The sequence below is a fragment of the Microcoleus sp. bin38.metabat.b11b12b14.051 genome, assembly GCF_013299165.1.
Classification (GTDB): Bacteria; Cyanobacteriota; Cyanobacteriia; order Cyanobacteriales; family Microcoleaceae; genus Microcoleus.
On sequence record NZ_JAAFKD010000026.1, the window covers coordinates 1 to 57,671 of the forward strand.

Here is a 57,671-nt window from a genome sequence, read left to right on the forward strand (position 1 = left end):
ACCATTGAAACAAGTAAATATGTTAAGAATATAATTCGTTTTAACGAATATTGAAGGCGGTTGAAACCGCCGCCGACTTGGACCCGTGTCTGAAGCCAGGGGCCCGGCGGGCTCGTTTTTTGGTCAATTACCAAAAAAAAGGTTCGTAGTGCGGACTTTAGTCCGCTCAATATTGCGGACTTTAGTCCGCACTACGAACGAATCTTATGGTTTTAAATCGAACGGACACGATATGAGAAGAAGCAAGCAGAAATAAGATGAAATTGGTTCGGTGTCTTTCTGGATTGTTTTTAATATCTTTGAGAACTGGTTTCGATGTCTTTCGGTACACGGCGCTGCGGTGTCCAGAAAGAGATGAAAAACACGTATATTTTCGAGCCATTGATAATTAGTCATTAGTTATCGTTTAAATGACCAATGACTAATGACAACTGTTAACTGTTAACTGTTAACTGTCAACTGACAACTGTCAACTGTTAACTGTTAACTGTTAACTGTTAACTGTCAACTGTTAACTGACAACTGTCAACTGTCAACTGTTAACTGTTAACTGTCAACTGTCAACTGTTAACTGTTAACTGTCAACTGTCAACTGTCAACTGTCAACTGTTAACTGACTATTCGTCATCATCAAAAGCTTGGCTACCGCCGCCAACAGCAACTAAATCTATTTGCTGGCGGTAGTAGTCAACGCTTTTAACTTGAACTTCCACCCGATCGCCCAAACGATACTGATTGCGGTTTTTGCGGCCTACTAGAGTTTGCTGGCGCGATCGATATTCATACCAATCATCCTTCAGCGAAGAAACGTGCACTAATCCTTCAACTCGCAGGATATCGCTCTCGGGCGGCCGCACCTCAATTTCCACAAAGAAACCGTAAGACTGCACCCCTGTAATCAAACCCTGGAAAGTTTGACCGGTGCGCTCTTTCATCAATCCGGTTTTTTTCAATCCCTGCAAATCGCTTTCGGCATCTTCAGCAACCCTTTCGCGTTCCGTCAGGTGCACCACCGCCGCTGCAAACTCTGTCTCGTATTCGTGGTGCAAGTCTGGGGGGAGGACGTTCCAAGTAATTTGACCGTGACAGGAGGAATGGTGCAGGTTGACTTTTTCCTTAGCGCGAGTTGTGCGGCTGCTGCGGCCTTGCTCGAACACGGCTTGCAATACCCGCAGCACTAGCAAATCGGCGTAGCGGGAAAGCGGGGAAGTGCAGCGCGTGTAACCGTCTGAGAGCCCCAAACCGAAATGCGGTTTGGGAGTTGTGCTGTACACAGCGGGTTTCATGGTGTCTTCCAGCAGGTAGGTGAGAACTCTTTCCGACTTCAGGCCCGCAAACTGCTGGGTAAAGCGCTGAAAGTCAAAGGGCAGAACTTCTTCTTCGTTTTCGAGATACAGTTCGCCTCCGAGGTTGTTGGAGAGTTTGATGAACTCTTGAATGTCTGCCGGATCTGGCATCGGCTGGACGCGGTAGATGGCTGGGACTCCCAAGGCTTGCAGGTGAGTGGCGACAGCTTGGTTGGCGAGTACGACCAACTCGGAGACCGCCGACTGGGCGGGGGGAGCCGTTGCAAAAGCTCCTAATTCGCCTTCATCGTCGAAGTGAGAGTTAGCGTCGGGCAAATTTAGTTCAAAAGCTCCTCGCTTGATCCTCGCCTGTCTGGCAGCCTTTGAGGCATCGTTGATGCGATCGAGGAAAGGACGCAGGGCGCTGGACAGAGGATGAACTTCGGCATCGGGGTCTGCTTGTAGGATTGCTTCGGCTTCTGGGTAGCTGAGTTGGTAGTCAACTTGAATGACGCTGGTTTGAATTTCGTATTCTAGGAGTTCTCCTGATTCGTCTAAGGTGAGCAATATGCTGAAGGTCAGGCGTTCGCTGTCTGGTTGCAGCGAGCAGCGCTCGTTGAGGATTTCTGGCAGTACGGCGATGATTTTTTCTCCCAGATGGGCGGCGGTGCCTCGCTTGCGGGCTTCGCGGTCTAGTGGGGTTTCTGGCTGTACGTACTCGGCTGCGTCGGTGATGTGGATTCCTACTTGCCAGCCGCCGGACTTGAGGATCTCGATCGACAAGGCGCGTTCTATTGGCGGATCGGAGAGGAATGAGGTCGGGTCGAACTCTTTTTCAGTCTCGTTTTCGCCTGTTCCCGATAAGAAGTTTTCCTCCTGAGTTGGGGCGGGCTGGTTTTCGGTGCTGGCGAATTGCAGTTCGTGTTTGCTAAAAGTAACTGTCAGGATGTTTCGCAAATCTAACCGTTTTTTGATGTCGGTTTTTTTAACTTTGCTGGGCAAATTTTCGGCTGCTTTGATGACGGCGGCCCCGAAGGAGCGCGGCAAGTCGTGCTTGCAGCATACAATGTCGAGGTCGTCAGCAGCTTCGGCGTCAGAACCGAGTACCTGTACTACTTTGCCGACTGGGCGGTGGGTGCCGAGGGGGTAGCGTTTGACTTCGACGTGTACTAAATGGTCGATCGCCTCTTGCAGATTTGTACCGTTGGCGAGCAAGTCTAGTTCAAACAACAGGCGATCGTCCAGGGGAATTGCTCTGTAGCTGACGCGGCCGGTGGGGGTGGCGGTTTGCTTGACTCGCGCCAGTACCGAGGGGTTGGCGCGTTCGAGGATCAGCATGACTTCGCCTTCGGGCGATCGGCGGCGGCTACCTTCCTTGATAATTTTGACTAAAACTCGATCGCCATTCCAAGCAGTCGAGAGGTGACTTTCCCGCACATAAACGTCTTCTGAACCTTCAGCATCTTGAATTGCAAAGCAAAATCCTTTGCTCGAACAGCGCAGTTTTGCTTCTACTACGTCATCTTCAGCTACTCGACGATAGCGGCCTTTGTCTTTGACTAATATACCAATTTTCTCTAGAGCTTCTAATGCAATTTGAAGTTTGAGTTGACTGGTTTCATCATTGCAGTCGAGTTTTTTTTCTAGTGCTTTGGGAGCCACTAATTTGTCTTCTGTAAAATTTGCCAGCAGTGCAGCGATAGAAAATTCCATGTAGCGATCGATCCTCTTGTTTCCAGCAATTAGTCTAATTTTGGCGAAATCAGCCGCACCCTTTCTTGCCCTCGCTGTGCCTGCTTCCCAACAAATGCGCGGGTTAGTCGGTGGAGATACCAGCACAGTCGGTGCTACCCGTGCGCGGGGATTTTTTCAGATTATTTCCCCACACCAGCAGTCGCTAATTGTCTGCTGTCTGTCTGCAAATGACAGATGATGGTGCAGACAAATACCCCATACCCTATTCCCCAATACAATTTTTTAGCGTTGGTTCCTTTGCTTTTGGCTTGCAGCGCCGAGCTCTTCGCGAAGTAGAAAGCCCCTGTCGGTTCTTAAAAGATGACTCGATGCTGAAAGCGACGGGTTGAGTCCTGGATCGGGAGATGGAGAGATGCAGAGGGAGAAAATTTGCATTTGGGCCTCCTGCCTTTTTCCTTCTGCCTTTTTCCTGCTTTCTTCTGCTTTTTGAAGTGCCTCTTGCCTTGTGCTAAAGCCAAAGATTTTACCGGCGATCGGGCAAAATTGCTAGTAGCTCATCGCTGCGATGCCCCTGTTTTTTCCACGCGATCTGTCCTTGGGGACAGAGGAGGAACGAGCGGGTCGGGAGCAATCTGTGCTGTAGAAGGTGCTTGGTACACAAAACCGGAGACTTTTACTACTTTTGCCTAGTTGCTGTGTCATAAAAGCACTCGGTAAGTGGGAAACGAGCGAGACTTCAGTCCTGAGAGGGAAACTCCAAGAGCGGTTTCAACCGCCTTGAATCCCCTTGCGGGGTAGAGGGGTATGGTTGCCCCTCTGGCGAGGATGGTTGTCCTCAATCTCCCTTTCGGGTAAAGTTAGCTTCGCCAATGTTATAAAGGCTTGTCAGGCTAGCAGCACTGCCTCAGTGACTTTAAGGCTGTTTAACTACTAGCGACAGAGCAAGGGACTAGCTTCGCATCCCAGGGTGTCGTGACCTAAATAACGTAGCCAGTTAAGGCTTAGGCTGGTCAATACAGCTTGCTCGATTTCTCTTACAAGCTCAGTGGCTTTAGCACTGAGTTACTGACCTCCTATAGGTAGAAATGACTGCCGGTGCTTGTTAGCTTAAACCGCCGGATGTGGGATAGGGTTTAATGGCGTGAAAGGTTGCGTGCATGATTCACCTTTCATTTATTGTATGTTGAATATGTGCTTTCAGAAAATTGTTTTCTCTGTCGTTGTACTAAACTCAACTCATCAGCCCCTTTTGATTTCGGGGTAAAAAATTTATGTTTGCAGAATTTCGCGCCCTTTATCCCGCTGGACAGTTGATCTGTGAGTTGCTGACTATTCATCACGGTAAGTTTGTGGTTCGCTGTTTGGTTGAGGTTGACGGCAAAACTCTCGCTACTGGTATGTCCGCTGCTGAGTCTGTTGAGGATGCTGAAGACCGCGCCCGATCGCGAGCGATTGCTGTCCTCGCATTTGCTCCGGCTCCGGCTTCGGTTGCTGCTGTTCCCGTTCCCGTTCCGGCTCCGGCTTCGGTTGCTGCTGTTCCCGTTCCGGCTCCGGTTGCTGTTGTTCCCGTTCCGGCTCCGGCTCCGGTTGTTCCCGTTCCCGTTCCCGTTCCGCCAGCCCTTGCTCCGCTTCCGGTTTTAGAAATGCCTGTTCCAGACAAAGTTGACATACCGCATCAAAGCAATTTTGTCAATGCCGAACCCAAATTAAATGCAGAGTCGATCGCACCTGTAGCGGAACCTTTGCCGCCAACAGTTGATTTACCTCCGGCAGTGGGATTTGTACCAAAGCAGTTAGACTCGGACGCTTGGCTGTCTTCCAGCTACGGCGAACCGCTTCCCGAACTGGAAGTGCCAAATACTAGCCAAAGCGAACTGTCGCAGGGTGCGGCCGAAGTCCGGGAATTCCAACCGATCGCGGTAGGAATTCCCAGCGATGCGATCGAAGATGATTCTGATACGATCGCCCAAATAGACGCAATTCTCAAACGGCTGCGATGGACAAAAAAACAGGAAACCGACTGTCTCGAACAAAATTATGGCAAGTCATCGCAGAGAGAACTTGCTAGCGAACAGTTGGCAGATTTCCTAGAATATCTGGAAATCTACAGCAGAACCACCGAAGAAATCAAGAGGTTGGGATGGACAGCCAACCAAGGAAAAGATTATCTCAAACAAGGTTACGGCAAAGAAGCGCGACATTTCTTAAATAGAGAAGAATTGTTCGACTTCCTGCAATATCTCGAATCTTTACCCTAAAAATCAGGAAAATAGGTTTGATCGTGAGGACTTCAGTCCTTCTTTCTTGCGGACTTTAGTCCTTAAAATAGGTTCGTAGTGAGGACTTCAGTCCTTCTTAAGACTAAAGTCCGAACGATCAAAGAAGTTAGCATAAAAAAACCTAAAATAGGTTCGTAGTGAGGACTTAAGTCCTTCTTTCTTGCGGACTTTAGTCCTTAAAATAGGTTCGTAGTGAGGACTTCAGTCCTTCTTAAGACTAAAGTCCGAACGATCAAACAAGTTACCGTAAAAAAGCCTAAAAAATGTTCGTAGTGAGGACTTCAGTGCTGCTGTCTAAGGACTAAAGTCCCAACGATCGAACCTATTTGATGAAAAGGAATTAAGCGGACAGTAAAAATCAAAAATCAACAATGAAGAAAATTTCCCCATTGTTGATTTTTGATTTTTAATTTACGCCACAGCAGCGATCGGGCGGCTAGCAGAAGGACGGCGATCGATCACTTGATCGACTAAACCATAATCCTTTGCTTCTTCAGCCGACATAAAGAAATCGCGTTCAGTATCTTCTTCAATGCGAGAAAGCGGCTGACCGGTATGATCTGCCAAAAATTGATTCAGGCGCTGTTTGTGGTACAAAATCTCTTTCGCCTGAATTTCAATATCGGTAGCTTGTCCTTGAGCTCCGCCCAGAGGTTGGTGGATCATAATCCGGGAGTGAGGCAAACTCATCCGCTTGCCTTTAGCGCCCGCACTCAGCAGAAAAGCGCCCATGCTGGCGGCCAAACCAAGACAAATAGTGCAAATATCGGGACGGATGTGGTTCATCGTGTCAAAAATCCCCATACCTGCTGTTACCGATCCGCCGGGGGAGTTGATATAGAGGTAAATATCTTTCTCCGGGTCTTCGGCGTCTAAAAATAGCAATTGGGCTACGATCAGGTTGGCTAAGTCGGAGTCAACCTGTTGGCCCAAGAAGACGATGCGATCGCGCAGGAGTCGCGAGTAAATGTCAAAGGCGCGTTCGCCGCGACCGGATTGTTCTATAACTGTTGGGATCATTGACGCCAGCCTACCTATTACGTATCTTTTTTTTATTTTAGCGATTTGGGTTCATTTATAGTTAGGGTGCGGTGGCGGGCGATCGACAAATCGGCAAAATCCTTGAGTTTGGCTGGGTTGAGGCGTTAATTTGTGGAAGGTGTGGCGGGCGGGCGATCGGGAATCCGATCGTCTGGGCGATCGATCTTGAGGAACCGGACATTAATCAACGTTGTTATGTGGCGATCGTATCATTGCAAGAAGTGCGATCGCTTGTTCGCGACTGACACTAGGAAAATGGTCAAGAAACTCATTGAGCGAATCACCAGCTTCGAGATAATCCAGCAAAGTCTTCATCGGAACGCGAGTACCGATAAATACAGGAGTTCCCCCTAGAATGTCAGGGTCGCTATGAACGGTAGGTATAGGTATTATGGCGTTCATCATCGCTTGCGTATTTTGAATATATCGATTTTAGTCGATCGGCCCGCAGTCAAGCATTCGTAGGGTGTGTCGCGATCGAAAATCCCTAAGAAAAGATCGACAATCTCGATCGCGACGCACCTTACACAATCGTTGAACAAACTACCCTCCGTTTCACCCCGAAAAAAAAATGTGTAACAATAGTTGAGACGGTTTCCTGTGGGCATGATACTTTAAGAAAAGATCCCAAATGGATGGCATCACAGAAAATAATCACAGTTCGATAGTTTCATGAGCGCTCAATTTAAACTACTGACAGATCGATTAATTTTGCGTCCGCTCACTAGGACAGATGTCTCCTCAATCCAGGCTGCTGCTAGTGTTCGTCAGATTGCTGACACCATGATTTCGATTCCTCATCCCTATCCTGATGGCGAATCAGAGCGATACATTGCTCGACAAACGGCTGATTTTGAAGCGGGACATTCTGTCACCTTTGTCATTGAGCAGAGATTTAAAAATACCTTTAACGGAATCATTGAAGTTCGAGACATTGAACGAGAGCATTCTCAGGCTGAATTGAGTTTTTGGTTAGCCGTTGAATCATGGGGACAGGGATATATGAGCGAAGCCTTAAAACCAGTGCTGCGATTTGGATTTGAACAATTAGAACTCAATCGACTCTACGCTTACCACATGGTAAGAAATCCAAGTTCCGGGCAAGTTTTGCGGAAAAATGGGCTGGTGTACGAAGGAATGCTGCGCCAACGAGTACGCAAATGGGAGATGTTTGAGGATGTAGCCTTGTGGGCAATTTTGCGGAATGATTGGTGTGTTGCAGTGGCACAAAAACCAGAGTTAGCGGTTGGTTGAGGGTTTTTTACTCTATCGTTTAAGCCCACTCACCACCGCTCATTTTGCTCGTTGGGCTGGTTCAAGCTATAGAACCTATGTGGGAGATTTTTTAATAAATATATTATAGCAAACAGCTTTTTGGTGTCAAGTTGTGTCCCTGATTGATCGCGAACCAACCTACTTATTAAAAAATCCAAAATTCAAATTTTAATCTGCCAACCTCGGCGGTAAATTCCATACAAAATTAACCACCAACACAACACCGCAGTCACCCCAAAAGCTAGAGAACCGTTGAGCTGCCCAGCCCAAGGCACAAACCAGTTTTCATAAATCCAAGTGTAGGTAGTTGGAGCAGTTTTATCACCACCGATATGAGTTTTCAACAAAATTCTGGCGACAATACCAGAGGCAACAAATAAGAAAATTGCATTCAATCCCATAATTTCAAACGGCCGCCCCCATTGCCACTTTCGTACTTCTATTGTTTCGTAGCAAGCCGCTAGCAAGAGCAACGCCCAACCAGCAGTAAACACTACATAAGAACTCGTCCACAGTTGTTTGTTAATCGGAAAGGAAAATCCCCACAAACGACCGATTACTAAGCAACATAGGCCGCCGATCGCTAAATTTAAACTCGTGCGGGTTTTGATTGGCTGTACGCGCAGCCACTCTCCTGTAAAGTAGCCGATCAGCACTGTCACGCTAGCTGGTAATGTGCTTAACAGTCCTTCTGGATCGAAGGGGCCGCCTTTGTACAGGTGTTGGCTGCCGAGAATTAGCCGATCGACAGCTCCCCCTACATATCCCTCCGGCGTCAGTGCGTATGCAGTGTACCCCCCTACAGCAAATACGAACAAAGCCCCCCAATAGCCTAAAAGCACCGCAACCGCGAGCAGTTTTTGATTGCGGGGGGAAAGGTTGAGAATCGCGATCGCACTGATGAAATATGCTAAACCGATGCGCTGCAATACTCCCATAATCCTGATTTTACCGAAATTTGCGATCGGGGCGCCGTTCAAAAGTACGTCTAGGGCGATCGACGATGTATTTAGCAGCAATCCTAATACAAATAAAATCGCCGCCCGCCGCGCAATTCGCCAGTAAATATTTGTAGAAGTCCGACGGAAGTCGGAAGAAGGAAGAGGATGTTTGTCTGATTGTGTTGGTTGCTGTGTTTCTGTAATTTCAGATTCTAGCGTTTCTAGTTTTTTAGTAGTTTGAGTGTATTTTGACAGCGAGAAGGACATCGCGCAGCCCACGATGAACAGGAAAAACGGAAACACTAAGTCTGTCGGCGTGCACCCGTGCCATTCTGCGTGATCTAGCGGCGGATACACCTGTTTCCAACTACCGGGGTTGTTGACTAGAATCATGGAGGCGATCGCAATTCCGCGAAAAACATCAAGGGATTTTAAGCGCATGGAGAGAAGGAAGAAGGAAGAAGGAAGTCGGAAGAAGGAAGAGGGAAGAGGGAAAAACGACTAATTACCATTACGCATTACCATTATATGATGTCACGTAAATTAATCCTAATTTCAGGAAACGGCATTGCCATGTCCGGCGGGCAGTTATCACTTCGGACAGATAATTTATCTAAAAAATAATCATAGCAAGATTTTTTGAAATGACAAATAACAAATGACAAATGACAAATGACCAATGACAAATGACCACCCTTCGACTTCGCTCTTCGGGCGAGATGACCAATGACCAATGACAAATGACCAATGACCAATGACCAATGACCAATGACCAATGACCACCCTTCGACTTCGCTCTTCGGGCGAGATGACCAATGACCAATGACCAATGACCAATTCTTTAAATTTCTATTCCTTCCAAATTCATAATCAGTGCATTCTTCATCAACATCTCGCAGCGATCGGCATAAAAAGATGCTGCCTTATCATACTTGTTGACTTGCAAGACGCGCAAAAACATTTGCCTTGCTTGCACGAATTGCTGCTGGTAGTGAAAAAAAATACCCTGTTCAAAATAAGTTTGCGTTTGTGCTTTTAGTTCAATCATCACATCCGAGTCGCCGTCGTAAATTTCAAATACAGCAACTGGTGTTTGTTTTCCTTTTACTTGAACGCGATCGAGAAACCGACACTTATAATTTTGGGGGTCATCAATCCGGCACAAAGTCTGAACGCTAGCTACAATACCAACTCCATAAAGCTTTGTCAATCCTTCCACCCGGGCCGCTAAATTCACAGCATCGGAAATTACCGTACTTTCCATCCGTTCCGCTTCCCCAATCGTACCCAACATTAAAGTTCCCGTGTGCAACCCAATCCCAATCGAAATAGGTTGATAGCCACTATTTTGCCTGTGTTTATTATAAATTTTAACTTGCTGCTGCATCTCGATTGCTGCTTGCACGGCATCTTCTGCACTGTTGGGAAACAAAGCCATAATCCCGTCACCAATGTATTTATCTATAAAACCGCTGTACTGGCGGATAACTGGGCCAACTCGGCTTAAGTAAGAGTTGAGAAATTCAAAGTTTTCTCGGGGAGACATACTTTCAGACAAACTTGTAAATGAGCGAATATCGGCAAACATTATCGTCATTTCTGCCTGTACAGAGTCTCCCAATCTCGCATCAACAATACTTTCTATTTTAAGAAATTTTAAAAATTCTCGGGGGACGAATCTAGCGGAAGCTATGGCAATTCTTTCCAGTTCGCTTTTGCTGGCTTCGATTTGAGTCAAGGCGCGAAATGCTCTCAATGCTGTTACAACCGTGGTAAATAACTTTTTGTTTGTCAGTTCTGTTTTAGTTTTGTAATCGTTAATATCGTAACTGACTATTACTACATCTTCTGGCACTTGTCCCGGCTGTCCCGTGCGTAAAATAATCCGCACTACTTTATTGTCTAAAATATCGCGAATGTATTTTACAACTTCCAAGCCTGCCTCTTCTGTTTCCATCACTACATCCAGTAAAATCAATGCTATGTCTGGATGGGCTTGGATCATTTCTTTAGCTTCTTTGCCAGAATAAGCACTTATAAATTCGATCGGTTTCTTTTCAAATGTAAATTCATTTAAAGCTAGTTTTGTAATATTGTGAATCTCTATTTCATCGTCTACAATTAAAATTTTCCAACTCGCTTCTATTACCAGTTCTTGGGGTTCCTCTTCTGCGGCAAATATTAATTCATCGTCTAACGCCGCGATTAATTCGCCATCGCCCGCAGCGAACACATTTTTAGTAGCTTCTGACATTTATCGCTCTCCTAAATATAATTATATTAAAGCTCGCAGTATAATAACTAATTCCTAATTTTAGCGGGAAATTCAATCAAAAATCTTGTCCCTTTTTCTACTTGACTTTCACAGCTAATTGTGCCTTTGAGTTTTTGCGTGACGAGGTTGTAAATAATGTGCAGTCCCAATCCTGTGCCCCCCTGACCTCTTTTGGTGGTAAAAAACGGTTCAAAGATTTTACTGAGATTTTGTGGGGTAATTCCTTTGCCATTATCTCCATATTCAAAGATTAGCCGATCGCCCTCTAGCATGATATCAAAGGTCAAAATTCCCTCGTCTTCGGCATCGTAACCATGAATTAGGGAGTTCAACACCAGATTTGTCACGATTTGACACAGCACGCCAGGGTAACTGTCCAGTACGATATTTTCATCGCACCTAATCTGTATTTTGTGTTTAGTTCTTCTGAGCTTGGCGGTTAAGGATGTCAAAATCTCCTCTAAATAGTGTTTCACATTAAACGTGCGTTTTAATTCGCTCGACTGATCTACAGCAACTTCTTTAAAGCTGTGAATCAATTCCGCCGCCCGCGTCAGGTTCGATAAGATCATACTACTGCTTTGCATGGCCGTATCCAGGAACTTTTCTAACTCGGAGCGTTTAATTTGGCCCTTGCTGTAGAGGTCAAAAAATTTGGTGACTTTCTCAGCCAGCAGCGAGGCGGCGGTGATTCCGATCCCGATGGGAGTATTGATTTCGTGAGCCACACCCGCCACCAACCCTCCAAGGGCAGCCATTTTTTCCGCTTCTACCAGTTTATTTTGAGCCGATTTTAAATCTTCTAAAGTTTGGGAGAGTTCGCAGGTACGCTGCTGTACTAAACTTTCGAGATTTTGATTGAACTGCTGTAAGTTGGTGTAAAGTTGAGCGTTTTCGATCGAGATAGAAATTTGAGAAGACAGCAGTTTTAATATTTCTAACCGCTCTGGTGTAAAAGCGCCGGCTGTGAGATTGTTTTCTAAATATAGAATGCCGCTGAGTTTGCCTTGATGAATTAAGGGAGTGCAAAGAATTGATTTAGGTTGAACGGCAATTATGTAAGGTGCGCGAGTAAATTGTCCTTGACGGGTGGCATCATTTAAAACTATGCTTTGTTGAGTGCGGGCGACGTAGTTAACTACTGCAACTGCTAGTAAAGTTACTTGTCGCTCCTCATCTATAAAATCTATAGGAATTGATTGCATTACATTAATGCGATCGTCATCTACAGAACCTGATGCTTCAATCACCCACTTTTCATCTTTTTCTAGGATGAAAAATCCTCTTTGCCCCCCAGCATTTTCAATCACAATCTTCATCATTTTTGCCAGCAGTTTGTCTAGAACTATTTCGCCGGCTAAGGTTTGCGATGCTTTGACTGCCGTTGTCAAGTCTAGCACGCCTCCACTGTCACTGGTAGTGCAAGCGCTGCTGGTCGATTTGTGAGTTTCTATATTAGTTGAAATCGAGGCAGAAGTTAGCAACTGCGAGTATGTTGATTCTAAATGCGCTACTTTGGCTTTGGCTCCCCAACACTGATAGCAATAACGCGCTTCAGTCAAGTAAGTTTTAGCAATTTTTTCTCGTCCTATGGATAGATAAAATGCTCCTGCCAATTCTGCCGCCAGTGCTTGTACCTGTATGTACCCGTTTTCTTGTGCGCCTAAAATTGCGCGATCGTAATATTCCATTGCGATCGCAATATCACCCAAAACTCTCGCTATTTCGGCAGCAACCAAGTCACACTTGTGCTGCAAATTCATAGGTGCAAACAAAGCTTTTTTCTGCAATCTCTTCAGGTTACTTCCTGCATAAAAAAGATGTTCTTGTTGTTCCTTAGTTGTGGAATATTGATATGCTGCCAGTCGGGTAAGAGCATCATAAAAATGGTATTCAGGAACATTAATAAATCCCGCTACTCCGTCTAAATAAACTTCAGCTTGTGCCGCGTTTTCTATGGCTTGCTCGATGTTTCCAAATAAATAAGCTAATATTAACTTTTGCAAATAAAAGTGCTGTAATCCCACGCGATCGTTAGCTTTTAATAGCAGCGGCAACAAAGTTTCTTCATTGTAAGCTTCACCTAATAAAAGGTCAGAATCAGGCAAATTTCCCATCAACTGTAAAACAGTTTGTCGATAAATTAGATTCCAAGTCAATACAGTTTCTTGCTTTAGTTGAAACAGCAAATGATTGTAATCTGCCATTTTTAGTTCTAGTTGTGACAATTCTTGACCGATAAAATATAAAGACTGACAAATATTTACAGCCGCATATCCTACGCTTTCTAAATCACCATTTTTTAGCGCGCTTTGATAGGCTTCTTCTAACAACGGCAAAGTGTCTTTAACGTGATGCTTACCGTGCATCAAAATGAATGCTACTAAATTAAGAGTTTTACTTTTAAATTCTAAAGCATTTAGGCGATTGCTCAAGTTTAAAGCTAATTGGCCGAAACGATCGCCTGATTCAATATCTCTGACTATTCCTTTTAAAATTGCTCCATAATTAGCATATCCGAATGCAGAAAATACTGAATTCCCGTAATTAATTGATAAATGAACTTGCTCGCACACAATCAAGGGTAATAGCATTGGTTCAACTATCAACGTAGCAGAAAACATACTGGATAAAACTCGCATAGTTGCTAACTTGTGCGGATTCGTCATCACCGGTAGGTTAATTAAATCTTCTATCTTTTTTCCGGTTAAATAAGCTGCTGTTTTAGTCAGTGCTTGCTGAATGTGGAGGGGAATCGGGGATTCTGGAAAGTTTATCCCTAACATTTTGAGTGCTGCCAAACCAATTTTTACTGCTTCTTGCAGTTTGGTTTGCATCGCACAAGCTGTAATTTGTATTTCAAATATTTTAATTTTATCGAGTTCATTTTTTGCGTGTTGTAGGACAATTTCTGCCCATATTTCCATTTGTTCAAACTCGGTATTGAGGTAAGCTGCTTCTGCTGCTGACTCGTAGAGTGCAAGAGTTAAATCGTAGTCAGTTTGCCAACTTTCCGGAGGAAGTAATTCAATACCTGCGGTTAAATATTTGACAGCGAGTTCGTAAGCAGCAGTGGCTTTTGCTTTGCAACCCGCCATTAAATTTAATTGGCATAATTTAAATTTTTCTAAATCGCTGCTGATAATTTGTCTGGCTGCATTTAATTGGTTTACTGTATCAAAAACATGGTTTTCTAATTGTTCTGGCGGCGCGTTTTCCAACAGGAATCGGCCGATATTTAGATGATTTTTTTGTTTGTCGTATGGCGATATTAAAGCATAAGCTGCTTGCTGTACTCGCTCGTGCAAAAATTGGTAATTTGCGCTGGCAACCTCAGCTACTGGCAGCGAAGATTCATTGCTAAAATCGCTTGATATGTTGTCTGTTAATTCTCTGCCTGCTGCTAGTGCTAGCGGAATTTTGTAAGCGTTATTCACGGGCAAAATCAGCCCAGACTGAAGTGCTTCCCAGAGGTCATTTGCTGCCGACGCCACAGATTTTTCGCCAACGACTGACAAAGTTTGCAAATCAAATTTGTTCCCTATACAAGCGGCAAATTTTAGCATTTGCTGCGTATTTTGTGACAGTTTCTGAATGTTGTTTATCATTAATTCTACAACATTCTCAGTAATTCGCATTTCTTGGATTTGCTCGATATTCCAGTGCCAATTGCCTGTAATTTGGCATTTATCCACAACTAGCTCGGCATTTATTTGGCTCAAGTCAGTAACGTTAGCTTCCGATCCAGCGAGAGGAAGTTCGCAAGGTTTAAATTTCAACTGTAGTAATTTTTCAGAGTAAAGAGATTTCAAAAGTTGAGTCAAGAAAAATGGATTTCCTGCGGTTTTTTGAAAAAGCAATTCTGCTAAAATTAACGATTTTTCTGGCTCGCAGTTGAGAGTATCAGCTACTAATTGATTGACGCTGTTGACATCTAAAGGCGAAAGGGCGATCGCACTTACATTCACCCCTGCTTTTCTAATTGCTTCGGCGGTTAGCATTAGGGGATGATTTACATCTACTTCTTGTTCTCGATAGGCTCCAATTATTAACAAACATTGAGTTTCGAGGTCAGTTGCTAGCAATTGGATTAACTTGAGCGAAGCGGAATCTACCCACTGCAAATCGTCGAGAAAAATTACTAGCGGGTGTGCTTTTTGAGCAAAGACGCGGATGAATTTTTGAAATACTAGATTAAAGCGATTTTGAGATTCAGTTCCTCCTAAATCAGGGACTGGGGGCTGCGGGCCGACAATCAGTTCTACTTCGGGAATAACTTCAATAATTATTTGGCAGTTACCCCCTGTGGCATTTAAAATTTTTTGTTTCCAAGCTAGGAGTTTTGTGGCTGTTTCGGTAAGAATGTGGCGCAATAGTTCTTGAAAACCTTGGAGCAAAAAAGCGTAGGGAATATCGCGCTTAAATTGTTCAAATTTGCTGTCTATAAAATATCCGTTTTCGCGCAATACTGGTTTATTGATTTCATAGACTAACCACGATTTACCCAAACCTGGACAACCGGAAATCAGCACTATTTCTGTATTTCCTCGCCTCATGCGCTCGAAGGCAGTCAGTAGCAGGTGAACTTCGGCTTCTCGCCCGTAAAGCTTTTGGGAAATTTGTAGGTGACTCGATCGATCTTGCTCGCCGATCGCCTTTAGAGAAATTTCGCCGTTTGTTTGCAGTTGAGCGAGACATTTTTCTAAGTCATACAAAAGCCCGAAAGCACTTTGATACCTGTCTTCTGCGGTTTTTGCTAAGAGTTTCATTACGATATCTGAAACAGCTTGAGGAATCTGTGGGCTGTCTGTTGGCTCAATTATGCCTTCTATTTTATGCTTTCTGATATCACAAGGAGAAACTGGGGTTTTGGCAATATGACAGTGTACTAATTCCATCGGATCGGTGGCATTAAAAGGCAATTCGCCGCAGAGTATTTCATAAAAAGTGACGCCTAAAGAATAAAAATCTGTGCGGTAGTCTACGCTGCGATTCATGCGCCCGGTTTGTTCCGGAGACATATAGGCGAGGGTTCCTTCGAGCAAAGTGGGATGGCTGAGGGCGGGGTTTTCGCCCGGTAACAGGGAGGCGATCGCAAAATCAGCAATTTTGACATCACCCGTCTCCACATTGATAATAATATTGCTGGGTTTAATATCTTTGTGAATGATGTGTTTTTCGTGAAGTTTCCCAATAGTTTCTGCTAAGTTGATGCCAATTCGCAAAAAATCTTCTAACTCTAGGTGGTTGTTGTTGATAAATTGTTTTAAAGAAATTCCGCCCAAATCTTCTAAAATCAAAACAGGAACGTGATTGTATTTTTCGAGTTTGTAAACTTTGACGATTCCCGTAATATTCAAATTTTTAATAATTTCATATTCGTGCAGGAGTTGAGCTATTCGTGCTGGGGTTGGGTAGGGCTGGGTGAGAGTTTTTAGGATAACAGATTTTTGTTCATCAACCTGCATTCCTCGATAAATAACTGTGTGATTGTTTTTATAAATTTCTTCGTCAATGCGGTATCCTGGGATTGAAATCATGAGGTTTATTGTGGTATTAATTGTATATTTATACTATGTAAGAGTTGAGATTGAATGAAGGATTTAAACTAATTAGGATCGCGAATTAAATAACTTACAATTTTAATTGTTATCGTGGGATGGGCGTCCCGCCCGTCCAAATAGGACGGGCGGGACGCCCATCCCACAAACTTGTGGAAGTTATTTAATTCTCATTCCTTAGTGCAACATGGCTTAAATATTGTTGGGGTTGTTTTTTTTCGTAATTGTTGCGGGCAAAAGATAATTTTTGACCAAAATATGAGGCATTGACCAATTAATTAGTAATTCCTCAAGTTGCAAATCTCAATTCGAAACCTGGAAAAATGGAAAATTTAAACTTGTACCTCCAAAAATCTGAGACTTGGCTATATATCGGTATATGGCGGTTTTTACGGCAGTACAATGGCTGCTATTCTAGATTTTAGATAAAGTCGCCTTTACAGGCTGATGTTCGATAGTTTTTTGGGTTGAGTCACCGATCTATATTCTAGTATTCAAAAAATCAGAAGTCACACTTTGCTATCCCGGCAGTGCCAAAATAAACTGGTGCGTGCAAATCAACAGCTAAAATCAAAAAACAATCATGCAGAATATAAGTGCCTCAAATCCAGCCACTGCGACAGAACGCTCTTTAGGCACCGCAGACATTAAACTACTGGTAGTGGATATCGACGGCACGATCGCAGGTTTGTCAAATAACATCCGAAAACCTGTCAAGCAGGCAATTTTGGCAGCCCAGTCGCGGGGAGTGAAAGTGGCTGTAGCTACGGGCAGGATGTACCAGTCTGCTTTGCGTTTTCACTCTGAGATCGGCTCGACTTTGCCGCTGATTTGCTACCAGGGCGCCTGGATTCAAGATCATGCTACTCAACAGCGCCTGCGTCACTTGCCGCTGTCGAAACAAACGGCTTTGCAACTGTTAGAGCATTTTGAAGCACCTGATTTGCGATCGCTCCTTTCGATCCATTTCTACATTGAAGACAAGCTTTACGTACCGGAAATTACCCCAGCTACCCGGCTTTACGCCGAACGATCGGGCATTGAACCCATTGTAATTAAAGATTTGCGGCGAGATATTCCGGGAGAACCGACGAAAGTCTTGGCTTTGTGCCAGAATCCGGAGGTACTCGACGGCTTGCTGATCGATATGCGGCAGCGCTACACGCCTGCGGAGCTTTATTTAACTCGATCAGTTGCGACTTTTTTTGAAGCGACGCATCCTTTGGCGAATAAGGGAGATGCGGTGCAGTATTTAGCAGAGGAACTTTTGGGCTTGCAGGCGGCAAATGTGATGGCGATCGGCGACAATTTTAACGATGTTGAAATGATTTCCTACGCGGGTGTCGGCGTGGCGATGGGGAATGCTCCTGAGGCGGTGAAGGCTGGTGCTAATTGGGTGGCGCCGGATGTGGAGGAAGATGGGGTGGCGGCGGCGATCGAACAATTTGTTTTGGGCGCGAGCTGATATTGTTTGTGGAACAAGCCGGAAAGCCTGTTAAGCTTTACCGCATTTGGTTTGTATCTTTGGGGCGGGCTAGAAGCCCACCCCACTCATTGTTTCAATAAAAATAAATGTACGGAATTGTGGAACAGGCATCTTGCCTGTGATTTAATGCCACAGTATTATTCCGATTTAAAAAATGCCTTTCCACAGAAAAAGCACCGACGACTGGCCGTGTTTCGTCTCGGTGCTTTCTCTGGTTCGCTCCTCACACGTCCACAAATATAGCTGACTCGGCCCAATGTGTCAATACTTTTTACAAAAGTTTTTTTTGAGTCGGCATTCATTTGGCTACAGGTGCGTTGGAGCGAGGCAGAACCTTTGGAAGGCAATGGTTTTGCTCGATCGCCCTTTTTTGCGATTCAGCAGAAAAATTTTAGTTCAATTCCTGCACCCAGTCCAAAATTAGATGATTGACCTCCGACGGCCGCTCGTCGTGGGGACAGTGGCCCGTGTTGGGAATTGACACAAATTTCACGGGTTTACCGCTGGTGGCTAATTCTTGATAAATCTGGCTACCGGCGATCGGCGTCCAAGGGTCATCGGCGCCCCAAAGTACCAGTAACGGACGATCGACCTTTGGCAGCAATTCCGACGGTTGAGGGCCTGCTGGAGCCGTGAGAATGGAAGCAAACACTTGTTGAGCTCCCGGCTCGCAGGATGGGGCGTGCAGCAGTTCTACGAGTTCGTCGGTGATGGCTTCCCGGTTCCCGTAGACTTGGCGCAGGGTGTTGCGGATGCGGTGTTTTTGGCGGATGTTGTTGAACACAAAGGGGCCGATGATGGGCGATCGAACTAATTTCGTAAAAGTCCCCATCACTACTCGCAGCGGGAAGTTCAATTCGTCAGGGCGGTGGTTGAGTCCGCCAGCACAGTTGATTAACACTGCGCCGGCCGATATTTCTGGATGGTTGGCGACTACCATCAAACTCAGCAAAGCGCCGATCGAATTTCCCACAAATACCGCCGGTTCCTGTACCAACTCCGTCCAGAAATCTCTCAGCAATTCTTCCCACAATTCCAGAGTGTAATCCAGGGCCGGTTTCGCGGAAGCCCCGAATCCCAGCAAGTCCAGCGCAAATACGCGGTAGCCGGCGGCGGCGAGTGCAGGGATATTTTGTCGCCAATGTCCGATCGAAGCCCCAAATCCGTGAATCAAGATCAGAGGGCGGCCGGTGCCTTGGACGGTATACTGGATTTTGTGACCTTTCCAAGTCCAAATTAATTTTTCTAAACTCGTTGCAGATACTAGCTCTTGTGCAGTCACGGCTCTAAATGTAAAGTTTCGTTAACTTCTTTGATCATAGCAGCACAATCCCGCTCCGGCGCGGGCTAGAAGCCCCTTTCACAAAAACGGACGCTGCTCAAACCCCATCCCACAAGAACATTATTCCCCATTCCCCATTACCCATTACCCATTACCCATTACCAATTAAGCTGTCACGCATTTAAATTGCATATTCGGGACGCTGCTCAAAGCCATCCCACAAGACTTTGATTATTTCTTGACATACAGTTTAAATGCCGCAACAGCTTACCAATTACCAATTACCAATTACCAATGACCAATGACCAATGACCAATTACCAATGACTACTGACTAATTTTCTCTACCAATAAATAAGTAATCATATCCCCCTTACCTTTTACCGGAATCAAGCCTCGCTTCTCAAACAAATACTTATCTTTCAAAAGCTCATAGGTAACATCAGTAACTTGAATGCTGCCTGCAAATCCCGTAACTTCCATCCTCGCCGCCACATTCACCGTATCTCCCCACAAATCGTAAGTAAACTTGCTCACACCAATCACTCCCGCCACTACCGGCCCGGAATTGATGCCGACGCGAATTGCCAGTTTTTCGCCTGTCTCGGCGGACAATTTGGCTATTTTTGCCTGCATTCCCAAGGCCATTTGGGCGATCGCCTCGGCGTGATCGTCTCTCGGCGTCGGCAATCCCCCGACTACCATATAAGCATCGCCAATAGTCTTAATTTTCTCCACACCGTACTTTTCAGCTAGCTGGTCGAAATGCGAAAAAATCACGTTTAATCGCTTTACCAGTTCCGTCGGAGACATTCTCGCCGACAGCTCAGTAAAGCCCACAATATCAGCAAATAAAACAGTTACTTCGGCAAAACTGTCAGCAATTGTAGTTTGCTGAGCCTTCAAACGTTCTGCTATTGGTTTCGGTAAAATATTTAACAGCAACTTCTCGCTTTGTTCCTGCTCAAATTTTAGCGCTTCTTGCGCTGATTTGCGTTCTGTAATATCAGAAACTGTACCCTCATAATAGATCATTTCACCTTTTGCATCCCGAACAGCCCGAACATTTTCTGACACCCAAATCCAACTACCATCTTTGCAGCACACCATAGATTCAAAGCCCAAAACGGCATTTTTTGCATTCATAGTTACCTCAAATTCTTGCCGTCGTTGCTGGTCAAGATAGAGTTGCTGGGAAATATTTGTGACGCAGGACATCAGTTGTGCAGGTGAGTCGTAACCGTACAATCTTGCCAAGGCTGGATTGGCGCTGATATAGCGTCCTGAAGGAGTGCTTTGAAAAATACCTTCCATCGCATTTTCCACAATGCTGTGGTATTTTTCTTCAGCAATTCGCAGTGCTTCTTCTGCTTGTTTCCGCTGAATTAAAGAACCTAATTGAGTGCCGACTGCATTAAATATGTCTATAAATCGCGCGTCTTTCGGACAGGCAGAAGTTTTAAAAAAAACTAGCACTGCTAATACTTCATCGCCTACCAAAATCGGCACGCCAAAACCTGCTTTAAATCCGAGTTCTAGTGCTATTTCACTTCTGAGAAATTCCGGGTAGCCCCGGGAAATATCTTCTACCCATTCCGGTTCTTTGGATGCCCAAACTCGTCCCGGCAGCCCTATATTCATGGCAAATGTCAGCTTTTCACTTTGGCTGCGAAACGATTCCATGCTGGGGTTACTCGCATACCAGCCCCGGGCAGATTGCAGAAAAGTTCCTTCTGCATCGGGAATCCAAGCTTCTCCTACATCCCATCCGATTGTTTCGCCAACTTGGTGCAGAACTACTTCTAAAGCTGAGTGAAAGTCTACAGCTTCGCCGATCGCCCGCGTGGTTTCCAGCAAAAACCGGATTGATTCTTGGGCTTGCTGTCGTTCGGCGACTTCTTCCTGCAATCTGGAATTGCGATCGTGCAATTCCCTCGCCTGCTGTTGCAGTTTCGATTGCAGCGAACGCAGCGAAAGTTGGTTTTGAACGCGCGCCAAAACTTCTTCTACTTGAAACGGCTTAGTAATATAATCTACTCCTCCTACTTGAAAAGCTTTAACTTTTTCCATCACGTCATCTAGCGCACTAATAAAAATTACCGGAATATCTTTAGTATTTTCAACTTTTTTTAAATTCTCACAAACTTCATAGCCGTTCATTATAGGCATATTAATATCTAGTAAAATTAGATCCGGAGGAGATATTTGCGCCGCTTGCAAAGCCAATTTTCCGTTAATAGCCTTCCTGACCTGATACCCGTGGGATGCTAGCATAGTCGATAAAAGTCGCAAATTGTCCGGCATATCGTCAACGATCAAAATGTCTCTAGGAGTCCCTGGTAATTGATGGTCGTTCATCATAATATAATTGAGTTAAATCAATAATGATATCTATCCGAAAATTATTCACCAAATCTGTTAAGACCTTAGCGAGATTTGCCTCTGTTTCGGGAATTTGCTCGATGAGTCCGAGGATGCGGTTGTCGTCAACGCAAAGTGCCGCTCGGTACAAATCCACCACCCAGTCTGTGGGCATTACACTCAAATCCTCGGTGGTCAAATTTTTAAGCACTGTCTGTGCCGAACCTGAAGTAGATGAGTTTTCTTCCTCATAAATATAGCGCAGGTTCAGGTGATGCGCTATCTTTTCAAATAGTACCTCTTCCCGAAACGGTTTACAGATCAAATCATCACAACCTGCCGACAAAATTATGTGTCGCTGCTCCTCAAAAGCACTAGCAGTCAGGGCGAGAATGATTGTTTCTTTACCTTCAGGAGTTTGCTTGATCTGTCTGGTAGCTTCGTACCCGTCCATCACTGGCATCAGCATATCCATTAAGATCAGGTGCGGCTTCCAAGTTGACTGCAAAGCAATTCCTTCTTCACCGTTAGTTGCCTCGCGGACTTCAAATCCCAGCGGTGAGAGGATCTGAAGCAGCAGTTGACGATTTTCCGCTACATCTTCAACTATTAATATCCGATAAGTTTGCTGTCCGGCTTCTAAAGCAATAACTTGTTTGGGCGCCGATTTTTCTTGTTCGTCACTTTCTGTTACTAAGTTAACCTGGATATTAAAGGTGAAAGTTGTGCCTTTACCGAGTTCACTTTCAACAGCAATATCACCTCCCATAATGCAGACAAACTGTTGGCTAATAGGCAATCCGAGACCAGTTCCCTGCATGGATCTCCGGCCAGTTTCTGTTTGTACGAATGGTTTGAATAATGTGGGAATTTCCGACGGAGAAATCCCTGGCCCCGTGTCGGCAATTTCAAAATGTAATTGAGATTTATTTGGTGATTCAGCCTTATTTTCTGCTTGGCTGCTGACGCGCAAAGTAACAGTTCCGTGCTTGGTAAATTTAATGGCGTTGCCGAGCAGGTTAATTAAAACTTGCCTCAATTTAGCTTCGTCTGTTTCAATGTACTGCGGCAACTCACCGATGTTTTCAAAGATTAAGTACAAGCCTTTTGAGTTGGCTTTTAGTTGCAGCATTTCTATGAGGCTGTGGAGAAGGTTGTAGAGGTTGAAGCGGCTTTCATGGATGCTAATTTGACCGGCTTCTATTTTGGACATTGACAAAACATCATTGATCAGTTCCAGCAAGTGTTCGCCACTGCGGTTGATAATTTCTATGTATTCTTTTTGTTCTTCCGTGATCGAACTGTTGCGAGCCATGACTTGAGAAAAACCGAGAATGGCGTTGAGAGGCGTGCGGAGTTCGTGGCTCATGGAAGCGAGAAATTGGCTTTTGGCACGGTTGGCAACTTCGGCATTTTCTTTGGATTTAAGCAATTCCATTGACTGCCTTTGAGTGCGGGTGAGCAATTCGGCTTGCTGCAATGCTACTCCTAGCTGAGTGCCGACATGAACTGCAACGTTGATTTCGGCTTCGCTCCACTGGCGGGGGGCAGAATTTTGATAGGATGCTAGCAGTCCCCAGAGTGTTTCACCGCAAAAAATTGGCACAGTAATGTATGCTTTGGCTTGAAATCTTTCTAATAGTTGGATGTAACAAGTATCAAAGCCTTGCTTGTAAATGTCTGGGACGCAAAGGTAATTTTTTCCTCGGCTGTAAGCTCCGCCTTGGGTTTCTTCCAAATAGGTATCGCGTACTTCTTGTGAGGTGTTATCAAATTTTTTTCCAAGGCAATTTTCTGCTTCTAAAGCGTCTTCTGTAAAGTTAGACTCTATTTGCTGTTCTTGCATGAAAGAGACCCAGTTGCTGTTAACTGATTCTGCTACAAATTCGCCGCTCCAGTCAGGATTGAAACGGTAAAGGGCGACTCGATCGCATTTCATGGTTTGGCGCAATTCTAGGGTTGTAGCATGAAAAATGTCTCGGATATCTAAAGTTTGCCGCATTCTTTCAATGATGCGAGCGATCGCTCTTTGCCGCAAAGCACTTTCTTGCAGCTCGGTTTCTGCTTGCTTGCGTTCGGTAATATCTACAGCCATGGAAGCCGTACCGATTGCTTTGCCGTTTTCGTCAATTAGCTGAGTATTGTACCATTCGCAGATAATAATTCTGCCGTCTTTGGTCAAATTTTGGGAAATCCCGCTGGATTTGTCCCTCAAGCCCTGATTGAAAATCTTCGATGCAGAGGAGCGGTAGCTTTTAGGTACGATCAAATCGGGCGCGATTCCACCGATCGCTTCAGGCTCGCTGTAACCGAAAATAGCTTCCGCCGCCGGATTCCACGTGATAATCTCTAAATTGAGGTTTAACTCGATCACTGCGATCGGCGTTTGCTGCAATAAAAATGAGATTCTTTGCTGCGATGCTAGCAATTTTTCTTGGGCTAATTTGCTGTCTGTGATATCGTTAGCCGTACCCAGAAGTTGTTTGGGTTTACCGTCAGGTGTTCTGAGAAATACGGTATCCCAACTCTGCATCCACCGCCATTCACCGTTTTTGTGTTTCATCCGGTATTTACATTGAATGACATCGCCGTCTTTGGCTCGCTCCACTTTTTGGACGCTTTCTTGAAATTGTGGCCAATCGTCGGGGTTGAGCAGAGTTGACATCATTGCTGTACCCATATCTTGTATTTCTTGGGCGGTGTAGCCGAGCATCACCGCAATTTGGCGGTTGCTGTAGACATTCCGCTGTTCAATTAAATCGTAAACGTACAAGAGATTGGGATTAGAATCGGCGATCGCCTGAATGAAGTGCTGGCTTTCTCGCAGTGCAGATTCTGCCAGTTTTCGATCGCTAATATCTCGCGCTACGATAATCACTGATTCAGCGGAAAGCACAGAAACTTTAGCATCTAGCCAAACTTCGCGCTCTGCGAGTCTATAGCTATATTCAACATTGATGCTTTGCTTGGTTTTGAGAACTTGTTGGATGGCATTTAATAGCAAATCTGCCACAGGTTCCGGCAAAACTTCGTGGGCGGTTGTGTTAATCATTTCCCTTTGAGGTTTCACCAAATTCGTCGCTGCTGTCGGGGCGATTTTGATGCAGCGCCCGTCTGCATTTCTCACTAAAACTATGTCAGTCATGGCGGCAAAAATCGCCCGCAATTCAGCTTCAGATTCTTGCAAAGCTTCCTCGGCGCGGATGCGGGTGCGAATTTCTGCTTGTAACTGTTTATTCTGGCGATCGAGCTGCTGAAGTCGCTTTTTTTCTCGATCGATCAGTTTAGCTTGAGCGATGGCGATTCCTACTTGAGCCCCCACAGCTTCCAACAAGTCGATTTCATCTTTCGTCCATTCGCGGTAGCGATCGCACTGGTGCAAGCAGATAGCGCCATTTGCCTTACCTTGGTACGAAGTACGAATTGCCAGCATCGATTTTAACCCAACCCGGTGGCAAATCGGTTGAACAGCTTGTAAAAGAGGCTCCGAGTAAACATTGTTCGAGGCGATCGCCCGATCTTGGATCATCATTTGTACCACATGAGGATTCCCCCAAATCGGAATCGGTACGTGGCGAATCGATTCGCACTCGGGTTCTAGATACTCCGCCGCCAGAGGAATATCGACTTGGGGGCTAGTCACGTAAGTATGAATCAAACAGCGATTGGCGCAGAATGCCTGACCGATTTGAGTTGCGGCTATTTCAAATATTTGTTCTGGCTGCAAGCTCGATCGAATTTGTTGAGTTATTTTGGCAATCAGCAATTCTCGCTGAGCTTGCCGTTCTAAAGCAGTTTTTGCCACCGCCGTTTCTATTTCTGCTTGCTTGCGATCGCTGATATCAAAAAGTACCCCATACCAAACTATATCGCCATTATCGCGCATTTCGGGTCGAGAATTTGATTGCAACCATTTCATTTTTCCAGACGGCGTAATAATTCGCCATTCAAAGGCAAACGGTTCTAAAGTTCGAGCGCTAACGGCAATTTTATTTTCCAGACATTCTCTGTCATCATAATAATTTTGGTCGAAACAAATTCCCGGATCTTTTAAAATTTTTTCACTATCTAATTCGTAAATTTCCCTACAAGCATAACTGATATACTCAAATTTAAAATTTTCCTCAGAGTTCTTGACAAATTGATAAAGAACTCCCGGAATATTCACCGCCAATTTCTGCAACCGCGCTTTGCTTTCCCGAAGTGCTTGTTCTGTCTGCTTCCTAAATTCTACCTCTCGTTGCAGTTGGGCATTCTGCTGTTTTAATTGTTTAGATAGCTGTTGTATCGTCAATTGACTTTCAATTCGCACTAAAAATTCTTCCACTTGAAAAGGCTTAGCAATGTAATCAACACCGCCGACTTCAAAAGCTTTAACTTTGTAAAACGTATCACTAAAAATACTTAAAAAAATAACCGGGATTTCGCAAGTAATTTCGTTAGCTTTCAGTCTTTCGCAGACTTCGTATCCATTCATTTTGGGCATAGCAATATCTAACAAAATCAAGTCTGGCAGCACAGCAAATCTAGCATTTAACGCCATTTCACCCGAAATTGCCCGCTGAACTTTATACCCCTCTTTTGTCAATATATTTGATATAAACCGCAGGTTGTTAGGCTGGTCATCAATAATCAAAATCTGAATACTTTCTTTGTTGATAGCCATTTTTTGTTTTGCCATTTTTCTTTGTCAATGTTAGCAGCAGAGCTAGTTTCACATGAAGTTAAAATTATTTAGTATGAAAAATGTTTATTTTGAAATTCTTACTCAACAAAAGAAGATTGTTTTTAGAATTTTAATCATTGATTGACGGAGGCAAGAATGTTTGATTGACTTTTTGGATTTTAAATGTACCATTTAAGTTAACCGCGTATCTTCCTTTTTGGTTTGTCAAAAGAAGTGTTATTACTAACATCATTCACGATAAATACCCCCAAAAATCATGACTCAGGCCTTCGGGATTTTTACAACCGGGTTTGTTAATACCAATTTCAAAAAAAATGCAACTGTAGTCAAAATCCCAACCCGCTGACTCAGTAAGTCATTGCCAATTCTTTCATCCTCAAATATTTAATCGAAAATGGTTGAACTTTGTTCAATAATAGCTGCAACCTGTGTATTTTCGTAAATCCAACCTGGTAGATGCCAGAGAAACTGTTTTTTTGGTTGACTTTACGGTTAAAAGTCGCAGGAGGATCACCCAAGCTTCTTGAAGTTCTGCTGCCACCTTCAAAGAGTTTTAGCAGAGATACTCGCGCTGATGCACACCCGAAAGCCAACAAACCGCGTTTTTTACTCTTGCCCCGGGCTGCAACCTGTGTATTGCTGTGAAAAAGCCCTGTTTCGACGCACCCGCACGTAAGTCTTAAGAAATTTATAGCTAACTAAAAGTATAGCTCGACGGGCACACACCCAGAGCGTGCATTACAAACTCTGTTCTCGGTCTTTTCTAAGCCAGCAATTCCTTAAGTTTAGCAAGATTTTCATTGCTGAGGGAGATTTTAATTTCAAGTTCTCTCTCAGCCTGCCACAACAGCAGAATATTATCTTCCCCCAAGGCGATTTCGGGATTGTTCAATTCAAGTGTCTGATATTTAACTTCGGGAATTGCTATGCGAATTACCAGTTCAGATTCTAACTGAGGATAGATGTACAAGTGCTGTTGCAGGTTGTCTAGTTCTAGTTTTTGAACTGTGTTGTTACGTTCAACGGGAGAATTGGATTTGTACCAATAGAGAGTCTCTTCGCGAATTTTGGGATTCAGGATCACAAATGTTTCGTCAAATCGCTGCGGTTGCCAGTGAATTTCGCTCATACCGCCGATTTGCGGAATCAGTCGCTCTACCCAGCTAATTTGTTTGCCGTTGAGGTTTTGCCACCACTGACTGATACGATCGAATTTGTCACTATTTTCGGCATCCTTGCTGCCGGACTGCCATACTGTTTTTAGTTGCATATAGAGGTTCTCCAGCGAATTTAAATTTGAGATTGCAGGCTGTTAATTAAAGATTCAATCGTTCTACAATAATCTTAATGGACTTACCAATTATCTACCACGAAGATTACGTTGCACCCTTGCCCCCGGATCACCGCTTCCCGATGGCAAAGTTCCGGATGCTTTACCAGATGCTGCTCGCGGATGGGGTAGCAGATCGATCGCAATTTCACGCTCCGGAACTTTTTGGGCCAGAATCGATTCAGTTAGTCCACGATGATAATTACATTCAAGCTTACTGCAACGGAACGCTTGATGCCAAAGCTCAGCGACGAATCGGGCTGCCTTGGAGTCCAGCCTTGGTCAACCGCACTTGCACTGCGGTTGCAGGGACGGTACTAACTGCCAAGCTTGCTTTAGAATACGGTTTAGCTTGCAATACTGCGGGTGGAACTCATCATGCTTTCCCCAATTATGGGTCTGGTTTTTGTATTTTCAACGATTTGGCGATCGCCTGTCGCGTCTTGCAAAAAATTGGTTTAGTTCGCAAAGTTTTAATTGTCGATTTAGACGTGCACCAAGGAGATGGAACCGCCGTAATTTTCCAAGATGACAGCAGCATTTTTACTTTCTCGATGCACTGCGAGGTGAATTTTCCTGGTACTAAACAAAAGAGCGATCTAGATGTACCTTTGCCGATCGGTATGGAGGACGATGAATATTTACAAACTTTGGCTAAACACTTACCAGATTTACTCTCGGATGTCAAGCCAGATTTAGTATTGTACGATGCCGGAGTAGACCCTCATCAGGCCGACAAGCTGGGAAAATTAGCTTTAACTGATACGGGATTATTTCGCCGGGAAATGCAAGTTTTATCTACTTGTTTGGCTGGTGGCTATCCCGTTGCCTGCGTCATTGGTGGCGGCTATTCCGATGACGCCAAGGGCTTAGTTTATCGACATTCGCTACTGCACCGAGCCGCAAGTCAGACCTACAGACAATATCGACTTTGATGCAGATCAGCGAGATTTTATATAAACTTAATGATTGATTTAACCCACATTCCGCACCCACAAGTGCCACAATCGGTTCTTACTGATTTTTTTAGATAAATTAAGCTATAAATTATACTTTTGTACCGAAAATGGACGGCTATAAATTCGGGAAAAGGCATAATTTATTACTAAAATAATTTGCATTAGTAATTATACTGTGTAACACGGCGGGTGCCGAATCTGGGATTTAATAGCCTGTTGTGTATTTAAATTTTATATTTTCAGAGCCGAATAAACATCCTCTCTCCATCGCACATTCTCCGCGTCTCCCTGTCGATCGCCACAGACAATCCAGATACGCAACACCTTGCTAATAATTTTCAAAACTTATACAAAAATACTCCTAAAGGGGTACTCTATTCTTTAATCCTTTGCATAAATCTCGGCACCAGACAGCATCGAGTAAATAAACCCAACAATTGTTTACTAGCAATAATTTTGAGAAATGTTATAATTTTTATAGACCAACAATTTCGCGCAAAAAAGTATCTAGAAATACAATTTTCTCGAAATGGCGATAGAGTAGAGATAGCATCTAACCGGAGTAAATTCCATGACATCCACCTCCTTAAATATCAGAGAAATTGGGGCCATAGAACAACCTTTAATGCCGATCGAGCAGCGCTACTTGCTCGTCCTCAACATCAAATCCTCCTGCGACTCCAAGGGCAGCAGGTATCTCGATCCATTGTGGGCAAAAGACTTAATCGAACACTTCAAATATTTGAAAAATTTCACGCTAGCATCTCCAGCCGAACCAGAAGCACCGCCAAAAAACACAATCAACGTGGATCGAGAACCATCATTTGCCGGTGCTAAATTTGTTGATCTTCCCTCGCCAAATAGCTACGGCAAGGCAATATTGCTGCTGCCGGCGACGATTGCCAAACTTTGGGGCGCGATCGCCTCTTCAGATATCGTACACAGCGGCATAGCAGGCTGGCCGATTCCCATGGCGTGGCTAGTGACGCCCATAGTCCTGATCCAGCGCAAACCATATCTGCTGGTAGTCGAGTCCGCCCCTTGGCGCCTGCAACCGGGCAGCGCTGCTAGCATTAAAGCCAAAATTGTCGCTGCCATATCCGAAACATTAAATCGCTGGTGCGTCAACAGCGCCGACTTGACAATTTTTACACAGTCACAATACCAGCAGAGTTTATTAACCAAACGGCACAAACCAAGTCACATAATTAATGCTTCGTGGATCGACGAAGGAAATATTATTTCCGACGGCGAGGCTGCCCAAATATGGCAGGAAAAACTTTCGGCCTCCCCCAAGCAACTAAAAATATTATTTGCTGGCAGATTGCATCCACATAAAGGCGTATTAGTTCTGCTAGAAGCAATGAAAATCTTGGACGCCCAAAACATTGCCGTCAAGCTCGACATCCTCGGCGAAGGCGAACTGCTTAGCAACTGCCAAGCAGCCAGCAAGGAGCTGCAAAAATCCGCACAGATCGAAGTTTTGGGAACCCTTCCTTACGGGAGAGAATTCTTGGGGCGATTGCAACAATATCATGCTGTGGTGGTTCCCAGCATCTCAGACGAACAGCCCAGAGTCGTATACGATGCTTATTCCCAAGCCGTACCGGTATTGGCAAACAATACAGCCGGACTCCGCGACTGCATCGAAAACGGCGTCACAGGCTCGATCGCCAATTGCGACAACCCCGCTGCGCTCGCAAACTTGCTCAAACAGTCGGGAGAAAACTTGAATTTACTGCAAAATATGGGCATGGCAGCTCTGAACAAGGCTCGCAGCCTCACTCACCAAGAAATGCACCAGCAGCGGTGGCAGCTTTTGTTAAATATGTTGGAGCGATCGCCAAAGTAGCTGATACGATCGCTACTGAGCGATCGAACGCTCTTGCCAAATCCCTGCAACTTGAGCTAAAAAGTTGTTAAACCAACAACTGCACTTATGTCCAATGCCAGCGATCCCAATCACCCGTATCCACTGCTGGTTGTCATTGTTAACTACCGAACCGCTAGTTTGACAATTGACTGCTTGCGCTCTCTAGTTAGCGAAGTGCAATCCGTCCCCGGTACGCAGGTTGTAGTTGGCGACAACGCATCAGGCGACAACTCTACCGCAGAAATACCAGCCGCCATAGCATCATCCGGCTGGAGCGAATGGGCATCCTTCGTTCCCCTAGAGCGCAACGGCGGATTTGCCTACGGGAACAACGCCCTGATCCGTCCCGCCCTGCAATCGAGCAATCCCCCCCCTTACGTCCTGCTGCTCAACCCAGACACGGTAGTTCGCCCCGGAGCTCTCAAAGCACTGGTGGATTTCATGGACGCTCATCCCGACGCAGGGATTGCCGGCAGCCGCTTGGAAGATCCTGACGGTACTCCCCAGCAGTCAGCCTTTCGGTTTCACACCCTAGCCAGCGAGTTCGATTTCGGCTGGCGGCTCGGCTTCGTATCAAAACTGCTAGCAAGGTGGGCAGTAGCCCCTCCCGTCCCCCAAGAAACCTGCCAAACAGACTGGGTAGCCGGAGCTTCCGCGATCGTCCGCCGCGAAGTATTTGAAGCAGTTGGGCTGCTAGATGAAGTATATTTCATGTATTACGAAGAAATGGACTTTTGCCTGCAAGCTAACAGAGCAGGCTGGAGTTGCTGGTACGTACCAGAAAGCCGAGTCGTACACCTCGTCGGGCAAAGTTCCGGCGTCAATAACTTTCAACCTCGGACTAAGCGACTGCCTCAATACTGGTACGATTCCCGGCGCCGGTACTTTGTCAAAAATTACGGTTGGTTGTACACAGCATTAGCCGATTTATTTTGGGCTTCCGGCTTTGTTTTTTGGAGGATGCGCCGGGTTGTTCAGCGCAAGCCGGACACAGATCCGCCGAAGATGCTCAGCGATTTCATGTCCAACAGCGTCTTTTTCAAAGGAGGCTAACTGCCCAACCCGGGGAAATTGAGGATAGAAAATTTTAAAATTGATGCTTTGAGAATTGGCTACCGCTTTTTTCACGATGTATGTTTTTAAAGTTTCCGTTCTCAATTTTTCATTCATGGTGCACACAAATCGCACTCGATAAAAATATGCGCTTTCAAAAAAAAGATGCACGGGGGAGCGCAGAATACAGCAATATCGACACGTAATTGCAATGAACAGCGAAACCGAAAAAAGCACTGTACTATCTGGCCGCTCCATACCAATACCAGCATCGAAAATGTTTACCTACCCCACGCGATTGGCGAGTGCGTGGAAGCCCGACATCATGGAAATTAACTTGCCGGAATATTTGTTAGAAAGACCGTCCGTAGAAATCATAGTTCGCCAAGGCTCAACCCGGTCAATTTAAAATAATAGCGGCAATATTTACCAAAAAATCTACAGAAAATTAACCCCCCCGATGTTAGTTGACGGCTCGTACATTTTAGACTCCCGCTACGAAACAGACTGCAACATAGCCCACATGATGACTGGCGTAGTACCCCAACTTTTAGCAGCAAAAAAAAATGCGACAAAATCACAGTGGTATTGCGATCGAATGCTACCAACATGGCAAAAAATATCTACAACCTCCTCGGAGCGTCAGTGCTGTGCACGGACAAAGATATTGACGGCAAGCTGATATTAGCCAGCAAAAACTCTATGTACTCTTATGACGGGTGGTACACTAATTTATTTGGGGAATTGGATTTTGAAGGGTGGAACCACCAAACTCCAGAAAGAATCTTTATTTCTCGCAAAGGAGACAGAAGTTTAATCAATGAAAGCGAAGTAGAACAATTTTTGCAAGCATACGGATTTCGGAAATATTACTTTGAAGATATCCCGATTAGCGAACAGTGGTCGGTAGCAACAAATGCTAAAATTATAGTGGGAGTGCAGGGGGCAGCTATGTCCCATTTGGTTTTAAACCGTTACCAAGTTAAGGTGATAGAATTGTTTCATCCGGGGTACGTAGTCGATATTTACCGAAATATTGTCGGAGCTGTGGGCGGAAATTGGTGTGCCGTTAGCGGTCAAATTACACAAGATGTAATCGCAGAACTAGACTTTAAACAACAAGCTAGAAAGTTTGCCGCCACTCCCACCCGCATCGACATAAATTCCCTCCAGATGGCATTAAAATATTTGCAGATAAGTGCCACACAGTCAAATCACTCTGTTCCAAACTAAACAAATAACCGATCGCCGGAATAAATTATGGTAGCGCAGCCGGAACTCACAGAAACTGCAACTCAAACAGAAACCCCAGAATTGGGACTTTGGCAACAAATAAAAGAAGACTGGATCGCTCACGGACGCGACTGGACAAAACCGGGATTTCGTGCTGTAGCCGTTCAAAGGTTCGGCGTCTGGAGAATGCAGGTAGAACCAAAACTGCTGCGGGCTCCATTGAGCATTCTGTATCGATCGCTCTACCGCAAAATCCGCAATACTTACGGGATAGACTTGCCCTACACCGTGAAACTCGGCCGCCGGGTAATCGTAGAACATCAAGGGGCGATCGTGATTCACGGTTACTGTGTGATTGGCGACGACTGTATCATCCGCCAAGGTGTAACTTTAGGAAATCGCTACTTGGATCGCCCCTTAGAAGCCCCCAAATTGGGAACGCGAGTCAATGTCGGCGCAGGTGCTAAACTTCTCGGCGGCATCAGTTTGGGAGACGGCGCCAGCATTGGCGCCAACGCTGTCGTGTTGTCAGACGTGCCGGCGGGTCAAACAGCAGTCGGCATCCCCGCCAAGATTCTCAAATCTACCAAATAAGGCGAAGGCGATTAACTCGATTTTTGCGAAAATCCTCCGCCATTTTCCGATCGGCTAGAGGCTGTTCCAGATGCTGCGGCCCTTTGTCCCGCAGCATCAACCGAATTTTTACCAAAAAGAATAGGTTGAAAGCCTCTGGCTTGTCTAGTGTCGTCGCCGCTGTCCTCCTAGTCCAAACAGGTCGCAGAAGCCCCTGTAGCTAGCCCGAGCGCCTCCATTACAGCCGCCGCGTCGAATAGGTGAAACAACTGCCAGCCGAAACTCAAAGCTGATGCGGGGCCCGCGCCAGCTCGATCGTATATAGCGGTTCTCAAAAACATGAGGTATGCCCTATGCCCTATGCCCTATGCCCTATGCCCTATGCCCTATGCCCTATGCCCTATGCCCTATGCCCGGCATACCTCACCTTTTTGAGAAAGGCTATATCTTTGTCTGCTACTGCAAACTATCAGCTCGATCGATCTACCAACAAGTGCAAGAATATATTGCCAAGAAAAAAGTTAAATTTAACTTTTTTGACCTGGCAGCACTCAAAAGTATTGGTGTGGTAGAATTCACCATCGGCTAACAGTAGTTGAACACCCAATACATAAACTTGAGCAGCTTTGTTTTGTGAAGATATTGTGAAGTTAGCGACAGTGTTACTAAAATATTAAAATAACAGCTCGCAATTGGAATTTAAGAGGTATCGCTTGAAACAAATTGGATTAGTTGCGATCGGGCGGAATGAAGGCGATCGCCTTGGAGCGTGTTTGCGGTCAGCGATCGTCCAAGTAGCTCTGGTGGTTTATGTTGATTCCGGCTCAACTGACGGCAGTTTGGAATTAGCCCGGTCTCTAGGAGCCGATACAGTAGAACTAGACCTATCTATCCCATTTACCGCAGCACGCGCCCGAAATGAAGGATTTGCCCGCCTGCGGCAATTAGAGCCCGACATCGAATTTGTTCAATTCGTAGATGGCGACTGCGAAATAGTTGGTGGCTGGCTGCAAACAGCCCAGCAAGAACTCGCCGCCCGACCAGAATTAGCCGCAGTCTGCGGGCGCCGGCGCGAAAAATTCCCCGAAGCCACAGCATACAACCGACTGTGCGACATGGAGTGGGACACACCAGTTGGTGACGCCAAAGCCTGCGGGGGCGACTCCATGATGCGGACATCGGCATTCGAGCAAGTCGGCGGTTTCAACCCCACACTGATCGCCGGCGAAGAACCGGAACTGTGCGTGCGGCTGCGCCAAAACGGCTGGAAAATCGAGCGTTTGGATGCAGAAATGACCCTGCACGACGCCCAAATGACTCGTTTTGACCAGTGGTGGAAGCGCTCTCAAAGAGCAGGTCACGCCTACGCCGAAGGTTCCTGGTTGCACGGAAACACCCCAGAGCGCCACTGGGTGAAGGACACCATCAGTATTTGGTTCTGGGGAGGCGTTTTGCCGGTGATAGCATTAAGTACGGCGTGGTTCACACAAGGGTGGAGCCTCTGGTTGCTGGCCGGTTATCCGGTACTTACTTACCGAATTTACCGCCGGATGCAGCAGCAGAATTTGCCAGCCAAGGATGCTGCACTTTATGCTACATCTTGCGCGATCGGCAGATTTCCTCAGTTGCAAGGTCAGATTCAGTTTCACCAGCGCCGGTTGCTGGGACAGCGCAGCAGCTTGATCGAATATAAAACATCAAAGCCTGTGAATTCGGCGAGGTAGAATGAGTCCTAAATTTAGTGAGTAGATCAGTCAAAATAAACATAACTTGTCTGTCCTCTATGCCCTTGCCTGTGGCAGTTATGCCTCAGGCAAGTATCCAGATAACACAAAAAAGTGGGCAACCAAAAATATAAATTTTTATTGATAGACTGTAGCCCCAATGCTGCATTTGTATTTTTGGCAGGGTACATTTTTTTAGAAGCTATTAGAAAACGCGGAGAGATAACTATTGTTAGCCATGAAATAGATACAACGCTTAGTTCAAAGTAAAAAGAACACGAAAGCATTAGTTGTATAACCGTCATCACAGGGGATTTAAGCCCCCACCTTTAGGTGGATTGTTTTTAGGCAGGGGCTTAAATCCCCTGCCTAAAAACTTCGCACTCCGAAGTCAACCCCTCGACTTCGCGGGCGGGCTCTTCTGTCAACTGTCAACTGTTAACGAAAGTCTGGATACTAAACAATACTTGCCAGAGAAAGCCACGCGACACTGAAAATTTCAAATAACGGCATTCAGCTAGTTTCTTAGGCAGTTTAGTTGATGCAGGATTCAATCAATGACTTGCGAAAAATCAAATTGTAAATCTAAATAGTCTATTAATTCACTTGGGATAAAAATAAGTTATGCGAATAGTAATTGTTGCTCAAAATGCCTCAACTCAATTCGGTGGTGAGTCATTGCTGCCGGTGAACTACTTCCGGATACTTCGATCGCGTAAAATAGAGACTTGGTTAGTAGTGCACGCGCGCACCCAGGCCGAACTCGAAGCGCTCTTTCCAGAAGATCGCGATCGAATGCACTTTGTATCCGACACTTGGCTGCATCGGCTCCTTAGCACTTGCGGGGAATTGATTCCAGCCAGAGTGAATGAATTTACTTTTGGGCTGCTCAGTCACCTGTACACCCAGATGCTTCAGCGCCGGATTGTCCGGCGGTTGGTGAGCGAACACCAAATTGATGTTGTACACGAACCCACACCAGTCTCGGCAACAATTCCTTCGTTAATGTTCGGATTGGGTGAGCCCGTAGTTATGGGGCCGATGAACACGTCGGTTAAATTTCCTCTGGCATTTCGATCGCGCCAAAATCCGACCATTGATATTTTAATTGCGATCGGTTACCAGTTCGTCGATGTCTTCAATCGTCTTGTGCCAGGTAAAATCAAAGCCGAGACGCTGTTGGTAGCAAACGAGCGCACGAAGCAAGCACTTCCAACTGGAGTGCAAGGTAAAATCATTGAACTTGTCGAAAACGGCGTGGATTTCTCAGTGTGGCGATCGGACTCTACCGCATCAAACGAGCAAAATCAACAAATTCACTTTGTTTTCTTGGGGCGTCTGGCAGACTGGAAAGGTGTAGACTTGCTGCTGGAAGCTTTCGCCATCGTCGCCACTCAAACTGATGCAGTATTGGAAATCATCGGCGACGGGGATATGCGAGGGGAACTCCAAGCTCAAACCGCTCGTTTGGGGATCGAGAGCAGGGTTGTATTTAGCGGCTGGCTTTCTCAGGAGCAGTGCTCTCTCAAAATGCAACAAGCTGATACAATGGTGTTCCCTAGTTTGCGAGAACCGGGCGGGGCTGTGGTGATGGAGGCAATGGCAGTGGGCTTGCCGATTATAGCAACGAACTGGGGTGGCCCAGCGGATTATCTGGATTCCACTTGCGGTATTTTAGTAGAACCCACTTATCCAGAAGGCTTCGTCAAGGGGCTAACTGATGCGATGCTGAAGCTAGCTCAGTCGCCAGAATTACGGCAGAATATGGGTATGGCTGGACGGGAACGTGTCCGGCAGCGTTTTGACTGGGAACGCAAAGTCGATCGCATGATTGAAATTTATCAACAAACGATCGACACTTGCCAGAAGCATTAGCTAAGCCAAGCACTAAAGCAGCAGCTCTCTACTAGGGAGCTGCTGCTTGGGGTTGCTAAAAAAGTGTGTGGCGGCAAAAGAACCCCACTCTACATCTTAGCTAAAAACGGGTTAACCCGTATTTGGTTAACCCGCGAGCTTAGAAACACGCAAAGCGATTAATTTTGCACTACCAGCTTGACGTTGGCGTTTTGCAAACCGCGCTGCTTGACTGCTGCCAAGGTCTTGTTAACTGCGTACTTCTGGTTGATGGAGTTAATTAACTCAGTTTGATTGTGCTTTTTGGCGACGCCCCAGAGGTCTGCAATCAGATCAAAGGAACCGTCGCTATTGCGAGACCAACCCAGGTCGTATTCGCCTTCCAGAGTCGCCACGATGTCGGAGCGAACGCGCTGACCATTATAGCCGCGAACATCTGCTTCTGACTTGACTGAAATGCCCAAGTCACGTAGGGAAGCTTTCAAGATTTCGGCATCGGTGATTTTGGTACGCAGAGTGCTAAAGTGAGACATTGGATTTCCTCCTAATAAAACTGAGAGAGAAACAACAACGGTCTGGATTTAACGGTGCCGCTGGGCGGCTCTTCAATCGAACTGCTAGCTGTTGCTAGCCTTTGCTCCTGTTTGGACCAGGAGAAAGCTTTTAGAATTCCATTCGCTGGTATTCAGCGACGGAAGACGCAGCGGGCCGTGCGCGCTGTCTCGCCCAATCTCGGAGGGCGCTGACCTGTTCGGTCATGGTTTTAGACAGTGGCAATGTAGATTTAATGGCCGCGATGATATCTAACTGCGTAAACTCTCTATCTTGAGCGAAGGCCTCGTACATGGCTGCTACTAGCCCTTGCTCAATTTCTGCTCCTGAAAAGCCGTCGGAAACATTGGAAAGTTGCTCTAAATCGAAGCGAGAAATTTCCCGACGCCGTTTTGACAGGTGAATTTTGAATATATCTTGGCGTTCTTCTTTCGTTGGCAGGTCAACAAAGAAGAGCTCGTCGAATCGACCTTTCCTCAAGAATTCCCCCGGCAACCGCTCGATTCGGTTTGCTGTTGCCATTACGAAGACTGGGGAAGTTTTTTCTTGCATCCAAGTGAGGAATGAACCGAAAATTCGGCTGGAGGTTCCTCCGTCTGAGTCGGCCGAACCAGTGCCTCCTGCAAAGGCTTTGTCTAGTTCGTCGATGAAGAGGATGGCTGGGGAGATGGATTCTGCGGTTTTGAGGGCGTTGCGGAGGTTGGCTTCGCTGCGACCTACCATTGAGCCGTCGTAGACTCTACCCATATCTAGCCTTAGCAGGGGCAGTCCCCACAGGCGCGAGGTAGTCTTGGCAATCAGCGATTTTCCGCATCCGGGTACGCCGAGAATTAACATCCCTTTTGGTTGGGGCAAGCCGTATTCTCTCGCCCTTTCTGTAAAGGCGTTGGAACGCTGCTTGAGCCACCGTTTTAGTTCTTCTAAACCCCCGACTGCATCCAGGGTTTCGTCTTCTTCTACAAACTCTAGAATGCCGTTGCGCCGAATTAATTGCTTTTTCTCCGACAGAACTATGTCTACTTCTTCTTCGGTTAAGCGCCCCGTGGAAACTTGGGCTTTGCGATAAACTTTTTCAGCTTCATCCTTAGTCAATCCCAAGGCTGCTTTTAAAAGTTTTTCTCGCGCTTCTGTGGTAATGCGTCGCGATTTCGTTTGCTCCAACTGGCTAGACAATACTTGGTTTAGTTCCTTCATGTCTGGGAGCGCGAAGTCTAATACCACGACTTCCTTTTCTAGCTCGATCGGGATTTGCTGCAAAGGAGACATCAGGATAATTGTCTTTTGTGTTCCTTTGAAGTTGGCGATCGCATCACGCAACAACCTTGTTACGGTTGCATCATCTTTAAAAGGATGCAGGTCTTTGAATACATAGATAGTAGCGTTGTTGTTCGGTTCGCGCTGCCTAATCGCCCATTCAATAGCTGCCTGCGGCGAGAGGGTGCTTTGCTGAGTGTTTGCACGAGGTTGACCGTACTCTATCATGCCCTGGGTTACAGTCCAGACAAAGACTCGGCGCTGCGGCTTAGCTTGAGCTATTGCGGAAATTGCTTGCTCACACCGCTCTTCCTCGGATGTCACGAGGTAGATCAGAGGATATTGAGCTTGGATTAGTATACTGATCTCTTCTTGCATATTCCTCGACCCACTAGAGACGGTGCTATCTTTGCTGAATCTCAATGCTGCCATTAGCGCATTACTGAATGAGATTTCCAGTTATGGCTTTTTGAGCAAGCAAGGCATTCTTAGCAGGGAACCAATTCTTCCTCTCCCGGTTGGGCTGTGCTGGCACTGACGCCGGACACTTGCTTGACTGGAAGCTCCTGCTCAGCCAATACACTCGGCTGACTTGTTACCGATGCCAGTTCTCCATCTCGCATTACTACAGAACCCGTGCATTCTGGACAAGTGTACACCCGGTGGGTTTGTCCGTAGGAGGCTTCTACTTCGTCAACCAGTTCGGGGTTTCCTAGGTAGAAGACAATTGCCCTTTCTGCAATTGATGACATCGGTTCTGTTTCAACTGCGGCTTTGATTTTGAGCTGGCGATGCAGTTCAGGTGGAAGATACAGTGTAACTTTTTGCTTTTCTTGCATATCAGTGAATTGACTTACCCGGGTATGTATATTAGATTAGCTAGTTAATTCTTTGCTGTCAAGCCTCTATGCAGCTTTAGCGTCATATTGTAATATCTCGTTACAATTTCGGATGGCGACAACGGCAAACTAGGGATGTAGCTGATGAGGCATGGGAATTGGGCATCGGGAATTGGGCATCGGGAATTGGGCAATTGCTGAAACCGTTAATAGTTAAGCATCCGACTCCTGACTCCTGACTCCTGGCTTCTGCTATAAAAAGGAAAATCTATCAGCGTCTGCCGGTAAACTTCCGGCAATCTCGTGTCAAAACACCGCCCTTGCACCACATAACCAGCCATTCCCTCGAACTCCCGCAACTTATCCAAACACGACGTTAACTGAAATTCGCCTCTTTCTCGAAAATTGCTATTAATACAGCGGTTCCCGCTGTAATGCGGTACGCTTAATTAATCCTCAACATTTAAGAAATTGGGAAAGTTAATTGCTGCTACTGTACCTCATAAGAGCGGGAACCGCTGTATTTGGGTGAATTTTGTAACACTTGAACAATGGTAGAGCGACTTCTTCGATCGATGATTAATGTACTCTTTTTCATCAAAATTATGGGTAGAAACCCCGTCTTTCAAGACGGCTTTACTTAAACTATAACTGGTACGAATACCCATCTTTTCTATGGAGAATCTGACAGTATTGATGGTTAATACCCTGTACCAATTCTTTCGCTGATATATTGAAAGAACCGCTGCTGCGAACAGCTACTCTACCAACATATTCACCAATTTTATTTCCACTGGTTACCACTGCTTTTACAAGATCGCCCGTTTGAAAACCTTTAACAAATTTGTCGCGAGGTACGTAACGAGATGGAAAACCAAATTTATCAGTGCGGCACATTTGGCGAGTGCCATGACCGTTTGATTTGATTGACAATGGCTGAGCGGTTAACACAACTAATTTATCAACCTTGCCAACACAAGCAGCGTCAAAATAATGAGTTTTGGGCAACTCTAATCGAGTGCGATTGTATTTTGTCTGCCCGCCGGAGCCTGTCGTAACAGGTAATCCCGTTAGCTTGAGTTGGTTGAACAATGCCCAGCGGGTTGAATTGACGGCGGTGGCATCCTTGAGCGGTCGTTTGACTTGTGCCATGATTTGCTTAACTAAATCTGGCTTCTTCGAGAGGAAATCCTTAATATTTTGAGTGCCTTTCTTGAGATTACATTTTTCGCAAGCTAGGCACAGGTTAGAAATGCGATTGCTACCTCCTCTTGCCTTGGGATGAATGTGTTCTACCTGCAAGGGAATATTTTCAGTCTTGCAATAAGTACACTTTCTGTCCCATTTGTTGAGCAGATATTCTCTGATCTCGTACCCAAGTAATTCGCCTTGCTGATATTCAACACCAGAGATTTCGGGATTCTCTAGTTTTTGAAGGTCGAATCGAACCAGTTCCATCGCGATACTACTTATGGGCGCAAATCTGATGAATTTGTTGACCCAAGTAAGTATTGTATCTACTCTGTGTTTCAAGCTAGGAGCTAGCCAACTAAGCTGTTCGACATTTAAATTGCATTATTACCCCTCCGAACTCCTTGCTACAAGGGAATCAGCTTGGAAATTTAAATGACGATTAGCTTATGAGGGCGAGTGCGATTTAGGAAACGCGCTTGACGGTAACGGGTATGTTTAGCCAGGGCGACCTCGACGAATAGCACGGCGAGAATCTAGACCAGCTTTAATGGTTTGACCTCGGTGCATTAATTCCGCTACAAAGATGAGTTTGTTGTCTTTGAGTAGCGCAATTCCCGTAGTCTTGCTACCAGGATCTAACTTGACTTGAACTGGCCCAGTATCGGTGTCAACGACATTTTTAAGAATTATCGTGAACGGATATCTGCGGAAGACCGCTGCTTCACCACATGAAAGTAACTTTCTAGCTGTGGCAGGATGAACCGGGTCAAGTGGTCGTTTGTTTGTATCAAGTACGAAGGTGTAGTTTTGCATGAAATTCTCCCTTGCGGGGTAATGTTTGCCTCGATCTTGATATCTAAGCTTGTTGAGCCAACAGCACTGATTCAGTGACCTTAGTTTGAGTCGATGGGGAGTATTATCTCCCGCACCTCTGAGTTAATTAGAGTCGATGCCTGTGTTACCACAGGACACCTCTCCTTCAGAACGCGGACGTGCAGCTTTCACTGCATCCGGCTCCTAGTCTGACACCTAATAAGTCGGGTTTAACCCGCTGTTCGGACTCTCACCTGACCATGAACGGTCTGATGCTGGTGACATTCACGATGTAGAACTTCCAAATTTATAGGTTTCCAATTGTCATGGTTGCCGTCGATATGGTGTAATTCTGCAATATCACCTGAACTGAACGATAGATTACATTCTGTACATCTGTGATTCTGTTTCTTGAGAAGTCGTGCCGTTATCCCATCGTAGTGAGCATTCTCTCGTTTTGACCAGTAAACAAAATCGCCATCATAGGGTGATTTATCTCCCTTGACAATAACAAACTTGCAGGCTGACCAACTAACCGCAGGAATTGCTCTTTTTATAACCTTATTGGTTTGATAACGGTTGTATCTTCCTTGTTTCCGAATGAATTTCCATAACCAATAGCGCAGTGACCACAGGTTGTGTTGACTCAGATCGCAGAATCTATGGTAATTTCTCCACCCTCTTACCACCGAACCACACTTGTTGATTCGATGTTCGAGAGTGAAACGACTATCTTTTATCACTTCTTTAACTTTTGCCTTAATGCTAATTGTAGCTTTTTGACTGGGTGTTGAAATGAATTTACCATTGGGTTTAACTGAGAAGTTCCATCCAAGGAAGTCGAAACCATCTGTACTATGTACGACTTTTGTTTTGGCTTCTTTAACTTTTAATCCTCTTGTTTCCAAGAATTTATCAATGTGTCCTCGGAGGGGTTCAGGGTCGTCTTCTGGTTTCAGAATAAACACAACGTCATCCGCCTAACGAAATCCAGTAATAGTGTCTATGTATCTGCCACCATTTCTGATTTTTAATCTGACCTCATGACCAACATTTTATAATCCGTGAAGGACTATATTTGCTAGTAATGGGCTGAAAACTCCACCTTGGGGCGTACCGGATTCGGATGAAGGAAATTCTCCTCTGACTCCAGCTTTTATTGCCCTAAATACCCCTTGTTTTGCTGCCTTTGGTAGTTGGACTGATTGCATTAAGAATTTGTGGTCAATCTTGTCGAAACATTTTTCAATATCCAATTCCAAAATTCTTTTTTCTAACCCATTACTGCTAGAGTTTAGATTATTGAATAATTGTCTCTGGATATCATGGCAGCTTCTGCTAGGTCTAAACCCATAAGAATGAGCGTTGAACGTAGCTTCTGCTGCGGGTTCTAAGGCATATTTGATGAGACATTGATATGCTCTGTCGCTAATGGTCGGGATTCCTAGTCCTCTTTTAGTTCCGTCTACTTTGGGTATGTACACTCGCTTTAGGGGCTGATGTTTCCATTGCTTCCAGTTCTTAACTAACACTTCAAATAGTGCCAGTCTTTGTGAGGGTTCGAGGGCTTTCTTTCCGTCCACCCCTGCGGTTTTCCGTCCAGTATTTAACTGTGTCACTTGCCGAATAGCAAGCAATTTCGCTGCAAAGAGAGCTTAATAAAAGTTTCTGAAGCTTACGCACTAGGATCACGTTACCGTTCTTTTGAGCCTTGAATATTCTCACTTGTAGGCGAAACACAATTTTCCGCAGCTTGCGCCAAGGAATTGATTTCCATTTATCAACTGGATTTAACTCCGTTGCCATAACATTCTCTACGCCTGAATGAACATTTTCTATGTAAACCGTACCCAGTTGTCCAAGAGTCCTGATTTCTTGAATTTTTGAGTACATCTTACCAACTCTACCCGCTAACCCTTATTTAAGGAGTCCACAATTTGAGGAAGTAATTTTCTCAAATTGAAGGTTGAAAGAGCAGTTTTATTCGTTCCTCTGTTTAGTTGTTTTGTAGTTTTAGGTTCTCTCATTTCGCCCACGATTTCCCAGAATTGCATTTATCCAGTTCAAAATAATGCGGGTATTTTCACACTTTAAGTGTTATGTTGTGTCGTTGTTCGACCTTGATTTCGGTCCTTCACGCTCAGACGCTTTTTCCGAGAGTTCAACTAATGTTTAACCTTGACTACTTACCTATACGAGTTGCTCCCATCTCAGGTTTGTTATTCTCGTTCTGTCCCCAGCTTCATTTTTAGAGTTTGTTCTCTATCCATGTGGGCAGTTTTGGCATCACGCCATTCCTAGCGGGTAAGACTTGTCAAATTTGAGTTTGACGCACTCACACTCAACTGAAGTTACCTTTACTATCTTTTAGGGCTTGCACCCAAGGCGGCGTAAAGGCTCTAATCCCCTAACCCATACAGGCTAGTTTCATAGAAACGAACCGCACGAACCGCACCAGCGTGTCTCGCGTGTAATCTCCATTCAGGTCATTGATCCAGATTTTGGGGTCTTGCCATTCATTGCGTGAACTCTTGAAGTTTTCTCGCAACCATTCGCGAAAGCGTTCTACCAGATCGTCTAATCGCGTTTCTAACCCTTTGGGATTACTGATTGCCCAAAACAGCTTGTTGACTTTGATCTTCAACAAATCAATCTTCTGTTCCCACTCTTGCTTCAACATTTGCTGGTCTTCTTGAAATAGGTCAGGGTCTTTCAACCAGTACTGATACCAACGGCGCATCAGCCCAATCAAACTACTGTCGTATACTGTTCCCGTAGCTTCACTGAGCCAGCGTCTGCGACGGTCATATCGATCGGGCTTTAATTCCAGTCCAATCTTTTCACAAAGTTCTAGATAGTGTGATTGCACTGTTCGCCGCTCCTCTATATCTAATCCGCCCCTTTCTAATTGGGAGATGAGAGCGGCTAGGTGCGCCAAACCCATTTCAATCTCAGCTAGTATAGTATTCACCTCATACTCAGCTAACAAGCGTTGCCGTCCCGCCTCTCGCTTCTGTTGCCATTCTACCCCAGGTAAAGAGTAACCATAAAACTGGTCAACTACTTCTAACTTCTTGTTAATTTCGCCCATGGTATCGGGGTGCGCCAGCACGACTTTTTCCATCAGGGAGATGGCTAGAAACGGGTCAACATCTGCTTTGATGGGGATGGAGATCGTGTAGTAGTAATGATTGGTCGGACGGCTGAGGTTAATAATGTTTTGCCCTTCAAACACGGCATTGGGGATGTAAATGTGTGAGTGGGTGTCAATGAGATACAGTTCGGTTAATCGCAGCCCAATGTGTTTAATCACGCCTCTTCTACCGTTGGCTAGCTCAATCACATCCCCAAAGCGAAATGGTGTATCGATGAGCAAGACTAACCCACTGAAGAAGTTTGCCAGAATATCTTTTAGCGCAAACCCCAAGATAAAACTCATTCCTCCGATTGCAACTAACAAACCTTGGATGTCAACACCGAACGCCTGGAGAAACAGCAGTCCAGCCACCAAGTAAACAATTAAAGGGAGAACATTTTGTAGGATGGGAGCGAGAACATCATCCCACATTGCCTCGGAGCCTTCGGCATACTGCCTAAAAGCATAGGTCACAACCTCGGCGATCAATTGAACCACCCAAAAGGCGACGACAAGGACAAGAAAAGCGGTCAATCCTCGTTGGAACCAAGTAATGTAACTTGTAGGAGTGACAGATAGCGTCAGCAATGCCAGCTTCAAACCGATCGCGACCGCAATGAGTGTCAGCGGCGTTTCTGAGATGTTGAGTGCAACTAACGGTAGGTCGGAGGAAATACACGGAACACCCTCCGCAAAATACCAAACAGTAGGTAGAGAGCAATAACGACAACACCAATAATGCCGAAGTTAAGCAAAAATGCACCCCATCCTTGAGCCGGAAAAATGCCTGACAGAAACGCAGAACTGCTTGGTATTGTCATTGGGAAACCCGCTCCGTAAAGAAAGTATGTAAAAATTGGTGCTTGACATAGTCTTAGATAGGTGTTAATTAATGAAAGGTATCGGCTTTCAAAAAGAGGAATATCTCAAAAAAAAACAAGCATTTAGCCGCTAGATTTGCTAGAGAAGACTTCTCAATCGCCACGAAGCACAGTTGCTTCACAGTCAATCATAAGTTTTTCTGTTTTATATTTGTTTGACCCCTGATGAATGAATCCAATAAAACGACGATTGCGATCGTTTCATTATTTGTCGGTGTAGTCGCCATATCTTTTGGCTCTATCTTCACCAGATGGAGTGAAGCTGAACTGACCCCCAATGCTACAACATTTAATCGCCTTTGGCTAGGTAGTGTCGTCTTCGGGCTGTGGCAAGGATACAAGGCGATACGTCAGAGACTTTCTTTTGACAAACCCGTTCAACAGGATTCATACACCAGTCAGGAGCTTTTGCTATTACTGGGTGCTGGGACTTTTTTTGCTGCCACCTTAGCCTTTGTAGCTTGGTCGCTGACTCAAACCAGCATCGCTATCTCGACAATCCTACATAATCTCGCCCCGATATTTACCAGCTTAGGAGCTTGGTTGTTATTCGGTCAAGGCTTTAACCGCCAATTTCTGATTGGGATGGTCGTCGCCATTGGGGGAGCGATCGCCATTGAAATCGAGCAGATCCAAATCGCCACTGGTGAAGTCACAGGAGGCATAGCTGCCATCCTCTCTGCGGTTTTTTTGGGTGCATACCTGCTGCTGTTAGAACAACTGAGAACCAAATTTGACCCGATCGCAATTCAGTTGTGGGTTTGTGTGATCGCTAGCCTATCCATCTTACCCATGCTTGTGTTCGCTGGAGATCGGATTTTTCCTTCTTCAGTGCATGGGTGGCTGTTCGTCATTTTTCTCGCCCTCGTCTGCCAAGTTTTAGGTCAGGGACTTTTAACATATAGCGTTGCCCGGTTGTCCTCAGTCGTTGTCTCCTTAGTACATTTGTTAGAGCCAGTATTTAGCAGCATTTTGGCTTGGGCAATATTTGGGGAAAAGTTAAGTTTCTCGAATGGGGTAGGTTTTGTCCTAGTTCTCATCGGTCTATACCTAGCCGTATCTAGCCAAGCTGCTTTCGATCTCCCACAAAATCGGCTAGAGAGCGGGTAGTCACCATTACTGTTTGTTTCAACGGCAAGCAACTGAAAAAGACTTTGCTCAAAAAATCAGCACAACTAGATGTCAACACATTTGCTAAAAAGTATGACAGCCAAACTGGAATTAGCACAGCAACCGTCGTCGAGAACACCAGCTTGGATCGCAACGGCTTCATTATTTGCCAGCCTAATCCCCCTATCTTTAGCACCAATCCTCGTCAAATTGTGCGAACGAGAAATAGGTTCAAATGCCGTAGCATTCCATCGCGGCTGGATCGCTACCATAGTCTTTGGGTTGTTGAGCGGACTTGAGGCTTTGGGCCGCCAAAAATCTGATAACCAACCCGTAGAACAGAAGTCTTTTACGAGACGAGAATTGGGGCTATTGGTAGCATTGGGAACTTTCGGAGCGACCTACTTCCTCCTGTGGTCTTTGTCGCTGACTCAAACCAACGTTGCCAACGTTACGTTATTTTGTGGTTTGAACCCACTGTTTGTCGGCTTGGGGGGGTGGTTGTTCTTAGGTCGGCGCTATAATAGCAGATTCATCATTGGCATGGTCATGGCACTGGCGGGAGCGATCGCTATGGGATTGGATGACGTGCAGTTCGCCACTGACCAAGTACAAGGTAATGCCCTCGCCTTACTATCCGGGATTTGTTTTGCTGCGTATCTGATACTGCTAGAACTACTGCGATCCCGATTTACCACGGCAACCTTACTGTTGTGGCGCTGCGCCTTCACGACTATGTTTGCGTTTCCCTTCCTCGCACTCGCCGAAGAAAGATTGTTTCCCCATTCCTGGATGGGGTGGTTTTTCGTAATTTTGCAAGCCATCTTGTGCCAAGTGTTGGGTCAAGGACTTTTGGCTTACAGCCTCAGCAGGCTGTCGTCAGGGTTCGTCGCCGTCACGCTTCTTTTCGAGCCAGTCCTTGCCTCAATCTTCGCTTGGGTAATTTTCTCTGAACGCTTGGGTTTCTTTGACTTGGTGGCGTTTGTCGTGATTTTATTAGGTATTTATGTAGCTCAATCGAGTCAATCTGCCGTTAAAGAAACCAGCGAGGTAGCGTAATTAATGCGCGATCCCTATATTTAAGAAATTGGGAAAGCTAATTGTTGCTACTGTACCTCATAACAGCGGGAACCGCTGTATGTTCTGCCAAATAATCAAAGATTTTAGGATCGAGGACATACATCCCAAACATTGATAAAAATAAATCCTCTGGCAAGCCTTCTACGCTTAAATGCTGCCGCGCATACTCGATATCCGGCTTTTCGTAAACTTGCGTCACAGACAAAATAGCATCTTGTTCCTGCCAAACTCCCGCCGCACAGCCGTAGTGATGAATTACATCAGATGGTGTTAATCTCAAACCGATCGCACTTTGCCGCACTTGCGAGTAAATATCCAATAGCTGGCGCGCGCAAGAGATTTCTATGGACGACAAATAAATGTGGTCGCCCAAAAGCAGGAGAAATGGCTCGTTGTTCACCCATTCCTTAGCACAGAATACCGCGTGGCCGAACCCTTCCTGGACATCCTGAGTGAGAATTGTAACGCGCTGACCCAACTCTTGTAAATATTGGCTGTACTCCTGATTTGGCTTAGACAATTTTTGGAAAAGTTCGGGAGACGGCCCAGTTTTAAAGAAATCTTCAAAAAAAGTGCGAGATCCCTTTTGCACAACTATACAAACTTCTTCGATGCCCGCACTCAAAGCTTCTTCCACAATTGCCAAAATTATCGGTTTAGCGCGGCCGTCGCGATCGATAATTGGCAAAAATTCCTTCTTCACCGCCAGAGTTGCCGGAAACATCCGAGTGCCGAAACCGGCGGCCGGAATCACGGCTTTGCGGACTTGCAGTCGGGAAGCTTTTTCTGCATCTTTTCTTTCTTCTATCTGCGTGGAACAGGCGTCCCGCCTTTATATTTCTGGGGTTGCTGCATTAAATTCTGTTTCAGGCTCCAAATGGGTCTGAGAACTAATAGTAAGTTTCACACATTCCATCTGAGGAAAATCCCGTGCAATAATATTGATAACTTGCTGTTGAATTTCTGCATCTTTCACGATAAATTGCGCCGTGCCGTCTCCCTGAGAACCTACTTTCTTCCCGCCCAAAATATAAGGCTGAATCGGTTGATAGTTCAGGAGTTCGTGCAAAACGGGAGCAGTTAATTGCCCGGGACAAGCGGGGATTAAATACCTGTCAAATTCCCTCTGGGCAACTTTCATCAACTCGCCGATTTTAACCGCATCTCCCTGCTGCAAAGCTGCGGCGGCATCTTGGGTAATTTGATAATTAATCGCACCGAGATATTTCTGCACGTTTACTTGAACTTCATTCGCAGCAAAGGGGTAAGCCTGATTAAGGCTTGCCAGGATTTCTTGAGTGTTTTTACTAGCGCCCAAATCTGCGATGACAAAAAACAAATCTTTGGTAACTTTTAGCTCAACAACATCCATTTGAGCGCCATCAAAAATCATCATAATCGGGCGATTTCCATAGGCACAACCCTGATCCATGCGGTCGCAACGGGAAGGTGTGGCAGTCTCGCCTAGATAAGCCATTTCCATTTCGGCACGGACGTTCATTTTTAAATCGTATAAGCGATTGAAAGCCCTGGCTACTAACACGCAAATTGCGGCACTTGAAGACAAGCCTTTCTGAATTGGCAAATCTGTTAAATAATTGTCAATTTCCAGTCCTCCCACGCTGCATTGCGAGAGAAATTGAGCGGCAACACCGGCTGCATAACTGAAAAAACTTCCTGTTTGTGCTTCAGCAAGCAGAGCATTTTTTGCCATCGGGAGTGCAGCTTCTATTTTTGTGCCGTCATTTAAAGCAGCCCGCAAAATCAAGTGTGTCGGATGTTTTTTGACTTCGGCATAAATTCCTTGATTTGTACTGGCTATCAGAGTGCAGCCTTTTTCTATAGCGGGATTCAGCGGGCGATAACCTGCGGCCCAATCGCTGTGTTCGCCAAACAAACACAGGCGGCCCGGAACAAAAAGTTTCATCGCATCTATCTAAGGGTATCTATAATTGTGATTACTTTAACCTGAAACGGAGATATTTTACTAAAGTGCGATCGTCCTTTGGGTTGATGTAAGTGACTGGGGAAATTTGTTTTAATAAATGTAAAGTTAGAGTTGAAGGAAGAGTTTCAATGCGTAAGTTAAACATAGGTCTATCTGAGGAGCAACGTGCAGGCGTGATCGAACTCTTGAATCACGACCTGTCTAATGCTTATCTACTGTTAATCAAAACCAAAAAGTATCACTGGGATGTAGTTGGCCCGCAGTTTCGATCGCTCCACCAGTTGTGGGAAGAACACTACCAAGCATTGACTGAGAATATTGATGCTTTGGCCGAACGGGTTAGGGCTTTAGGCGGCTACCCAATCGGTACTGCTGAGGGTTTTCTGAAGTATGCTTCGATTAAGGAACATATCGGCGATTTGCCTTTGGCGACTGAGATGGTGTCGCGTTTGGTTGACGATCACGAACTGGTTATTCGCAATCTCCGCCTACACGTCGAACAGTGTTCTGAAGAGTTCAAGGATGACGGAACCGCAGACTTTTTGACGGGTTTGATGGAACAGCACGAGCAAATGGCTTGGATGTTGCGATCGTTTATTGAAGGCGAATCTATTTCGCCCGATGGTAAACAGCCACAAGCTAAAACTCCTACGGCTTCTCACGCTTAGAGAGATTAGACCTCTTGCAAAAATAGCTAGGAACGGGCCGAAGAGCCCGTTCCAAAATTTGATAAAAAAGACTTTTGTAAGATATCTATTGTAGGGGAATTGTGCGCGGTATTGGTGTTAATTTAATCCAAAAGACCGCTTTTATACTTAAATCCCTGGCGGATTATTAAGTTTCCAAAGTGATTAATTGAGCAATTTCTTCAGTCTGAAAACCTAAAGCCATCGGTCTCTCAACTTCGGGAATGATTTGCACATCATAAAGTTCCGTGACTACTCCTTCAAATCGGAGCCAATGAACTACAGCGCCAGTATTGAGATCAATTACCATCATACCACAACGCGGCTCAGCATCTTTTGCTACTAACAATTCATCTAATTCTAAGCCGCTAAAAGTTCGATCGCCACCTCGCGGTTTGGAAAGTCCCACAATCGCCCAATTTTGCCAGAATGCGAGTCCTCGCACGTATCCGGGACAAAATGCGATCGCCTGAAATTCCCCAGTCTCTAAATCCACATAACCCAACTCTCCGCGCCCCGAATTCAGTACCCACAATTTGTCCTGATACCAGCGGGGCGAGTGCGGCATTGACAATCCAGTGGTGATGATATCATTGGATTCGATATCTATGATGATGCCGCCATTTTTTCGCCGATCGCGCCAGCCATCCACCACATCCGACTGACTCGATGCTGTCACATACTTAGGTTTTCCCTCCACCATCGCTAAACCGTTGAGGTGACAGCGATCCTCGTTGACGTATTGCGAGATAAACGGCGGTTTCCACAGCGGTTTGCAACTGTGACGATCGCTCAACGTGGCGATACAATTGAGCAACGTGCTGATGAAAATTACTTGTCCGCTGCTATCTACAGCTACATCATGAATGTCGATATCGCCTGTAGTGTGGGCGATGCGGGGCACGTAAAGCCGATCGCAATTTTGATGCAATTGTCCCGCCGCTAGCACGTTGTCTAATTGCCAGAGTTGATATTTGGAACTTAGGTAAATCCGCGATGGCGTGCAGAAAAGTCCCATCGCGCGATCGAATATCCGCCAAAAACCCGATATTCTGTTAGCTTCCGGGTGAGCACCGATGAACATCAATCGGCTGGTTTGATAGGTACTGCAAGCGATGGTAATTTTTTGTTGGGCTAGCCAAGTGGGCAAATCGCGATCGCCCAGAATTTCGCTGGTAGGTTCAGAAACTAAATTAACTGCCACTTTACCACCATTTGCCTCTATTAAATCTCCGAAATTTTCTGTTGCTGGCACATCGATCGCTGCGGGTGCTTTTCCCGATTGAAACTTCTCCCATGCCATCTCATATCCTAACTCTAAATGTCGCACAGTTTTCGGCGTATCAAATAATGGCAACTGGCGGCGGTGAGAGTGTAAATAATTTTTCAACTCTTGCAATTGAGCGGAATTATTTGCTAAGTTCACCGCTAACTGTTCGTATTCTGCTAAACTATTAACTATTAACTGTGGTAAGTTCACTGCTGTCAATAAACTCGCTCCTACCCGCGCCGCAAAAGTTTCACCGGGAAAGGTAATAAACGGAATTCCCATCCACAAAGCATCGCTACCTGTAGTATGAGCATTGCAATATAAAGTATCCAGGAATAAGTCAATCCAAATGTGGCGGATGAGATTTTCTTCTTTGCCGACTCTCGGCGCAAAAATCAGTCTTTCTCCATCAATTCCCCGCAACTTAGCCTCATTTTTCAGATTTTGTGTTGCTTCTGGATTGCTCTCCAACAACCACAAGACACTATTAGGTACTTGCTCTAAAATTCGCATCCACACGCCAAACATCACAGGTTCAATTTTACGGCTGTGATTGAAGCATCCGAACACAAAAGCACTTTCTGGTAATCCATATTTAGTTTTAGGGTTTTTCAGTTTAATTTGTGCGTTTTCGGCGGGACAAATCCGCAGGTAGTTGTTAATTTGATAGCTATCTGGTAAGCAAATGAATTTTTCACTAAAAAACTCGGCAATTCGGGGCGGCGTAACTATATTATCTGTGATAAAGTAATCGATAAAGTCGGCTCCCATTGTATTCGCGTAAGTCAGATAACTTATTTGAATTGGAGCGGGGCGCTGGGCTAAGATTTCAGGATTAGCATATACTGTATATCCTGCCATATCGATCAGAATATGAATTTTGTCATTATATATTTTCTCTGCTGCTGCTGGCGTAGTTAGACCTCGCAAATCGGTAAATTGATCGCAGTCTGTTTTAATTTTTTGTCGCTCGTAGCTGCCATCTTCCGGGCCTAGAGAATAGGCGAATATTTCAAATCGAGATCGATCGTGCAAAGCGAACAATTCACCCATTAAATGCGTCAGGGCGTGGTTGTGAAAATCTCCAGCAATGTAACCTACGCGCAGCCGTTGGGGAGGAGTAGCCGGAGGTAGATGAGGGGGAAAGTAGTTGCGATCGACTTTGCTGCTGACAAATTTGGCAAAGTAGCGGGCGATCGCTAAATGTCGATCGCCCTTAAATGGCGAAAACAGGGTAAAGTCAAAAATAGAGAAGTCTGTCAAGATATCTTGGGCGATTAGACTTGCGCCAATTTCCCACATTTGTTCGCTGAGGGCTGCTGAATCTTCCCATTGACAAATTACTTGGTTGACTTTCACCAAAGCTGCCATTGCATTGATGTTATTCGCGTCTAGTTGCAAGACTTTTTGATAATTTGCCGCCGCCTCAGTATATCGATCGCAGCCAAATTGAATTCTGGCTAAGTTTCCCAAGGCTGGAATCGAATCTGGTTGAATTGCTAAAGCTTTTTGATAGGCAATTTCGGCTGCTTCTGGCTTTTCCTGTTTGGCAAGTAGGCTTCCTAGGCTATTATAGGCGATCGCATAATTGGGATTGTAGGTGACGGCTTGTTCGTAGGCTGCGATCGCGCGATCGACTTCGGCGACATTTTCCAGAGCTACGCCTAAATTGTACCACGCTTGAGAGTAACGCTGTTCGCAGTTTAAGGCTTGGCGGTAAAAGGCGATCGCCTCTTGCCATTGTTGTTTGACTAATTTAGCATTTCCCAATTGAAAGTAAGCGGGAGCATAATTAGGTTCCAGCGTGATAATCTGTAAATATTCGGTTGTGGCTGCTTCCCAGTTGTCTTGCTTTTGGAGAGCTAAAGCGCGATCGTAAAGGCTATCTGCTGAAATTTGTTGTGACATTTTCTATCTATTAGTTTAGTATTAGATAATTTATACATTTGAGATTTTTTTTCACTTACGCTCGAATAACTGTAACCGCTCGTCCGGCTTGTGTTGTATGAATTTCTGTTTTCAACCGTTCTTCTAATTCCAGTGCGTTGTCGCGCCGATCGAAAATCACCAACCAACCCGAATCTTGTTTCAATCTCGCTAAATACTCATCTAATTGTAACAATCCTTTAGTCAAAGGATCGACTTTCCGAGTGCGCCAGACTTTCAATTCAATACCCAAAGTTACCTCACCATAGCCCAAACACAAATCCATGCGATCGCGCCCAATGGCATATTCTCTTTCTAACGTTCCTCCACCGTTAATTACCCGATGCAAAAACGCCATCAGCACCAAATGAGGCGCTATTTCGGGATAGGATGCACTCTTGAGTAACGGTTCGCCATGCTGCAACCAAAACGCCAGAAAAGCTTGGAGTAAAGCATCTGTGTTTAATTCTCCGCGAGCGTTGAGCCAACTCGGGCTGATAATCGGTAAACTATCTTGAGGCCCTTGCACCAAAACTCGCGGCAAAACTTCTCGGTAAATCGGATTCGCAATCACTAATCCCCCCGCCGGATCGCGTTTGAGCAATCCCAAATCTACCAAATACTGGCGATCGTCATTGGAAGACTCTGGCAATTCTCGTCCCGCCAACATTGGTTCAATAATGGCTTGAACTCGTTTTTCTCTAAGTCGTTCAGCTAAACTATCTAAATGTGTATCTTGGCGTTTAATAATGATTTCCTTTGCTGTTAAAATATGTTCTTTTGTAATGACTAGAGATTCATCAACGACCAATTCTTCGACTATTTCCTTAGCTAAAGCATTCACCAACCAAGGTTGTCCCTGAGTTAGTTCAAAGGCTAAATCTGCTGCTTCTGACGTAAAAACTTGTCCAGTATCTTGGGTGTGTTGTGCGTAAAGTTCTGCCACTTCCTCAATATTAAAATTTCTCATAGTCAGAGAGCGCACTTTAATATTAAACGGACTAGAAGTATTGAGTCGATCGCTCCCACCAGCCGCTACTTTATAATCTCTCACATCTCGCAAACCAATTAAACCAACTGATTGAGGAAAAGCATCAGGACGATTGGGATAACCATCTCGCAATTGACGCAGAATGGAAATCAAAGCAAGGTCTTGCAAAGCATCAATTTCGTCAATCAAAATAACCAAAGGACGAGAGGAAGACTCGGCCCAAAGATTGAGTGCTCCGCCGATGCGCTGTCTGGCTTCTAATGAAGACCAAACCGGAGGTTGTAACTCTTGAGGAAGTCGGATGGAAATTGCCCTGCCCCAAGCGCCCAGAATCGCTTCTTCTGCGCCTGCGATATCTTGACTGAAGGGTGCGCCAACTTCGACTGACAGCATGACAGCGGTATATTGTCCGCTATCAGTAAGTTGCTTGGCTAAAGCCAGCATGGCAGTGGTTTTACCAATTTGTCGCGGCGCATGGATCACAAAATAGTTTTGCTGGCCAATCAGTCGCTCTAGGTTGGGGAGGCGACTGGTAGCAGATAGCATATAGTGGATATCAGCGCGGCACGGGCCGGCGGTATTGAAGGAGCGCTGCATAGTTAAATTGGGATAGTTAAATTGGGGGAAACATCGGATTTTTTTCAGTGTACTGTGCGATCGATCTTAACTGAACCGTATTGACTTATAACCACAACATCAGGAGAACCTACTGGTTTGCTATGTGGTGCAATCTAAACAGATTTTTTCTTGGGTTAGCTAAGTAATGAAAATGGCGATCGCCCGTCGCAAAGGTCAAAGTTATCGTATTCGTGGATGGTGTTCAAAACAGATTCGTTATTAAGTGCATCAAAAGAGAAGTATTTTACAGATAAATTGCGATCGCGATCGTATCCGAATAATCTTTCTGGGTTTAAAATTTAATCAAAATTAACAATTATTATATTAATGCTATACACAACCAGAGCGATCGCCTTCATATCCTCCGACATCCCAGACAGCCAAACCCTGATCGACGGCATCATCCCCGGCATCGAAACCGCCATCCTCGACCCCAACCGCAACGCCGTAGACCAGATCGCCGAAACCCTCAAAGGCAAAGAATACTCAGCCATCCACATCATCTCACACGGTGCTCCAGGCCACCTTCAACTCGGCAACACACAATTAAATATTGAAACACTCCCGCAATACAGTCAGCAGATACAACAGTGGCGCGAAAGCCTCACAGAAAACGCCGAAATTCTTCTGTACGGGTGCAACGTAGCCGCCACAACCGATTCAACAACCGACAACCAAAAACCAAACCACCCACCAACAACCCATCCGCTGCCGAACTTTCTCACCCAACTGCACCACCTCACCGGGGCCAAAATCGCCGCCAACCCCCAGAGCACAGGCAACAGAGCACTGGGTGGAAACTGGGAAATCCAACAACTGATCCCCCCATCCCCCACACCACCCAAACTGGCGCTGACAGAAACCAGTTTCAACACCTACAGCGGCATCCTCGGCTTTGCTACGAAAGTTGACTTCCCCACTGGCGATCTAGCCAGATGGGTCAGTATCGGGGATTTCAACGGCGACGGGAAACCAGACTTAGCTGTGGCAAACTATAACAGCAACACCATCTCGATCCTGCTGAACACCACCACCAGAGGCGCCACCACTCCTACTTTTGCCCCCAAAGTAGACTTAAACACTGGGACTAACAGTAACCCCGGAGCCATCAGCATCGGCGACTTCAACAGCGATGGCAAACCAGATATAGCTTTTGGATCGAAGCGCAACAGCGGCATCTTCCTCAACACCACCACCACAGGAGCAACCACTCCGACTTTTGCCACCAAAGTAGACTTCATTACTGGGTTTGGCCCGATATCCATCAGCACCGGTGACTTCAACGGCGACGGCAAACCCGACTTAGCAACGGTGGACGGTGGCAGTGCCGGCATCTACCTCAATACCACCACCACCGGAGCCACCACGCCGACTTTTGCCACCAAAGTAGACTTCACGACTGACCAACGTGAATCCAATTCAGTCAGCATCGGCGACTTCAACGGCGACGGCAAACCCGACTTAGCTGTGGCGAACGCCTTCAGCCACACCGCCACCATCTTCCTCAACACAACCACCACAGGAGCCACCACGCCGACTTTTGCCACGAAAGTAAACTTCACCACTGGAAATTCCAGTTTTCCCAGAGCCATCATTACCGACGACTTCAACGGCGACGGCAAACCTGACTTAGCAACGGGGAACCTCGTCGATGCCAGCATCCTGCTGAACACCACCACCACCGGAGCCACCATCCCCTCTTTTGCGACCAATGTTGACTTCAGAGCTATTTACTTTAACCCCGCATCCGTCAGCAGCGGCGACTTCAACGGCGATGGCAAACCAGATATAGCTGTGGCGAACCCCACCTGGCGCACTGTTTCGATCCTGCTCAACACAACCGCCACCAGAGCCACCACTCCTACTTTTGCCACCATAGTAGACTTCACAGCGAATGACCCCACATCTGTCAGCACTGGCGACTTCAACGGCGACGGCAAACCAGACTTAGCTCTGGCAAACAATTTCGGCAATAACGTCAGCATCCTGCTCAACACCCCCACCAAAATCAGCATCGCCGCCGGCACCACCCCCACCGAAACAGGCCCCACCAATGGCACATTTAGTATTACCCTCGACACTCCGGCCCCCGTTAGTGGTTTAGTCGTCAACTTTGACACTACCGGCAGTACCGCCGCCAACCCTGGTCACTACTCCCTAACTAGGGGTACGAATATCACGGCTGTTACTGCTAATACTTTCACCATTGCGGCCGGTCAAACCACCGCTGTTCTCAATGTTGTCCCTGTCAATGATAATATTGTCAACCCAGGGGAAACAATCAAAGTCAACTTCACTCCAGATCCCAACAATTTTAACTACTTTCTCGATCCAGTTGCCACGAATAATACTGCTACGCTGACAATTACCGATAACGATTTACCCAAAAATCTCCCCACAGTTAATCTCTCAGTTTCTCCCACCACAACTACAGAAACCGGAACTCCAGTTATCACCGTAACCGCCACTGCATCAGGCGCAGTTGTCGGAGTTCAAACCGTTAATGTTGCTCTGTCAGGAACTGCAACTGCTGCTGACTTCACCGGGACAATTCCTACTAACATTACGATTCCTACTGGTCAAACTACAGGTTCCTTTACCGTTAA

General features: G+C 45.6%; 41 protein-coding genes and 1 pseudogene (1 of these 42 running past the window's edge). 19 read left to right on the plus strand and 23 right to left on the minus strand.

What is annotated here, in order from left to right:
* Positions 1-617 precede the first annotated feature (617 nt).
* The gene (locus QZW47_RS22855; RefSeq protein ID WP_293132133.1) at positions 618-2,999 is read right to left on the minus strand and encodes a ribonuclease R family protein; all 2,382 of its coding nucleotides are present in this window, start codon (positions 2,997-2,999) and stop codon (positions 618-620) included.
* 1,253 nt (positions 3,000-4,252) lie between these two features.
* Between QZW47_RS22855 and QZW47_RS22860 the strand changes: the two genes are divergently transcribed.
* Positions 4,253-5,239 (plus strand): hypothetical protein, encoded by a 987-nt coding sequence (locus QZW47_RS22860; RefSeq protein ID WP_293131946.1) that lies wholly within the window; start codon positions 4,253-4,255, stop codon positions 5,237-5,239.
* Positions 5,240-5,671: 432 nt separating this feature from the next.
* Here the strand turns inward: QZW47_RS22860 and clpP are convergent, their stop codons facing one another.
* Positions 5,672-6,280, minus strand: coding sequence for an ATP-dependent Clp endopeptidase proteolytic subunit ClpP (clpP, locus tag QZW47_RS22865; protein ID WP_293131961.1), 609 nt, complete (start codon positions 6,278-6,280; stop codon positions 5,672-5,674).
* 71 nt (positions 6,281-6,351) lie between these two features.
* On the opposite strand from clpP, the gene QZW47_RS22870 reads away from it, so the two are divergent.
* Positions 6,352-6,546 (plus strand): hypothetical protein, encoded by a 195-nt coding sequence (locus tag QZW47_RS22870; protein WP_293132147.1) that lies wholly within the window; start codon positions 6,352-6,354, stop codon positions 6,544-6,546.
* On the opposite strand, the gene QZW47_RS30215 is transcribed toward QZW47_RS22870, so the two are convergent.
* Positions 6,482-6,706, minus strand: a complete 225-nt coding sequence (locus QZW47_RS30215; protein ID WP_366930922.1) for a DUF433 domain-containing protein — start codon at positions 6,704-6,706, stop codon at positions 6,482-6,484. The genes QZW47_RS22870 and QZW47_RS30215 overlap by 65 nt on opposite strands.
* A 267-nt stretch (positions 6,707-6,973) precedes the next feature.
* On the opposite strand from QZW47_RS30215, the gene QZW47_RS22880 reads away from it, so the two are divergent.
* On the plus strand, positions 6,974-7,555 hold the full coding sequence (locus QZW47_RS22880; RefSeq protein WP_293131964.1) for a GNAT family N-acetyltransferase: 582 nt from the start codon (positions 6,974-6,976) through the stop codon (positions 7,553-7,555).
* Positions 7,556-7,737: 182 nt separating this feature from the next.
* On the opposite strand, the gene QZW47_RS22885 is transcribed toward QZW47_RS22880, so the two are convergent.
* Positions 7,738-8,958, minus strand: a complete 1,221-nt coding sequence (locus QZW47_RS22885) for a DUF5009 domain-containing protein (protein WP_293131966.1) — start codon at positions 8,956-8,958, stop codon at positions 7,738-7,740.
* Here QZW47_RS22885 and QZW47_RS22890 point away from each other — a divergent pair.
* Complete coding sequence (locus QZW47_RS22890; protein WP_293132150.1) at positions 8,897-9,022, plus strand: hypothetical protein; 126 nt, start codon at positions 8,897-8,899, stop codon at positions 9,020-9,022. The genes QZW47_RS22885 and QZW47_RS22890 overlap by 62 nt on opposite strands.
* Positions 9,023-9,358: 336 nt before the next feature.
* Here QZW47_RS22890 and QZW47_RS22895 read toward each other — a convergent pair whose 3' ends face one another.
* Together QZW47_RS22895 and QZW47_RS22900 are read right to left on the minus strand one after the other, a co-directional pair.
* Positions 9,359-10,771: an adenylate/guanylate cyclase domain-containing protein gene (locus QZW47_RS22895; RefSeq protein ID WP_293131969.1), complete on the minus strand. Its 1,413-nt coding sequence runs from the start codon at positions 10,769-10,771 to the stop codon at positions 9,359-9,361.
* A gap of 47 nt (positions 10,772-10,818) precedes the next feature.
* On the minus strand, positions 10,819-16,332 hold the full coding sequence (locus QZW47_RS22900) for an ATP-binding sensor histidine kinase (protein WP_293131972.1): 5,514 nt from the start codon (positions 16,330-16,332) through the stop codon (positions 10,819-10,821).
* A gap of 604 nt (positions 16,333-16,936) precedes the next feature.
* Between QZW47_RS22900 and QZW47_RS22905 the strand changes: the two genes are divergently transcribed.
* The gene (locus tag QZW47_RS22905) at positions 16,937-17,818 is read left to right on the plus strand and encodes a Cof-type HAD-IIB family hydrolase (protein WP_293131975.1); all 882 of its coding nucleotides are present in this window, start codon (positions 16,937-16,939) and stop codon (positions 17,816-17,818) included.
* Between the two features lie 412 nt (positions 17,819-18,230).
* Here QZW47_RS22905 and QZW47_RS22910 read toward each other — a convergent pair whose 3' ends face one another.
* The 4 genes from QZW47_RS22910 to QZW47_RS22925 form a co-directional block, all read right to left on the minus strand.
* The gene (locus QZW47_RS22910; protein ID WP_293131978.1) at positions 18,231-19,121 is read right to left on the minus strand and encodes an alpha/beta fold hydrolase; all 891 of its coding nucleotides are present in this window, start codon (positions 19,119-19,121) and stop codon (positions 18,231-18,233) included.
* 326 nt (positions 19,122-19,447) lie between these two features.
* Positions 19,448-21,481, minus strand: a complete 2,034-nt coding sequence (locus QZW47_RS22915; RefSeq protein WP_293131981.1) for an adenylate/guanylate cyclase domain-containing protein — start codon at positions 21,479-21,481, stop codon at positions 19,448-19,450.
* Positions 21,447-26,147, minus strand: coding sequence for a response regulator (locus QZW47_RS22920; RefSeq protein ID WP_293131984.1), 4,701 nt, complete (start codon positions 26,145-26,147; stop codon positions 21,447-21,449). The genes QZW47_RS22915 and QZW47_RS22920 overlap by 35 nt, the downstream gene beginning before the upstream one ends.
* A gap of 784 nt (positions 26,148-26,931) precedes the next feature.
* On the minus strand, positions 26,932-27,438 hold the full coding sequence (locus QZW47_RS22925; protein ID WP_293131987.1) for a hypothetical protein: 507 nt from the start codon (positions 27,436-27,438) through the stop codon (positions 26,932-26,934).
* A gap of 77 nt (positions 27,439-27,515) precedes the next feature.
* Between QZW47_RS22925 and QZW47_RS22930 the strand changes: the two genes are divergently transcribed.
* The 6 genes from QZW47_RS22930 (at position 27,516) to QZW47_RS22955 (ending at position 33,210) form a co-directional block, all read left to right on the plus strand.
* Complete coding sequence (locus QZW47_RS22930; RefSeq protein WP_293131990.1) at positions 27,516-28,433, plus strand: histone deacetylase; 918 nt, start codon at positions 27,516-27,518, stop codon at positions 28,431-28,433.
* A 595-nt stretch (positions 28,434-29,028) separates the two neighbouring features.
* The gene (locus QZW47_RS22935; protein WP_293131993.1) at positions 29,029-30,309 is read left to right on the plus strand and encodes a glycosyltransferase; all 1,281 of its coding nucleotides are present in this window, start codon (positions 29,029-29,031) and stop codon (positions 30,307-30,309) included.
* An 87-nt stretch (positions 30,310-30,396) separates the two neighbouring features.
* Positions 30,397-31,383, plus strand: a complete 987-nt coding sequence (locus QZW47_RS22940; RefSeq protein ID WP_293131996.1) for a glycosyltransferase family 2 protein — start codon at positions 30,397-30,399, stop codon at positions 31,381-31,383.
* A 211-nt stretch (positions 31,384-31,594) separates the two neighbouring features.
* Entirely contained in the window at positions 31,595-31,792 is a 198-nt protein-coding gene (locus QZW47_RS22945) for a hypothetical protein (protein WP_293131999.1), read from the plus strand.
* A gap of 173 nt (positions 31,793-31,965) precedes the next feature.
* Positions 31,966-32,616 carry a glycosyltransferase family 61 protein gene (locus tag QZW47_RS22950; RefSeq protein WP_293132002.1) on the plus strand — a complete coding sequence of 217 codons (651 nt, stop codon included), beginning with the start codon at positions 31,966-31,968 and terminating at the stop codon, positions 32,614-32,616.
* A gap of 27 nt (positions 32,617-32,643) precedes the next feature.
* Positions 32,644-33,210 (plus strand): serine O-acetyltransferase, encoded by a 567-nt coding sequence (locus tag QZW47_RS22955; RefSeq protein ID WP_293132005.1) that lies wholly within the window; start codon positions 32,644-32,646, stop codon positions 33,208-33,210.
* 167 nt (positions 33,211-33,377) lie between these two features.
* Here the strand turns inward: QZW47_RS22955 and QZW47_RS22960 are convergent, their stop codons facing one another.
* Entirely contained in the window at positions 33,378-33,530 is a 153-nt protein-coding gene (locus QZW47_RS22960) for a hypothetical protein (RefSeq protein WP_293132008.1), read from the minus strand.
* Between the two features lie 5 nt (positions 33,531-33,535).
* Between QZW47_RS22960 and QZW47_RS22965 the strand changes: the two genes are divergently transcribed.
* The 3 genes from QZW47_RS22965 to QZW47_RS22975 all read left to right on the plus strand — a co-directional run bounded on the left by QZW47_RS22965 (position 33,536) and on the right by QZW47_RS22975 (position 36,788).
* Positions 33,536-33,778, plus strand: a complete 243-nt coding sequence (locus QZW47_RS22965) for a hypothetical protein (protein ID WP_293132011.1) — start codon at positions 33,536-33,538, stop codon at positions 33,776-33,778.
* 124 nt (positions 33,779-33,902) lie between these two features.
* Positions 33,903-34,913: a glycosyltransferase family 2 protein gene (locus QZW47_RS22970; RefSeq protein ID WP_293132014.1), complete on the plus strand. Its 1,011-nt coding sequence runs from the start codon at positions 33,903-33,905 to the stop codon at positions 34,911-34,913.
* A 624-nt stretch (positions 34,914-35,537) separates the two neighbouring features.
* Positions 35,538-36,788, plus strand: a complete 1,251-nt coding sequence (locus QZW47_RS22975; protein ID WP_293132017.1) for a glycosyltransferase family 4 protein — start codon at positions 35,538-35,540, stop codon at positions 36,786-36,788.
* Between the two features lie 158 nt (positions 36,789-36,946).
* Here QZW47_RS22975 and QZW47_RS22980 read toward each other — a convergent pair whose 3' ends face one another.
* From QZW47_RS22980 to QZW47_RS23020, 8 genes and pseudogenes are all read right to left on the minus strand, one after another.
* Positions 36,947-37,300 carry a DUF1257 domain-containing protein gene (locus QZW47_RS22980; protein WP_096832348.1) on the minus strand — a complete coding sequence of 118 codons (354 nt, stop codon included), beginning with the start codon at positions 37,298-37,300 and terminating at the stop codon, positions 36,947-36,949.
* A 130-nt stretch (positions 37,301-37,430) separates the two neighbouring features.
* A complete protein-coding gene (locus tag QZW47_RS22985; protein ID WP_293132029.1) occupies positions 37,431-38,951 on the minus strand; it encodes an AAA family ATPase in 1,521 nt (506 codons plus the stop codon).
* Between the two features lie 110 nt (positions 38,952-39,061).
* A complete protein-coding gene (locus QZW47_RS22990) occupies positions 39,062-39,412 on the minus strand; it encodes a hypothetical protein (protein WP_193974745.1) in 351 nt (116 codons plus the stop codon).
* Between the two features lie 645 nt (positions 39,413-40,057).
* Positions 40,058-41,419 (minus strand): annotated as a pseudogene (gene iscB, locus QZW47_RS23000) (RNA-guided endonuclease IscB).
* Positions 41,420-41,649: 230 nt separating this feature from the next.
* Positions 41,650-42,387, minus strand: coding sequence for a group II intron maturase-specific domain-containing protein (locus QZW47_RS23005; protein WP_293132037.1), 738 nt, complete (start codon positions 42,385-42,387; stop codon positions 41,650-41,652).
* An 87-nt stretch (positions 42,388-42,474) separates the two neighbouring features.
* A complete protein-coding gene (locus QZW47_RS23010; RefSeq protein ID WP_366930923.1) occupies positions 42,475-43,038 on the minus strand; it encodes a reverse transcriptase domain-containing protein in 564 nt (187 codons plus the stop codon).
* A complete protein-coding gene (locus QZW47_RS30220; RefSeq protein ID WP_366930924.1) occupies positions 42,953-43,312 on the minus strand; it encodes a reverse transcriptase N-terminal domain-containing protein in 360 nt (119 codons plus the stop codon). Before QZW47_RS30220 ends, QZW47_RS23010 begins: the two co-directional genes overlap by 86 nt.
* 514 nt (positions 43,313-43,826) lie before the next feature.
* Positions 43,827-45,029: a mechanosensitive ion channel family protein gene (locus QZW47_RS23020; protein WP_293132040.1), complete on the minus strand. Its 1,203-nt coding sequence runs from the start codon at positions 45,027-45,029 to the stop codon at positions 43,827-43,829.
* 94 nt (positions 45,030-45,123) lie between these two features.
* Here QZW47_RS23020 and QZW47_RS23025 point away from each other — a divergent pair, with 94 nt between their 5' ends.
* The 3 genes from QZW47_RS23025 to QZW47_RS23035 all read left to right on the plus strand — a co-directional run bounded on the left by QZW47_RS23025 (position 45,124) and on the right by QZW47_RS23035 (position 47,605).
* Positions 45,124-45,279, plus strand: coding sequence for a hypothetical protein (locus tag QZW47_RS23025; protein ID WP_293132043.1), 156 nt, complete (start codon positions 45,124-45,126; stop codon positions 45,277-45,279).
* 322 nt (positions 45,280-45,601) lie between these two features.
* Positions 45,602-46,546 carry a DMT family transporter gene (locus tag QZW47_RS23030; RefSeq protein ID WP_293132046.1) on the plus strand — a complete coding sequence of 315 codons (945 nt, stop codon included), beginning with the start codon at positions 45,602-45,604 and terminating at the stop codon, positions 46,544-46,546.
* 93 nt (positions 46,547-46,639) lie between these two features.
* The gene (locus tag QZW47_RS23035) at positions 46,640-47,605 is read left to right on the plus strand and encodes a DMT family transporter (protein WP_293132049.1); all 966 of its coding nucleotides are present in this window, start codon (positions 46,640-46,642) and stop codon (positions 47,603-47,605) included.
* A 37-nt stretch (positions 47,606-47,642) separates the two neighbouring features.
* Here the strand turns inward: QZW47_RS23035 and QZW47_RS23040 are convergent, their stop codons facing one another.
* Both QZW47_RS23040 and QZW47_RS23045 read right to left on the minus strand, forming a co-directional pair.
* Positions 47,643-48,380, minus strand: coding sequence for a sugar phosphate nucleotidyltransferase (locus QZW47_RS23040; protein ID WP_293132052.1), 738 nt, complete (start codon positions 48,378-48,380; stop codon positions 47,643-47,645).
* A 78-nt stretch (positions 48,381-48,458) separates the two neighbouring features.
* Complete coding sequence (locus tag QZW47_RS23045; RefSeq protein WP_293132055.1) at positions 48,459-49,553, minus strand: GHMP kinase; 1,095 nt, start codon at positions 49,551-49,553, stop codon at positions 48,459-48,461.
* A gap of 149 nt (positions 49,554-49,702) precedes the next feature.
* Between QZW47_RS23045 and QZW47_RS23050 the strand changes: the two genes are divergently transcribed.
* Positions 49,703-50,242, plus strand: a complete 540-nt coding sequence (locus QZW47_RS23050) for a Dps family protein (protein WP_293132058.1) — start codon at positions 49,703-49,705, stop codon at positions 50,240-50,242.
* A 166-nt stretch (positions 50,243-50,408) separates the two neighbouring features.
* On the opposite strand, the gene QZW47_RS23055 is transcribed toward QZW47_RS23050, so the two are convergent.
* Together QZW47_RS23055 and QZW47_RS23060 are read right to left on the minus strand one after the other, a co-directional pair.
* Positions 50,409-53,438: a TIGR03032 family protein gene (locus tag QZW47_RS23055; protein WP_293132061.1), complete on the minus strand. Its 3,030-nt coding sequence runs from the start codon at positions 53,436-53,438 to the stop codon at positions 50,409-50,411.
* Positions 53,439-53,493: 55 nt separating this feature from the next.
* The gene (locus QZW47_RS23060; protein WP_293132064.1) at positions 53,494-55,044 is read right to left on the minus strand and encodes an ATP-binding protein; all 1,551 of its coding nucleotides are present in this window, start codon (positions 55,042-55,044) and stop codon (positions 53,494-53,496) included.
* Between the two features lie 348 nt (positions 55,045-55,392).
* Between QZW47_RS23060 and QZW47_RS23065 the strand changes: the two genes are divergently transcribed.
* Positions 55,393-57,671, plus strand: partial view of an FG-GAP-like repeat-containing protein gene (locus tag QZW47_RS23065; protein ID WP_293132067.1) — the 5' portion only. 1,399 nt of this gene lie beyond the right edge of the window; the window shows 2,279 of its 3,678 coding nt (coding positions 1-2,279); it begins with the start codon at positions 55,393-55,395; its stop codon lies beyond the right edge, outside the window.

What these genes read in the sequence shown, in the direction of transcription:
- clpP (WP_293131961.1), bottom strand. Translation starts at nt 6,280, where the DNA reads ATGATCCCAACAGTTATAGAACAATCCGGTCGCGGCGAACGCGCCTTT.
- QZW47_RS22895 (WP_293131969.1), bottom strand. Translation starts at nt 10,771, where the DNA reads ATGTCAGAAGCTACTAAAAATGTGTTCGCTGCGGGCGATGGCGAATTA.
- QZW47_RS22965 (WP_293132011.1), top strand. Translation starts at nt 33,536, where the DNA reads ATGCCCTATGCCCTATGCCCTATGCCCTATGCCCTATGCCCTATGCCC.
- QZW47_RS22940 (WP_293131996.1), top strand. Translation starts at nt 30,397, where the DNA reads ATGTCCAATGCCAGCGATCCCAATCACCCGTATCCACTGCTGGTTGTC.
- QZW47_RS23035 (WP_293132049.1), top strand. Translation starts at nt 46,640, where the DNA reads ATGACAGCCAAACTGGAATTAGCACAGCAACCGTCGTCGAGAACACCA.
- QZW47_RS22855 (WP_293132133.1), bottom strand. Translation starts at nt 2,999, where the DNA reads ATGGAATTTTCTATCGCTGCACTGCTGGCAAATTTTACAGAAGACAAA.
- QZW47_RS22915 (WP_293131981.1), bottom strand. Translation starts at nt 21,481, where the DNA reads ATGATGAACGACCATCAATTACCAGGGACTCCTAGAGACATTTTGATC.
- QZW47_RS22880 (WP_293131964.1), top strand. Translation starts at nt 6,974, where the DNA reads ATGAGCGCTCAATTTAAACTACTGACAGATCGATTAATTTTGCGTCCG.
- QZW47_RS22945 (WP_293131999.1), top strand. Translation starts at nt 31,595, where the DNA reads ATGAACAGCGAAACCGAAAAAAGCACTGTACTATCTGGCCGCTCCATA.
- QZW47_RS30220 (WP_366930924.1), bottom strand. Translation starts at nt 43,312, where the DNA reads ATGTACTCAAAAATTCAAGAAATCAGGACTCTTGGACAACTGGGTACG.
- QZW47_RS22985 (WP_293132029.1), bottom strand. Translation starts at nt 38,951, where the DNA reads ATGCAAGAAGAGATCAGTATACTAATCCAAGCTCAATATCCTCTGATC.
- QZW47_RS22920 (WP_293131984.1), bottom strand. Translation starts at nt 26,147, where the DNA reads ATGGCTATCAACAAAGAAAGTATTCAGATTTTGATTATTGATGACCAG.
- QZW47_RS30215 (WP_366930922.1), bottom strand. Translation starts at nt 6,706, where the DNA reads ATGATGAACGCCATAATACCTATACCTACCGTTCATAGCGACCCTGAC.
- QZW47_RS23030 (WP_293132046.1), top strand. Translation starts at nt 45,602, where the DNA reads ATGAATGAATCCAATAAAACGACGATTGCGATCGTTTCATTATTTGTC.
- QZW47_RS22955 (WP_293132005.1), top strand. Translation starts at nt 32,644, where the DNA reads ATGGTAGCGCAGCCGGAACTCACAGAAACTGCAACTCAAACAGAAACC.
- QZW47_RS22930 (WP_293131990.1), top strand. Translation starts at nt 27,516, where the DNA reads ATGGACTTACCAATTATCTACCACGAAGATTACGTTGCACCCTTGCCC.
- QZW47_RS22960 (WP_293132008.1), bottom strand. Translation starts at nt 33,530, where the DNA reads ATGTTTTTGAGAACCGCTATATACGATCGAGCTGGCGCGGGCCCCGCA.
- QZW47_RS22885 (WP_293131966.1), bottom strand. Translation starts at nt 8,958, where the DNA reads ATGCGCTTAAAATCCCTTGATGTTTTTCGCGGAATTGCGATCGCCTCC.
- QZW47_RS23060 (WP_293132064.1), bottom strand. Translation starts at nt 55,044, where the DNA reads ATGCAGCGCTCCTTCAATACCGCCGGCCCGTGCCGCGCTGATATCCAC.
- QZW47_RS23055 (WP_293132061.1), bottom strand. Translation starts at nt 53,438, where the DNA reads ATGTCACAACAAATTTCAGCAGATAGCCTTTACGATCGCGCTTTAGCT.
- QZW47_RS22935 (WP_293131993.1), top strand. Translation starts at nt 29,029, where the DNA reads ATGACATCCACCTCCTTAAATATCAGAGAAATTGGGGCCATAGAACAA.
- QZW47_RS22905 (WP_293131975.1), top strand. Translation starts at nt 16,937, where the DNA reads ATGCAGAATATAAGTGCCTCAAATCCAGCCACTGCGACAGAACGCTCT.
- QZW47_RS23045 (WP_293132055.1), bottom strand. Translation starts at nt 49,553, where the DNA reads ATGAAACTTTTTGTTCCGGGCCGCCTGTGTTTGTTTGGCGAACACAGC.
- QZW47_RS23050 (WP_293132058.1), top strand. Translation starts at nt 49,703, where the DNA reads ATGCGTAAGTTAAACATAGGTCTATCTGAGGAGCAACGTGCAGGCGTG.
- QZW47_RS22990 (WP_193974745.1), bottom strand. Translation starts at nt 39,412, where the DNA reads ATGCAAGAAAAGCAAAAAGTTACACTGTATCTTCCACCTGAACTGCAT.
- QZW47_RS22925 (WP_293131987.1), bottom strand. Translation starts at nt 27,438, where the DNA reads ATGCAACTAAAAACAGTATGGCAGTCCGGCAGCAAGGATGCCGAAAAT.
- QZW47_RS22900 (WP_293131972.1), bottom strand. Translation starts at nt 16,332, where the DNA reads ATGATTTCAATCCCAGGATACCGCATTGACGAAGAAATTTATAAAAAC.
- QZW47_RS22975 (WP_293132017.1), top strand. Translation starts at nt 35,538, where the DNA reads ATGCGAATAGTAATTGTTGCTCAAAATGCCTCAACTCAATTCGGTGGT.
- QZW47_RS22980 (WP_096832348.1), bottom strand. Translation starts at nt 37,300, where the DNA reads ATGTCTCACTTTAGCACTCTGCGTACCAAAATCACCGATGCCGAAATC.
- QZW47_RS22860 (WP_293131946.1), top strand. Translation starts at nt 4,253, where the DNA reads ATGTTTGCAGAATTTCGCGCCCTTTATCCCGCTGGACAGTTGATCTGT.